Raw genomic sequence first — 56,166 nt, forward strand, 5'->3', positions numbered from 1 at the left:
ATTTCGATCGCAGCGCCGGTCGGCCCCATCGGGCTCCTGACGATTCAGCGCACGCTTGAGCGCGGCATGGCAGTGGGACTGGCCACCGGCATGGGAGCCGCGCTGGCGGACTCCGTGTACGGCGCGATCGGCGCCTTCGGGGTCAGCTGGATCATCCACGCGCTTGCCGCCGCGCGCATGCCCCTGGCGCTGGGCGGTGGCGCCTTGTTGCTCTGGCTGGCCTGGCGAACCTGGCGCGCGCCGCTGGCGGCATCGGCGGCGTCCGTGCCCGGCGGCTCGGATCTGCTGCGTTGTCTCGCCGGCACCTTTGTCCTGACGCTGTCCAATCCCGCCACCATCCTGTCTTTTGTGGCCGTGTTCGGCGCATTGAGCGGCGGTGCCCTGGGCCCTGTTTCTCCCGTTCCCATGATCCTGGGGGTATTTGCCGGGTCATCGCTCTGGTGGCTCGCGCTTTCCCTGGTGGTCGCACGGGGCCGCCATCTGTTCACGCCCGCCTGGCGCCAGCGCATCAACGCGGTCTCAGCGCTCGTGCTGGCCGCGTTTGCGATGTGGCAGTGGATTTCGGTTGTGGGAACGTGATATGGAAAACCTGCCCGATCAATGATCGGAGCTTCTCGACTTGCTACCGGCGTTGCGCAAAAGGCAACTGGCAACTTTCGCAACTCTTCAGGAACATGCCGGGCGCTTCCCTGTCTATGATTTGCGTTCAGTTACAATGCTGTAGTGCACCATCGCCTTGCAACAGGCCATTTCAGGCCATTTCAGGTCATTTGCACCCTGCGGCGAGGACTGCGCCATCTCCGTTTTACCCCCAATTCATGCGATCCCTGCTGCTCCTGCTGACCGTTCTGTGCTTGTCTCTGCTGTCCTTCGGGGCAGCGGCGAGTTCGCACGCCGGTGCGGCGGGGGCTGCATTCGAGTCTGCCCGGACCGAGCGGCTTGACCCGCTCGACCGCGTGATCCTGGAATCCACGCTCGCCCGCACCCTCGACGAACTGGACGGCAGTGCCGACCTGGAACGCGTCGTGGCGCCGGGCGACGATGGGCTGCTGGGCGAATCGGCCGCGGAGATGCTGGCGGAGGACGACGACCCGCCCGGCTACTGCGAAATCTGGTCCGCCGACCTGCTCGACCCGCTCGACATGCTCGACGAGATCGAGGAATCCAGCGCGCTCTTCGCGCTGCCGACCGTACGCGTCTCGCTGCCGCCCAACGAGATCGCGCAACAGCTCCCGGCGCGCCCAGAGCCTTTGCCCGCGGCCTTCTTCAAGCCCCCCATTTCCCTGATCTGACAGCCCTGGCAACCCCGGCGCGCCATTGGCGTGCCCGGGCTGCGTTCCCATTGCCTGGGCGCCTGGGCCCGATCGCGTCCGCGATCGCTGGCTGACCGCCGGCGCGCGCTTTTTGCGCGCGCCGGCGGCGGGCGCGCAGCCGTTTCGCCTGCCCCCAATTGTCATGCAGATCAAACAGATCACCATGTTTTCCATGGTGGCGTTGCTGTCGCTCGGAGCCTTGCCGGCTCTCGCGGCGGAAACGTTCACCTTGCCGCAACTGCTGTCCCTTTCGCAGTCCACCAACAAAGGCGTCGAAGCGGCGCAGGCCGGCGTGGATGCCGCCAGTGCCGCCGTGACCAGCGCGCGCGCCTATCCCAATCCGCAGGTGGAGGTGCTGTACGGCCGCCTGTCGCCGCGTACCTCCGGTGTGACCGGTGGCGCCGCGCCGGCCATGGCCATCACCCAGAAGCTGGACTATCCGCAGCAGCGCAAACTGCGCGCCGAGATCGCCGGGCGCAGCCTGGAGGCTACCGAAGCTGGCCGCCAGGCGTTCCGGGCGGATCTGGCGGCGCGCGTCAAGACGTCGTATTTCGACGTATTGCGGCGCGAGATGGAGCTGGCCGCGGCCAAGGAAGACCTGGCCATGATGCGGCAGATCCAGGACCGCGCCCGCCTGCGGGTGGAGGTTGGCGAAGCGCCGCGCTATGAGCTGATCAAGGCCGACACCGAACTGCTCGGCGCGCAAAAGACGCTGCAGAGCGCCCAGTTGCGGGTCAACCAGGCCAAGGCCGCGCTGCGCCAGCAGGTGGGCGGCGCCTTGCCGGCGGCCTATTCGCTGGCCGGCAGCCTTAACCAGGCTCCGGCGCTGCCGGCCCTGCCGGTGCTGCGCGATACGCTGACCGGGACCAACGCCGAACTGACCCAGCGCCGCCTGGAAGCCGACCGGGCCAGCCTGGCCGTGGACTACCAGCGCTCGCTGAGGCTGCCGGAACTGGCGGTGCGCGCCAGCGCCGAGCGCCAGCCCGACAACACGGTCTCGCAGGTCGGCCTGGTCCTCACCATCCCGCTGTGGGACCGCCGCAGCGGCCCGGTGGGCGAGGCCACCGCGCAGGCCATCCAGGCCCGCACCGCGCTGGAGGCGCGCGAGTTCGAGCTTACGCAGGAGCTGGAGTCGGCCTACCGGCAATACGAGATCACGCAGGCGCAGGTGAGCGCGCTGGAAGGCGGCATCGTACGCCAGGCCGCGTCCGCGCTCTCGGTGGCCGAGTCGGCCTATCGCTTTGGCGAGCGCGGCATCCTGGATTACCTCGATGCCCAGCGCGTGCTGCGCGGCGCGCGCAGCGACCTGATCGGAGCGCAGTACGAATTGCAGGCGGCCACCATCCAGATCGAGAAGCTGCTGTCGAGCGTGCCCGGGCAGACCGGGGCACCCACGGCTCCCTTCGCTCCTTCGGCACCTACGGAAACCAAATAAGCATGCGTCCCCATTTTCTTCTTTCCCTGACGGCAACCGCAGTCCTGCTGTTTTCCCTGGCAGGCTGCTCCGACGAACCCGTGCCCGCCACCGAGGCGCCCAAGCAGCCGCCCGGCGTGGTCAAGCCGGAAGGCACCCTGCAGGCATCGCTCAAAGTGGCGCCGGTCGCCACCAGCGCCTTCAGCGAAATGCTGCGCGCGTCCGGGCGCATCGATTTCGACGAACAGCGCGTGGCCCGCATCGGCGCCAGCGTGACCGGCCGCGTGACGGATCTCTACGGCATCCTGGGCCAGGAGGTCAAGGCGGGCCAGGTGCTCGCCCGCCTGCATAGCAGCGAACTGGGCGCGGCCCAGATGGCCTTTCTGAAGGCCGAGGCCCAGACCGAGCTGCAGGTCCGCAACGCCGAGCGCGCGCGCCAGTTGTTCGCCGCCGACGTGATCGGCCGCGGCGAGCTGCAGCGGCGCGAGAGCGAACTGGCGATCTCGTCGGCGGAGATGCGTGCCTACCGCGACCAGCTGCGCGTGCTTGGCATGTCGCCCGCCGCTGTGGCGCAACTCGCCAAGAGCGGCAGCATCGATTCCTACTCGCCGGTGTTCTCCAGCATCAGCGGCACCGTGGTGGAGCGCAACGTGGCGCAAGGCCAGGTGGTGCAGCCTGCCGACGCGCTCTACACCGTGGCCGACCTGTCGCGCGTATGGGTGGTGGCGGAGGTGCCGGAGCAGCAGGCGGCGTTGGTGGCCGAAGGCCAGAGCGTGGATATCGAGGTGCCGTCGCTGGGCAATGGCGCCGGCCAGAAGCAGATCACCGGCAAGCTCATCTACGTGGGCCGTACCGTGAATCCGCAAACGCGCACCGTGCTGGTCCGCACCGAGCTGGAGAACCGCGAAGGGCGCCTGAAGCCGGCCATGCTGGCGAGCATGCTGATTGCCAGCGCGCCGTCCGAGCAACTGGTGATCCCCGAATCCGCCATCGTGCGCGACGGCAACGACGAGCTGGTGTACGTGGAGCAGGCCGGCGGCCTGTACCGCCTGACCAAGGTCAAGCTGGGTGCCGAGAGCGACGGCATGCGCGTGGTACAGGGCGGCGTGAAGCCGGGCGACCGCATCGTGGTGGACGGCGCCTTCCATCTGGACAACGAGCGCAAGCGCCTGGAACAGGGGTAATCGATCATGATGAAAGCCCTTGTGGAAGCCGCTATCAAGCAGCGGCTGGTGGTTTGCGTGCTCGCCGTGGTGCTGTTTTTTTTCGGACTGCGCGCGGCGACCAAGCTGTCGGTGGATGCCTTCCCCGACGTCACCAACGTGCAGGTGCAGATCGCCACCGAAGCCACCGGCCGTTCGCCGGAGGAGGTCGAGCGCTTTGTCACCGTGCCGGTGGAAATGGCGATGACCGGGCTGCCCGGCCTGGAAGAGATGCGCTCGCTCAACAAGGCGGGCCTGTCGCTGATCACGCTGGTGTTCACCGATGCGACGGATGTCTACTTCGCCCGCCAGTTGGTGATGGAGCGCCTGATCGAAGTGGCCGGCCGCATGCCCGAGGGCGTGACGCCGGTGCTCGGTCCGGTCTCCACCGGCCTGGGCGAGGTCTACCAGTACACGCTGGACCGCACCGACGACGGCAACCGCGCGTTGACGACCGAGGAGTTGTCCGAGCGCCGCATCGCGCAGGACTGGGTGGTGCGCCCGCTGCTGCGCTCGATTCCCGGCGTGGCGGAAATCAACTCGCAGGGCGGCTTCGTCAAGCAGTACCAGGTGCTGGTCAACCCGGACCGCATGCGCCACTATCAGGTCACGCTGCAGCAGGTCTACCAGTCGCTCGCGCGCAATAACGCCAACTCCGGCGGCGGCGTGCTGCCGCACTATGCCGAGCAATACCTGATCCGCGGCGTGGGCCTGGCCCGCGGCGTGGACGATATCGGCAGCATCGTGCTCAAGGAAATCTCGGGCACGCCGGTCTATGTGCGCGACGTGGCCAATGTGACCATCGGCCACGAGGTGCGGCAGGGCGCGCTGGTCAAGAACGGCGAGACCGAGTCGGTCGGCGGCATCGTCATGATGATGCGCGGCGGCAACGCCAAGGAAGTGGTGAGCCGCGTCAAGGCCCGCGTGGCCGAGATCAACGAGCGCGGCATGCTGCCGGGCAAGCTGCAGATCGTGCCGTACTACGACCGCAGCGAGCTGGTGGATTCGGCGCTGTGGACAGTCACCAAGGTGCTGCTTGAAGGCGTGGTGCTGGTGGTGATCGTGCTCTTCCTGTTCCTGGGGGATGTGCGCTCGTCCGTCATCGTGCTGGCTACGCTGGTGCTGACGCCGCTGATGACCTTCATGGTGATGAACCAGGTGGGCCTGTCGGCTAACCTGATGTCGCTGGGGGGGCTGGCCATCGCCATCGGCTTGATGGTGGACGGCTCGGTGGTGGTGGTGGAGAACGCGTTCGAGCGGCTCGGCCATCGTGACAAGATCGGCATGACCAAGACCGAGATCCTGGTCAAGGCGGTGCAGGAAGTGGCCACGCCGGTGATCGTCGGCGTGGGCATCATCATCCTGGTGTTCCTGCCGCTGATGACGCTGACCGGCATGGAAGGCAAGATGTTCGCGCCGCTGGCGTTCACCATCTCGATTGCGCTGGCGATTTCGCTGTTCCTGTCGCTGACGCTCTCGCCGGTGTTGTCGTCCTACCTGCTCAAGGGCGGTGCGGAGCACGATACCTGGCTGATTGCCTTCATGAAGCGCCACTACCTGCGCATGCTGCACTGGGCGCTGAACAATAGCCGCAAGACCGTGTTTGGCGCGGTGGTGGCATTCATGGCCACCGTCGCCATCGTGCCGCTGCTGGGCACGTCCTTTATCCCCGAGATGAAGGAAGGTTCGATCGTGCCGGCGCTGGACCGTGTGCCGAATATCTCGCTGGAGGAGTCGGTCAAGCTGGAGATGGAGGCCAACAAGCTGGTGCTGTCGGTGCCCGGCGTGAAGTCGGTGGTGTCCGGCGTGGGCCGGGGCGAGAGCCCGGCCGACCCGCAGGGCCAGAACGAATCCACGCCCATCGCCAGCCTGAAGGACCGCAACGAGTGGCCGGACGGCTGGACCCAGGACGATATCGCCAACGCCATCCGCGAGAAGCTCAAGGCCATCCCCGGCGTGCAGATCGTGATGGCGCAGCCGATTTCCGACCGCGTCGACGAGATGGTCAGCGGCGTGCGTTCGGACGTGGCGGTGAAGGTGTTCGGCGACGACCTCGACAAGCTGCGTGAGCTGGCTGGCGAGATCGCCCGCGTGGCGGGCGGCATCCAGGGGTCGCAGGATATCCGCATCGAGCGCATCTCCGGGCAGCAGTACCTGTCGATCGAGATCGACCGCCAGGCCATTGCGCGCTACGGGCTCAATGCCTCGGACATCCACGACATCATCGAGATCGCCATCGGCGGCAAGCGCGCCACGGACATCTTCGAAGGCGAGCGCCGCTTTGCCGCGGCGGTGCGCCTGCCCGAAGAGTTCCGCGACAACGTGCAGGCCATCCGCCTGCTGCTGGTGGCCACGCCCAACGGCGCCCAGGTGCCGCTGCAAAGCGTGGCGAAGATCGAAGTCAGCGACGGCCCCGCGCAGATCAGCCGCGAAATGGCCAAGCGCCGCGTGGTGGTGATGATCAACGTGAAGGACCGCGACCTCGGCGGCTTCGTCGCCGAGCTGCAGCAGGCGGCGGACAGCAAGGTCAAGCTGCCGGAAGGCTACTACCTGGAGTGGGGCGGGCAGTTCCAGAATATGGAACGCGCCATGGGCCACCTGAAGATCATCGTGCCGGTGACCATCGCCGCGATCTTCTTCTTGCTGTTCCTGCTGTTCAACTCCGTGCGCTTTGCCACGCTGATCATCACCGTGCTGCCGTTTGCTTCCATCGGCGGCATCATCGGCCTGTTCGTCACCGGCGAGTACCTGTCGGTGCCGGCCTCGGTGGGCTTTATCGCGCTGTGGGGCATGGCGGTTCTCAACGGGGTGGTGCTGGTGTCGTATATCCGCACGCTGCGCGATTCCGGCCTGTCGCTGGACCAGGCGGTGATCCAGGGCGCGACCCAGCGATTCCGCCCGGTGATGATGACGGCCACCATCGCCATGCTGGGGCTGGTGCCCTTCCTGTTCTCCACCGGCCCGGGCTCCGAAGTGCAGCGTCCGCTGGCGGTGGTGGTGATCGGCGGGCTGATCACGTCGACCCTGCTGACGCTGGTGATGGTGCCTACGTTGTACCGCTGGTTCGATAACCGGAAGCCGGACCCGATGAAGGATGTGCCGGTGTAGTACAGGCGGTGTAGTACAGAAACATCGCACAGTCAGGCAACGCCCCATGCGGTTTCGGTGGGGCGGTTTTCATTGGCGCAAGCTGGTGCGCTAACGCATGACCCCGTCCATTCGATATCATGTGCGCTGCCGCGGACCAACGCGCAAAGTACGGCATGGCGTCGCACCGGGGCGGCGGGGCGCCGAAGCCATCTACCGTAACTCCTCCAGGGAATCACGTGTCAGGGCCAGCATCAGCACAGATTGCAGGAGAATTCGAAGCCAGTACGGCAGCGCCGCCGCAAGTGCATGTCCGCCTCGACGGGCGGGTACTTCCGGAAGCCTGCGAACTATGGCGCGCGGCGCTGGCGCCGCTCTTCGACGTCAGGACTGGCGCCGCGCCGGGCGCCTTCTCCGGTGAGTTGATGGCGTTGCACCTGGGCGACAGCCTGATCGCGCGCTGTGCCGGCTCGGTGGAGCATCGCTTCAAGCGCGGCATCGTCGAGATCCGGCGCAGCAATATCGACCACATCCTGATTCAGCTCTATGTGGCGGGCGGCGTTCAGGGCGCGTATGGAAACCGGGCGCTCAATGCTGGCGTGGGTTCGATCAGCGTGCTCGACCTGGGGCGGACGCTGGATAGCTGGACACCGCCGTTTGCCAATATCACCCTTACCGTGCCGCGCGATCGCCTTCCCGCGTCGCTGCGGAGCTGGAACCTGCACGGTACGGTGCTGGACGCCGGCCAGGGATTTGACGCGCCTGTTGGCGTCGCACCTGTCGCAACTCCTGCTGGCCGGCGACGCGCTGACAGGCGAGGAGAGGGCGGCATCGGTCACCGCGGCGCTGATCATGCTGGAGGGCAGTGGCGCCAGGCTTCGGGATAGCGAGCCTGACGTGCAGAAGGCGGCTCGCCGCAGCATGCGCAAGCTGGTACAGCGCTATATCGAAGAACACCTGACCGCGGAAGCGCTCTCGCCGGAGCAGGTCGCCGGCGCTTTCCGCCTGTCGCGAGCCAGCCTCTACCGCCTGTTCGACGCCGACGGCGGCGTGAACGCCTACATCCAGGGCAGGAGGCTGGATCGCTGTTTCGATGAACTGGCCCGATCCAGGGGCAGCGGGCTCAGCATCGCCGAGCTGGCATATCGTTACGCCTATTCGAATGAGAGCACCTTCAGCCGTGCCTTCCGCCGCCGCTTCAGCCTGAGTCCGCGGGAGGTGCGCGCGCTCGCGGAGCATCCCCGCAACAGCTGGCCAGCGGCGCCGGCCGACGCAAGTGAAGCGACCACCATCAACGAATGGCTGGAGAGCCTGCGGGGCGAATTCACTGCCACCGGCAGGGGCGCCTGACGGCCTCGGGGGCCGTCCGAAGCCTGTCCCGGATGCCGCCTGGCAGCAAGGGCTCAGTCCTCGACTTCGATGACCTGCCCGCCGCACTGTATGTAGCACGCCTGGTAAGCGCTGTCGCAACTGTAGGTCGATGCGTAGCTGGAGCAGTAAGCCTGCCGCTTGGTGCATTGCTCCTTGCCCTTGTCATTCGCGGCGGTGGCGAGGCAGGTGGCAAGGGTGTTGGCGCGCCGTGTTTCGCAGGCCTGCTCCTTGATGGCGGCGACTTGTTCCTTGCCGGTGATGCAGATCTGCTTGTTGGTTTCGCAGGTCGTCACGCATTGACGGCCCGCATCGGATTTTGGGGGGACGTACTTGTAGGATGTACATCCTGCCGCCAGGACTGCCAGGAGGAAGCCGCACAGGCTTCGGTATGGTCGTTGCATTTCCATCATCGGGAGCGCGCCACGGGGCGCCGGTGCATCGCGCCTGCCCGGCGCGAGTTCCCGGCTGGCGTTTCGGCGCCTGGAGCGCCCCGGTGCTTCTTCGGGGACCCCAGGCAGCCGTGGTTTTCAAGCGAGGTAAAGCAGCGTGACTCCGGCTGTGAAAGCCGGCTCAGCGCACCTTGGGCTTGCCATACCGGATCGGCACATCGACCCCCGCCCCTGGCGGAAGCAGCGTCTTGAGCTGCTCCCTGGCAGCCGCCGCGTCCTGGAACGAAGCGAACGTCAGTTTGCTGATGTTCATGTGATCGAAGTACTGGATGCCGGTGGCTGAGCGGCTTAGCTTGCCGACTTTCTGCTGGACTTCCTGGGTTGATACTTGCGAAACAATCACCTCGTTGCGGCTCTCGCCGACAACGCCCCGGTCGTTCACGACCAGCGTCACCGGGCTCCCCATAGCGCCCGCGCTCTTTGCCGTGGCCGAAGCCGGCAGCGTCTGGAACGACTGGCTGCCAAGGCGAACGGCCGTCGTGCCCGCAAGGCTCTTCAATTCCGCGGGCGAAAGCTGTTGCCCGGCCACATAGGCCGACGCGCCCGCGTGGCACAGCGTGGCGGCGAACGCCGCAGCGCCGCACAGCAAGACCCTGAGGGACAAGTTCTTTTTCATCATCATTCTCCTCGCCCCGCTATTTCGCGGCGATCACACGGTACTCAACAGCCAGGGGCTTGCTGAGCTTGACGCTGGCACCATCGGCTTCCGGCAGAAAACTGCTGCAAGCGCCGGGCGCAGCGGGGGCTGGCATCGCGCTGACTGCATACACCTCCCAATTTCCGGTGGCGTTCTCGCCGTGGAATGCATAGCTGCCCAGCCCGTAGCTTTTCACTTCCGGCACGCCCGTGCTGTAGTAGCTGTTGTATGGAACAGCGAGTGCGGAAATGGTCCCGGAGGGGGATTTGACAAAGATGCCAACGCTGCCGACACAGATGGAGCCGCTCAGTCTCAGCTGCAGGGCATCCACCTTGTCATTGCCGCCGACCGTGAACTGCCCCAGCTTCTGGACCGAACCGTACTTGAGTTGTGCGCTATCCGCGAATGCCTTGGTGAAGCCGCCAATTTCCAGGGTTGCCGGCTTGAAGGCGCTGTATGCCTTCGCCAGCCTGACGGCGGCCGCGGCATCCGCCAGGCCGAAGCCGTACCAGTTCGAGTAGTAGTTGCCCGCGGCATTCTTTTGCCAGCCCAGATCCAGCCGCGCAGTCTGGCTGCCATCGACGAGGCTGGCATCTTCACTGGCGGTAAATGTTCCCTGCCTCAGGTCAACCCGGAGATTCCGGTTGTCGCGCGAGCCATAATTCGGATCGATTCTCCTGGCGGTCACGCGAAGAATCTCGCGGACGTCTCGCCACGTCAGGTTCGGATTTGCCGCCAGCATCAGCGAAACCACCCCCGAGATGGTCGGGGTGGCGGCCGAGGTGCCATTCATGCTGGAATAGTCGCAGTTCGGGTTATCTTTCCTGTTGGTCGCGGTGCCGCCAATGGTGAATGCATTGGCTAGTTCCAGGTAGTTGCGGCTATATCCTTTCGCGCAACTGGTAAGGTCGGTGGAGTAGATCGTCGGCCCGGAGCCGCCTTCTCCGTACTGCCCCTTGTCTCCACCTTCACCGCCGAGCCCGGTGATCCAGTTGACCGCCCCGGCGTTGGAGTAACTCGATTTGATGCCCCTGGCGTTGGCCGCGCCCACCAGGATGACGCCAGGCTCAAGCGCTTCCGTGTCATTGGCGGGATTTTCGCAACTGAGGACGCCGCTTATCTCGTCGATATCGGGGCAAGATCTGGGTGTGTCGCCCCGGATGGTGTGGTACTCATTGCCTGATGCCTTCACCATGACCAGGCCCTTGCCGCTTCTCAGGTTCGGGAAGGCCCGGATGACGGCACCGGTCCCGGTTGCGGTGTCGTACTCGTCCGGCACCTCTGGATTCCCGCCATATGAGGCATTGATGATATGGGCATTCCGGGACCAGTCGGCGCCGCCGTAGGCCTGCAGGATGTCGGCACCCGCGGTGCCGATGAAGCGCGCGCCGCCCAGGGTGGCGCGGGGCGCGATGCCAATCACGCCCTTGCCGTTCTGCGCCGCGCTGATGATGCCGGCGACATGGGTGCCATGCGCGTCCGCGATGTTCATCGGGATATCGGCGGGCGTGGGGTTGTTGGTGCCGTCGTCAAAGTTGTAAGTCATCGACTTGTTCACATTGGCGACCAGGTCCTCATTGTTGATATCGACGCCATCGTCGAGAACCAGGACATTGACGCCCTGGCCCTTGATGCCCGCGGCATGCGCTTCTTCCACATTGAGGTCGGTGACGCCATCAGCGGTATCCGAGAATGACTTGAAGTAGCTGGTGGCCTGCCTGAGCGCCCATTGGTAGATGTACAGCGGCTCCGTGACCCCGGTCTGACAGGCGAATTTCGCATCGACGCCGGTTTCGGTACAGCTTGACGCCAGGGGTGCGGGCGCGGGCGCGGGCGCGGGCGTGGGCGCGGCGGGCGTCTGGGCGCTCGTAGCCGCGGTCTCCGGGTTGTCGCCCCCGCACGCCGTGAGCGCGGCGGCCGCCAGAAGCGTCAGCGATATTAGTTTCGTTCTACTTTTCAGCATGAGATTACCCGCTCTAAAAATTGAGTTTTCACTACGCCATGACTGGTGCCGGGCGAATACCGCAGGAACTGCATGGTGTCGGCCAGCCGCGGCGATGCGATTGCGCGGACGCTGCCCGCCGCCATGCGGCGCTTTGGACAAACACCGAAGACGCGACTGGGCTGGCGCATGGAATTGCGCCGGACACAAACCGCGCTGCCTGGTTGCTATCGAGGGCCTTTTGGAATGGCCTGGTCGTGCGCGGCCCGCTGGTGGCAAGCGTGTCGTGCCCGCCATCGAAGGTCGCTTGCCAGTCAGGTCCGGGGCCGCGCTCTTTCTCTAGAGGGCTGGCGCGTACCTCGAACCGGCGCCAATTTTTGCAGAGTTATCGTTTCGGCACTTGACGCTGCGTCTCACAAAAACTGACGTTTCGTCTCACGTTGGGGGGGTATCGCGGGCGGCATAGCAGTGCAGGCGGCATGCGTTGCGGGCGCTGGCAGGCAGGCAGCGCCGGCACGGGACCCGGCGGGGCATGCGCGAGAGGTGCGCTCCGCCCCTGTCCGCTATTTCAGGAAGGGAGCTTGCGAGGTATGGCGATAGGTTGATGCAGGTAAAGCCGGAGGTGCGCCGGATCACCCGCCGCTGGCATCGAGCGATCGGGCAACCCGAAAGCCAAGGTCATCGATGGCAAATGTGGGATGACTGCGACGGCGATTCGTGGCAAGGCAACCCCTCTCGGCATCGGACCAGCCGCCGCCGCGAAACACGCGATACGAACCATAGACCTCCGGATCGTATTGATCGGCGCACCACTCCCAGACGTTGCCCAGCGTGTCGTAAAGCCCCCAGTCATTGGGCTGTTTCCGGCCGACCTCTTGCGTGTGGCCTCCGGCGTTTTCTCCATACCAGGCTATATCGCCGAGTTCGCCGTATCGCGGGCCATTTGTTCCGGCGCGGCAGGCGTATTCCCATTCAGCTTCGTTCGGCAGGCGATAGCCGTTACTGCCGGGAACAGGCGAGGCTTCCGTTCCATCTTCATGGATTTTGTAATAGTCCGGGAGACCGGAAGTTCTTGAGAGGAGGTTGCAGAACCGGACGGCATCAATCCATGATACGTTCTCTACCGGACATTGCGCGGCGGCATGTGCCGATGGCCATTGTCCGGTTGCCGTGGCATATTGCGCCTGGGTGACGGGATATCGGCCGATCGCAAAGCGCTGCAGTGCGACGCACCATTGGCGGCCTGTTCTGTCGTCCCTCAGCGCAATCGTTCCCGCGGGAACTTGTACCATTTGCATATCGGGCGTTTCAGGATGATGTTCCATTTTCTCCATAACAATGAAAGCTGCCTGCGGCGACAAATACCGCGGGACGTAGTTTCTCACAGCACCTCCTGGCACGTCCCGCAAACGCCGGTCCAGCGCCTTGCCGGACTGACTGAATTTATTGCACTTCTCTATCCCGAATATCATGCAACAAAAGCCAAAAGGGCAAAGCCCGCTGAACCGACATATCGCAGCAGGTTCGATCGTATTCGCAACGCTAATGGCAGGTTGCGCCGCCCAGCCACCCGTGAGCGCCGTGCCCAATCCAGGCCCGCAAGGCAGCCGCGGTACGCCAGAGGGCTGCCAGGCCGACAAGCTTGCCGATGACGCGCTGATCGGCAGGAGCGAGGCCGATGCCGTCGCCCTGCTCAAGGGCTGTGCCTGGCGATTTGGCGAGCGCGAAGGCCAGCATCTGCCCGGCACCATGGACTACAACCCCCAGCGTCGCACGCTGGACGTCAAGGACGGCAAGGTGACCGCGGTACGCCGGGGGTGATCGGTCAGGCAGGACTGCGGCAGTGTAGTTTCCCGGCGGCCCGTAAGGCGGACGCCGCAAGCCGTCGTTTCGCGGCCCAGGTTTCGTAGCCCAATCCAACAGTGTCATCGCCGATGCGTATCGAACAAGCCCGATCAGACGACGTGCAGGCGGTTGCTTCAGTATTGCAAGAGGCAGCGCAGTGGCTTGCCAACACAGGCCGGCCACTATGGATGCCTTCCGACGTGAGCGTCGAGCGTGTGCTTCGTGATACCGCGGCAGGGAACTTCTATGCCGCGCGCGACGGCGATGACATCATCGGCGTCATGCGGTTCGAGCTGGAAGACCCGTTCTATTGGCCGGAGGTCGAGCCCGGTACATCCACCTTCGTGCACCTGGCGGTTCGCCGCTCGTGGGCGAAGCAGGGTGTTTCCACCGCGCTGCTAGCTTTCGCCCGAGAGCGCGCACGTAGTCTTGGGCGCCTGCATCTCCGGCTGGATTGTGTCGCTGACAGGCTGGCGCTGCGAACGCTCTACGAGCGTTTCGGCTTTGCGCTGCACAGCTGCGTGCAGAAAGGCGCAGGGTCCGTTGCCCGTTACGAACTGGCGGTCACGGACTGAATGGACTGCCGTCCTTCAGCGTCGGCAGCAGTCATCCGGTCTCCCGGCATCCGCTTCCCGGTCATTCGCGTCCCGCGAGCTCGATGTGGTAGACCAGGCGCTGGATGAAGGTCTGCTGGCCGGGGCCGAGGGAGACAAAGGTGCAGCCAATGTGATGCATGGCGCGCTGGTCACTCCACACCAGACCATGCCCGACCACCTGCAGGTCGAACTCCAGTTCGCCCTGGTTGCGAAAGTCCAGCCTGCATTTCTGCAAGATCGTGCCTGCCGGAAACGGGTCGGTATTCGCGAGCCTGGTGCGAAGGCCGACACCGGAGAGCGAGAGGTCGGCAATGTCCAGCTTCAGAACCTCGTCATCGGGCGTGCGCAGCTCGCAACGATAGCCCATGGCGGCGTCCGGGCGTGCGCGGGGGTGGCGGCGGCGTTCAAAATGGTAGAGCTGGGCCGGGAAGGCCGCGGCGCAGGCCATGCCGCCCTGATACCTGATGGGGTAGGGTCTTTTGATGACGAAGCGGATCTTGACATCGCGCAGCACCGCGGAGACGGCAATCTCGTCCGATGTCAGCAACAAATCCCGCTCTGCTTCCGTGCGGCATCCGTCGAAGATGAAGGTACAGCCTACGGGGTCAACCTTCAGCAATGTGGTGGCAATCCTGTAGCCGTCGCGCGTCCGCAGCCTGACAACGCACTTCAGCCAGGCAAGATCGAGCAGCACGGCACTGATCTGCATGGGAAGGGTGAGCCGATGGCGGGCATCGGGCGGGAAACCGTCTGGCGCTTGCGTGCTAGCGGTCTGGCGCTTGGCATTGGCGGGTTCGAGGCTCACGGGATCCTTCAACAAAATGAAAATCGAGGAGGGCTGCGTCTCGATTCCAGCGGCGCTATGTTCAGATGTGCGGGCAGCCCGGCGGTGGCGACGGGACGTTACCCGAGGAAGAATAACGGCAGAAAGCGGCGAGACTTTAGCCCGAGGAGCCGCGCGGCATCTGGACCTAGGCGTTTTCGAACGGATTGGTGAGCTTTGAGGCTGGCGCCTTTTACGAACAAGCCCCATCGTTAGGGCACGCAGCATCAGTGCATTTATCGGGAATTGAAAGCGGGGGAATGAAACGCGGGAGTGGAAAGCGCCACGTTACCCCTGACGCCTTCCCTCCCGCCTAACCGCTTCACACCCTACTGCATCGTCTTCAGATCGCCGATCCGGATCAGCATTTCCGTGAACATCTGCATGTCCAGGTCGAGGTCGGAGACTTCCTTGTACTCCTTGGCATTGTGCGCGGTGTACTTCTTGCCGGGCATGGCCGGGCCGAAGTTGATGGCGTTCGGCATCAGCTTGGCCGTGGTGCTGCCGGCGGTGGGCACGGGTTTGGATTCGAGCCCCGTGGTATCGCCGAAGATATTGAGCAGGGTGGCCAGCCACGCGCCCTTGGGGTCGCGCGCCATCCAGTCGCCTTGCTCGTGGCTGATCGTCACCTTCTCGTGGTTGGCGCCGGCCCAGGCGTTGATCTTGTCGGCCACCGCCCTGGACAGCGCCTGCGGCGTGTTGCCGCGCGGCATGCGCACGTTGGCGGTGACTTCCAACTGGCCGTCCTTCTCACGGACCAGGTTGGGCGACATCGTGAGCGGCCCCATGAAATCGTCCTTGTAGGCCACGCCCATTTTCTCGCCCAGGTAGCCGGTGCCGTACAGGTCGTTGAGGTACTTTGCCGCCCTGGCGTAGTGGTTGTCGGCCAGCGCGATCCCGGATTCCTGCAGGAACAGCGTCAGGCGGGGCAGGGGGTTCACGCCTTCCTCGGGGCGCGAGCCATGGGCGGAAGTACCGGTGACCTTGACCTCCACGCTGTCGGCGCCCTGGCTGATATCGATCGTGAACTTGCCCTGCGCCGCGTACTTTCCGATAAAGCCGGCGCGCGCCGCTTCAAGCCGCGCACGGGCCGCGCCAAGGTCGCCGCCCTTGAGCTGCGCGCTGGCGGTCTGCGGCACGGCGTTGGCGGCCGCCGCGCCGCTCATGGCGACGATGGCGGTGGTCTTGCCATCGGTGGCCTGCACGGGGAAGAACACCTTCAGGCTGCCCGATCCCTTCTCGGCCACAACGGCGGGGTATTTGCTGTCGAGCACGATGTTGTACTCGGGCAGCGAGGTGTGCTCGCGGTAGTATTTCATGCCGTCGCCGCCGGTTTCCTCGGTGGTCTCGATCATCAGGCGGATGGTGCGGTCGAGCTTCAGGCCGCTCTCCTTCACGGTCTTCATCGCGTACAGCACCGTGGCGATCGAGCCCTTGTCATCGATGGTGCCGCGGCCGTAGAGAAAGTCGCCAACGCGCGTGACCTTGAACGGGTCGAGCCTGGTGCCGTCGTCCAGCACCCATTCGTCCGCCACCACGGGCACCACGTCGGCGTGGGTCAGCAAGCCGAATTCTTCCTTGCCCCGGCCCGGCAGCGTGACCTCGAACACGCGATTGTCCACGTTGCGGAAGGTCAGGCCGAAGTCCTTGGCCATGCCTTCCACCAGCTTGCCGAACGAGACGATGGCGGGGTTCTCGTGCTGGGGAATCTTGTCGTCGCGCACGGTGCGCAAGGCCACCATGCGCTCGATGGCGGCGATCACGGCCCGCTGGTTGTGGAGCCGGTTGTACACGCCGAGCAGGCGGCCGATATTGGTCAGGTCGTCGCCGCTCAGCACGGCCTGCTTGCGATACGCGGCGACACTGCCCGCCAGCTTGGGATTGGCCCTGACCGCTTCATCCAGGAAAGCGTTGAAATTCGCCGGCGGCTTCGCCTGCGCGGCCGCGACGAGGGTGTCGAGGTCGGGCTTCTTGAGCGTGTCGGCGATGGCTGGCTGGCCCAGGGCCAGCGAGAGGAGGGCGAGCGAGGCGAGCAGCGTCGGGTGTTTCATGGGCAGGGATCCCAAAAACCGGAGATGTTCGCATGAGTCGGCCACTTTCGCACGCTTAATGACTCTTTGTTGGTACATCCAGTAACGCCAACGTCATATTCCCCCTCTACTATCGGCGGCGCACCGCGAACCCGTGCGCACCGAAATCCCCCGGTTCGCCGGCTTCGCATAGACGAGAGGATCCCCACGCATGTCGTACCTTACCGATAAGGCCCGCGCGCCGCGCCGTGATGCCGAAGGCGTAGTCACTGTTCCGGGCCAGATGCTCGAAGACATCGTTGCCGCCAATCCGGCGCGCCGCACCGTGCTGCGCGGTGGCCTGAGCATGTCGCTGCTGTCCGTATTCGGCACGAGCGGCCTGCTTGCTGCATGCGGCGGCGGCGACGACGCGGCGGCAACGCCGTCCCCCGCTCCGGCACCCGCGCCGGCACCGGTACCCACGCCAGTGCAGCCGCTGGACTACAAGATCGGTTTTGCGCCGGTGGCGGACAAGGTGACAGCGGACACCGTGACGTTGCCGGCCAACTACGCCTACGACGTCTTGTTCTCGGCCGGCGATCCGGTCGTCGCCGGTGCGCCGGGGTACAGCGGATCCTTCCAGACGTCGGCCGAGACCGAGTTGCAAGCCGGAGGCAACCACGACGGCATGCACTTCTTCCCGTTGCCGGGCGTCGACCCGCAGCAAGGCGGCCTGCTGGCGATCAACCACGAGACGCTCGACGCGGCCATCCTGTTCCCCGGCGGCACCTACAATGCCGCGACCGCAACGGCCGAACAGAAGAAGATCGCCCTGTCCTCGGTCGGCGTGTCGGTCATCGAAATCGCGCTGTCCGGCGGCAAGTGGCAGGTCAAGAAGGGTTCCGCCTACAACAAGCGCTATACGGGCAACACGGTGTACAAGGTCAGCGGCCCCGCCGCGGGCGCCGTGGGCGCCACCGTGGTCGGCACGCTCAACAATTGCTCGAGCGGCCATACGCCCTGGGGTACTTACCTGACGTGCGAGGAGACCACCGACAACTACCTGGACCCGACCCAGCCGGAAATCGGCTACGGCTGGGTGGTGGAGATCGATCCGCTGAACCAGCTCGCCGCGCCGACCAAGCGCACCGCGATGGGCCGCTTCGACCACGAGAACACCGCGTTCATGACCGGCGCCGGCAATCGCGTCGCGTTCTACATGGGCGACGACAGCACGCCGGGCTGCATCTACAAGTTCGTTCCCTCGAAATCCTTTGACCCGAACGACCGCAAGGCCAATTTCAACCTGCTCGACGAGGGCACGCTGTATGTCGCCAAATTCAATGCCGACGGCGGCGGCCAATGGATCGAACTGACCCAGGGCAAGAACAACCTGCTGGCCGGCGCGACCGATCCGGGCAATACCACGCAAGGCCCGCAGACGCCGGTGGTTGTCAATTTCACCACGCAGGCCGATGTGCTGGTCAACACCAAGGCTGCCGCGCGCGTGGCTGGCGGCACGCTGATGGACCGGCCGGAGTGGATCACGGTAGGGCCGGACAAGACCCTGTTCTGCACGCTGACCAACAACGGTGGCCGCAAGGTGCCCGATGCGGCCAACCCCCGCATGAATAACTCGCATGGGCACATCATCCGATGGAAGGAAGCCGGCGATTCCCCGCTGGCCACGAGCTTCACCTGGGAGATCTTCCTGCTGGCGGGAGACCCCTCCATCGCCGCGTATAACCTGAAGGGCACGATCAACGGCAACACCTTCTCCAGCCCGGACGGCATCCGCGTGGATCCCAAAGGCCGCCTGTGGGTGCAGACCGATGCCGGCACCGGCGCGAGCACCACCAACATCTTCGGTGCCAACTCCATGCACTACGTCGACCAGGACACCCGCGAGTGCAAGCGTTTCCTGGTCGGCCCGCACGGATGCGAGATCACCGGCATTGCCTACACGCCGGACCTGACCACGTTCTTTATCAACATCCAGCATCCCAACGACAAATGGCCGGACGCCAGCAAGCCTGCCAGGTCTTCGACCATCGTGGTCCGCCACAAGGACGGCAAGCCGATCGGCGCGTAGGGACGGCTGCGCAGATCCGTGCCGGCCTTGCCGGCACGCCGAGCCGCAGCCTCAAGGTTGCGGCTCTTTCGCTTCACGATGCGACCTCGTTTTGCGATCTCACTTCCGTTCAATCACCACCTCAAGATACTCGCTGGGCAGCACCAGCGTCCCATCCCCCGAGCGGTTCCGGCTGCCTATCAACGCCAGCAAATCCTGCTCAAAGGCAGCCTGTTTTTCAGCGTCGAGCGCAGCGAACGCCTTGTTGATCGGCCCATAGTAGGTACGGAAGATCTCAAGAAAATGCGCCGGCGAGTGGTAGCGGAAGGTGAACTCGCGGGTAGCCGTGTGGATCGCGCGCGCGGTGTCGCCGAAGAGGGTATCGAGCGCTGCAGTCGTGCCCCACAACGCCGGCGATTTGACGCCCGGCGCGGGCGGAATGTACTTGCCGAGCGTCTTGAACACCTGCCCGATGAAGCTCTCGGGCGTCCAGTTGGCCAGTCCGATCTTGCCGCGGGGTTTGCAGACGCGGGCAAGCTCGCTCGCGGCCTGCTCCTGGTTGGGGGTGAACATCACGCCAAAGGTGGACATCACCACGTCGAACGACGCGTCGGGAAACGGCAGGTTTTCGGCGTCCGCTTCCTGGAATTTGATCGTATGGCCTTCGGCCTGCGCGCGCACGCGGCCGGCTTCCAGCAGCGCGGGCACATAGTCGGTGGAGGTGACTTCGCACCAGCGGCGCGCGGCCGCCAGCGTGGCATTGCCGTTGCCGGCGGCGACGTCGAGCACGCGCGCGCCGGAGCGCAGGTCGAGCGCCTCGCACAGGTTCTCGCCGACGATCTGCAGCGTGGTGCCCACGACCGCGTAGTTGCCAGCGGACCAGGCGGCTTGCTGGCGGGTCTTGACCGCGGCGAGATCGATGACGGGGGCGGGATTGGAAAGGACTGCGGACATGGCAGTTCTCCTTATGGTCTTGCGATTGGGATTTAGGGAACCTGGGCTTACCGTGCCGGGCGCGTTACTCCGCCATGCCGACGCCGGAGCCGCCCATTTCCTTGGGGACGTCTTTCATTTTCGGCAAGCCGTCCTGCATGCGCAGGTGCGTTTCCTGATAGTTCACGTGAATGCCAGGCCGGAAGGGAAAGCCGGGAATGACCGCGGCATACACGTCGGTGAGTCCCATGCCGGGATGCTCGGTGAAGATGTGGCCTCCGCACGTCTTGCACCATTTGCGATAGCTGTGCGGCGTCTTGTTGTACGTGCCGATACTGCCCGCGCCCTGTGGCGGGCTCGCCGCTGACCGTGAGCCGCACCGCACCGCAAAAGCAGGCGCCCTCATGGGTTTCTCATCGCTCATATCGCGTCTCCTGGATGGATTGCACTCGTCCTGCCGGTGCGGGGTTGCCCGGTGGGTTCCATGCGAAAGCCCTCCAGACAGGTGTTGTCGCGGATGGGTGTGGGTGTAGTATCTCCACGTTGCCTGTCTCGATGAATGCTCAGGCGTCCAGCGTTCTTGCGCGGGACGCCGGAATTGACGGACCCAATTGACGGACCCTGTTCATGGATGCCGTTTCCGACGTACTTCGCGTTGTCCGCCTGAGCGGTGCGGTCTATCTCAACGGAGAATTCACCGCGCCTTGGTGCGTGCTTGGCGAAGCGGATGCGGCGCTGTGCGAAGCCTTCCTGCCGCGCTCCGAGCGTGTTGTGTCGTTCCACCTGATCACCGAAGGGAGCTGCTGGGCACGACTCGCGGACGATCCCATGTCGGCCATTCATCTCACTGCCGGCGAACTGCTGGTGGTGCCACAAGGCGCGTCGCACATCATGGCCAGCGTGCTCGACCTGTCCCCGGTGCAGGTGGGGCCCCTGCTGGCCACGCAGCTGGAGACGGCCCCACGCCAGGTGATGCGGCTGTCATACGGCGGCGGTGGAACCGGCACGCGTCTCGTGTGCGGATTCCTGGCTTGCAATGACCTCTTGAACAATCCCCTGATTTCCGCGCTGCCGCGCATCTTCAAGGTCGATATGCGCAACGATCCGCGCTCCGCCTGGCTGGATTCTTCACTCCAGTTCGCGACGGCCGAGGCGGCGGACTGGCGGGCCGGCAGCGAGATCGTCCTTGCCAGGTTGTCGGAACTGCTCTTTGTCGAAGCGGTGCGCCGCTGTATCGACGGATTGCCGGCGGACAAGAAGGGATGGCTTGCCGGCGTGCGCGACCGCTTCGTCGGACGGGCGTTATCGATGATGCACGCGCAACCCGCCCGTGACTGGACCGTGGATGAGCTCGCGCGCAGCGCGGGGCTGTCACGCTCGGCGCTGGCGCAGCGTTTCACCGACCTGCTGGGACAACCGCCGATGCAGTATCTGGCGCACTGGCGCCTGCAGATCGCGGCGCAGGAACTCCTCACCGGGGGCAAGTCGGTTGCCGCGGTGGCGGAGCACGTCGGCTATGAGTCGGAAGCGGCTTTCAACCGAGCGTTCAAGCGCGAATTCGGCCAGCCGCCGGCAGGCTGGCGACGGTGCCGCGCGAAGGGCGCGGCGCTGGCAACGGTGGAAGCGCCGGCGGGAATGGCATAGCTGCGGATAGCACGGGCCGCACGGACAACACACAATCCGAACGCCTGTTCGCGCAGCCGCCGGTGCTGCTGCGCGAACTGCCGGACCTCGGTAGAATCGCTCACGGCGTCGCACGCGAGAAGCGCGGCCCTTGTTTGCCCCATGCAGGTGCAAAAAACCCGCGCTCGACGTGCAGCACCCCTGCATGTCCGCACGGAACCAAGGAATAAGACCAAATGAGCGATGCGAGTTTAACCCCCCCGGCCGAGAGCAAGCCTGTGCTCGAATACCCATGCGGAGACGCGCCGGCACCGGGCACCGTGCGGGAAATCGTGCCGGGCGTGCTGTGGATCCGCATGCCGATGCCATTCGCGCTGAGCCATATCAACCTCTGGGCGGTGCGCGACGGCGCGGGCTGGGCGGGGGTGGACGCGGGATTGCAAACCAGCGAGACCGCCGCCGCCTGGCGCGATCTCTTCGCGCAGGGCGGGGCGCTGGCGGACGGGCTGACCCGGCTGTTCGTCACGCACATGCACCCGGACCATATCGGCATGGCGGGCTGGCTGACCCGCAAGTTCGGCTGCCGCCTGTGGATGACTCGGCTGGAATACCTGAACTGCCGCGTGCTCGCCGCGGACACGGGGCGCGCGGCGCCGGAGGATGGCGTGCGCTTCTATCGCCGCGCGGGCTGGGACGACAACGCCATCGAGGCATACCGCGTGCGCTTCGGTGGCTTCGGCAAGTACGTCCATGCCTTGCCCGATAGCTACCGGCGCTTGCGCGACGGCGAGAACCTGGCGATTGGCGATCACCAGTGGCGGGTTGTCGTCGGCAACGGCCACTCGCCCGAACACGCCTGCCTCTATAGCGAGACACTGAAGATCCTGATCAGCGGCGACCAGATCCTGCCGCGCATCTCCTCCAATGTGTCGGTATTCCCCACCGAGCCCGACGCGGACCCGATGGGCGACTGGCTTGCCTCGCTCGCCAAGCTGCGCCGGGAAGTCCCGGACGATGTGCTGGTGCTGCCGGCGCACAACGAGCCTTTCCGCGGCCTGCATGCGCGCATCGATTACCTGGAGCGCAGCCAGCGCCAGGCGCTCGACCGGCTGCACCAGGCGCTGTCCGAGCCAAAGCGCGCGGTGGATGTCTTCGCCGAGCTATTCTCCCGCCCCATCGGCGGGGAGCCCGGATTGCTGGGTATGGCGACTGGCGAGAGCATTGCCCACCTGAACTACCTCGTGCATCGGGAAGAGGCCGTGATGGAAGTGGGCCCGGACGGCATCGCGCGATATCGCAGGGCTTGAGTCTGGCGGCGGTGTTTGGCGGCAGTCAGATCCAGGCGTCGTTGACCGCCGTCCGCGTACCACCCTCGCCGCCGGTATTCACCACGCCCCGGGGTTCGATCAGCAGCAGTTTCACCTCCGTTTCGGCAAAGGGCTTGTGCTCGACGCCCCTGGGTACCACGAACATCTCGCCCGCCGACAGCCGTACCTGTCCATCGCGGAAATCGATGCGCAGTTGCCCTTCCAGCACGATGAATGTCTCATCGCTATCGGCATGGCTGTGCCAGATGAAATCGCCCTCGATCCTGACCAGCTTGAACTGGTAGTTGTTCATCTCGGCGATCACCTTCGGCGTCCACTGCTCGTGGATCAGGTCCAGTTTCTGCGCGAAATTCAGGCTCTGGTACTTACCGGGGGCGCTTGCCTGATCGTTGTCCATGGTGTTGCTCTCCTTGCCTTGTCATGAGGGCTCACCTTAGCAAGGCAGACGGCCGGCATCTTGTACGATCGTGCAAGCCTCAGCGAGCCGCGGGCGCGGCCACGCCCTGCATGTTCATCCAACGCGCAGGCGACAGGCCGTAGGCCTTGCCGAAATGGCGCGTCATATGGCTCTGGTCCGTGAAACCCGCGGCCAGGGCGGCATCGGCCAGCGACTGGCCCCGCACCAGCAGCGACCGGACCTGGTCGAGCCGGCGCATGGTCAGGTAGCGGTACGGGCTGGTGCCATATAGCAAGCGGAAATCGCGCGACAGGCTCCAGCGGTCTCGTCCGCTGTGCGCTTCCAGTTCGCCCAGCGTGACCGTGCGGTGCAGCGCGCCGTGGATAAATTCGCGCGCCCGCTCGGCTGCCTGGTAGTCGTAGCCCTGGCGGCGGGCAGGCGCGCCGGATACCGCTTCCAGCGCATGCGCGAGATCGAACAAGGCGTCGTCTTCCTCCAGCGGATCGATTGGGCTGTCCATGCCCTGGAGCAGGATCCCGGTTGCTGCGTGCAGCCGCGGGTCCCTGGACATGCCATCCTTGATGAACGGGAGCGGCTTGCCGCCCAGCACCTGCTGGATCAGCGCCGGTTCGATATACATGATCCGGTACTTGAAGCCAGCGTCCGAGCCGGCCTCGCCGTCATGGGGTTCATCGGGATGCAGCACGACGGTCCCGCCGGGCAGGCTGTTGCGCTGCCCGCCCCGATACTGGAAGCGCTGCACGCCGGAGAGCGTGCGCCCGATGGCGTAGGTATCGTGGCGATGCATATCGTAGCCGTGCCCCGAGAAGAACGCTTCGATGCGCTCCAGTCGGCCCTGCTGCGGCGCGCGAAGCACCCAGTCCCTGGGGGTGTCCCATACGCATGTCGGTTCATCCCTCGCAGTTGCCCTGGCGCTGGCATCCCGGCGGGATCACCAGGCGGGCACCTTGGGCAGATGCCAATCTTGCCACACCGCCAGCAGCCGCAGGGCGAAGGACCCGGCACCGCCCGCCAGCGCCGCCACGGTCGGTGGGAGGCCGATGACCCGGGCCGCTGACGCATGCGGCGTTCGCGGTTTTGTGCAGGCCGCCGGTGCGCGATTGCCGCTCAGGTACCCAGGTTCAAGCCGAAGTTCACCTTGAACAGGATCAGGATCCCGAACACGGCGAACAGCGCCGCGGCGACGAAGCGCATCTTGCTCAGCGGGATAATGCGGGTCAGGCGTTCGCCCAGCAGGACCGCGGGCACATTGGCCGCCATCATGCCGAGCGTGGTACCGACCACGACCATGCTCAGGTTCGCGTACTGCGCGCCCAGCGCGATGGTGGCGAACTGGGTCTTGTCGCCCATTTCGGCGAGGAAGAAGGCCACCACGGTGGTGGCGAAGGCGCCGGCCCGCTTGCCGTTTTTCCCTTCGTCGTCGAGCTTGTCGGGGATCAGGGCCCAGGCGGCGAATCCGAGGAAGGCAATGCCCAGCACCCAGCGCGTCACATCCGGGCTGACGTGCGAGGCAGCCCAGTCGCCCAGCGCGGCGGCAAAGAGGTGGTTGAAGATGGTTGCGACGAAAATGCCCGCAATGATGCTCCACTGCTTGCCGGGAAACCGGGACGCCAGGAGAAAGGACAGGAGCTGAGTCTTGTCGCCCATTTCCGCCAGGGCGACCATGCCGAATGAAGCAATGAGTGCTTCCATGAGATATCCAAAGGGGCTGGCAACACACGAACCAATGACTTCGCTGCCCAGTGCCAGCCCCAGCTGGTGGACAGAAAAGTCAAAGGTCTCGCAGAGCCAATCAGGCTGCCGGCGCCATGGTTTTTTGTACCAAGTATGTTGACGTCGGCTCCTCCAGGGGGACTGGAGGCTAGCTACTCCCCTAAGACGGCGCAGATGTTACCACAAGCCTGCGCTGGCGAGGATCGGGTGCCCCGGCGGTCCAGGGCCGGAGCATCAAATTCTCGGCAGTGGCGTGAGCTGGAGTAACTCGAATAGGTAGTCAGGATTCCAGCCCGCGACCTTGCGACGTGCGGCCAGGCTACGCTTTTTCTTGTCGGATTCGGGCCGCATGCGCAGCAAATTCAAGGTAATGCGGCGCAAGGTGGCGAAATTGGCCGTTGCATTGCGCAAGCGCACGGTGCTGGCGTCCTCGCGGAGGGTCACGTCCAGGCAATGATGCAAGCCGTTCTCGATGGCCCAGTGCATGCGACTCGCCTCAAGTAAGAGCTTGGCATCAGGTGCGGCGGAACTGATCAGGTACTGCGTCTGCACGCTCACTTGGCCGCCGATGTCGCGCGTGCGCTCAATGCGCACCAAGCTCTTTAGCTTGGGCCAGCGATCCAGTTCGCTGAGATAGTCCGGCGCCGCTACTGCGACGCAGTGGCGGCTTTCAAGGCGACCGTGTCCTTTATCCAGCGTCTCAAAGATCGATGGCTTCATGTGCGCCCAATCGTGAGCTTTGCCGATGCGCATATAGTCTTCAACGGCTTGAGCCAGGCTGGGTTGGTTGTCCTTGGCGACCAGCAGATAGTCGCCGCCGCGCTCAGTGATCTCCTGCGCGATGGCCACCTGGGTGCCGATCGCATCGATGGTCACCAGGCTACCCTTAAGGGAGAGGACCGGCAGCAGGGCTTCAATGGCGGTGATCTCGTTGGTCTTTTCCTCGCAACGCTGCTGCGCCAGCACCAGGCCACTCAGGCTCGCGTAGGCTGTCACGCTATGCAAGGCACGCACGCCCTTGGCACTCGAGCCCGAGCCACGCACACTCTTGCCGTCGATCGCGATGATCGTGTGTAGATCCGGACAAACCTGACCCACCCAACTCAGCAGGCAGGCATCCAGTTGTTTCGGATCGAGCACCTCAAAGACACGTCGAATGGTGTCGTGCCCGGGAATGCCATGCGGCAATTCCAGGTATTGCCGAAGCCTCACTTCATGAGCAATACCCCATTCCTCCATCTCGTCCCACCCCTGTGCGCCGGCCAGCACCGAGAACAGCGCAATCGACAGGATGTCGATCAACTTGTGCCAGGTTCGGCCTACGACGCGAGGATCTTCTATTTCCGACAGCAGGATGATCAGTTGTTTGCCGGGGCTCATTAGCTCGCCTCTGAATCAGAAAAATCAGAGTAAACCCCTTCCGCCCCCAATTTACAACCCGTTGCGATAACTCATTGCTTGTTAACGAGTTTTGATGCTCCGGCCCTGCCCGGCGGTCAAAGCGCCTTGGTCATGAACACGAGCCTTGCGCCCTTTGACGCACAGCCTTGCCGCGAACAATACTATAGGGCTTTGGGGCGCCCAGGCTCCATTCATGCCAGACCATGCCGACCTACGATGACCCAGCCCGATATCCATGACCACGCCTCCCTGATCAGTGCCTTCCGGCGCGGTCATCGCCCGACCTACCTGTTTTTCTGGGGCCACAGCGCCAGGCCGGGGGCCGCGGTGGGCAAGGAGTGCCTGTCGCAGTGGTGGCCCGCGCGGTTCAGCGTGGATGGCCAGGTGTTCGCCAGCGCGGAGCACTTCATGATGGCCGGCAAGGCGCGCTTGTTCGGCGACGAGCCTGCCGTGGCGCGGATACTGGCCGCGCCTTCGCCCGCCGCGGCCAAGCGCCTTGGCCGCGAGGTGCGGGGCTTTGACGAAGGGCGCTGGAATGCCGCGTGCCAGGCGCTGGTGACGCAGGGCAATATCGAGAAATTCCGCCAGAATCCGGACCTCGCCGGCTACCTGCTCGGCACCGGGCGGCGCGTGCTGGTGGAGGCCAGCCCGGTGGATCGCATCTGGGGCATCGGGCTGGCCGCTGACGATCCGCGTGCGGCCAATCCCGATCAGTGGCGCGGGCCCAACCTGCTCGGATTCGCGCTGATGGCTGCGCGCGAGGCGCTAGGTGATGGCGCAGCGCGTTAGTGCGGGGCAAAGGTGCGGAGTCATCCGCCCCTTTGCCCCGGTCCGGGTCAGTCCTCGGCGACGAAGCCGGTAGCCTCCACGATCGGCTTCCAGGCAGCGCGCTCCAGCTGGATGCGGTGCCGCGCTTCTTGTCCCGGCCCGGCAGCCACTTCCAGCCCCAGGGCCTCCAGCTTGGCCGCGGTAGCGGCATTGGCCGAGGCGGCAATGAACATCTTCTCCACCCTGGCGACCACATCCGCTTGCGTGCCGGCCGGCAGGAAGGCGCCGTACCAGCTGGTCGCGTATTCGAACTGGATGAAGCCCTGTTCCTTCAGCGTGGGCACTTCCGGCAAGGCCTTGGCGCGCCGCGTGCCGCTCACCCCCAGGAACTGCAGCTTGCCGCCCTTGTACAACGGCATCATGCTGGCGACGGCATCCCAGCCGATCGACACCGTACCGCTGATCACGTCCACCAGCATCGGAGACGCGCCACGGTAGGCGGCGGGCGTAATGGGAATGCCGAGCTTCTTGCCCAAGGCCACCGCGCCGAGGTGGCCGGCGCTGCCGATGGTCGCCAGGCCCAGGCTGGCGCTGCCGGGATTGCGCCTGGCCCACTCGACGTATTCCTTCATGTTCTTGTACGGCTGCTGGACACCGGCGGCAATCACGGTGGGCACGTCGGTCAGCACGGCGGCCGGTACCAGGTCCTTGTCCGCGTCATATCCCAGCTTCTTGTAGGTCAGCGGGAAGATGGTGAACAGTGGCGAGGGGCCGATGAAGATGGTCTTGCCATCGGGCCTGGAGCGCTTGACGTAGTCGAGCGCCAGGCGCGCCGACGCGCCGGGTTTGTTCTCGACGATGACGGTGCCGTGCCCATCCTGGCGCAGTTGTTCGGCGTAGATCCGGGCCAGGCTGTCGGCCGCGCCGCCGGGCGCGTAGCCGACGATGATATGCATCGGGGCCGCCGCATCTTCCGCCGCGGAGGCCGGCCGGGGCAGGGCGAGGACAGCAACGGCACATGCCGGAAGCGCCAGGGCGTTGATCACAAAATTGCGGCGGAAAGCGTGGGTCATGGCGGGTGCGGTTTCAATCGATGAAAAAACGAGGCGCGGCGTGTTATAGCTGCGGCCACTGGCCCAGCAGCCCGTGCGCGGCTTCGAACAGCGCGGACACGCGGAGCAGCTCGGCGTCGCCGCGGAACTGTCCCACCAGCTGGAAGCCGATCGGCAGCCCGTCGCTGCCGAAGCCGCAGGGCAGGCTGATGGCGGGATGGCCGGTCATGTTGAACGGCATCGTCCACGGGAACCAGTACGCGCGCACGTTCTCGAGCGCCTGGCCGTCGATGTCGATGGTGCCGAACAGGTCTTGTCCGATGGGTAGCGCCGTGCGTGTGAGCGTGGGCATGGCGAGGAGGTCGCCGCGCTGCAGCAGCGCCTGCACGCGCAGGAACAGTTTCGAGCGATCGAACATCGCCTGCTGGTACTCCACGCCGCTGACCTGCGAGGCGGAGGCCACCTGCTTCAGGAACGTGGCGCTGAGCTGGTCGCCGTGCTCCGCCGCGATGGCGGCAAAGCGCGCGCGCCAGACCGTATGGTTGATCGCGCGCCAGATGGGTTCCACGTCAAAGCCCTCGCCGGAGAAGGCTTCCAGTTCCGCGCCTAGCCCGGCCAGTTTCGACAGGCTCGCCTCGAATGCCCGCGCAACCTCCGCCGATACCGGCCGTCCCGGCGGCGCCAGGCAGTAAAGAATCCGGCGGCCGCGCAAATCCCCTTGCGGTCGGGCGGCGCCGGCATAGTCCGGCTTCGGCACGCCGATCGACCACGGATCGCAGGCATCTTCGCCGGCCATGACCTGCATCATCAGCCCGGTGTCCGCGACCGTGCGCGTGGTGGGCGTGACATAGGTCTGGTTGCCGAAGAGGTCCTGCGCCTGGCTGTGCGGGATCACGCCATTGCTCTGCTTGATGCCGACCACGCCGTTGCACGCCGCCGGAATGCGCGTGGAGCCGCCGCCGTCGGTGGCGACCGCGAGCGGCGCGATGCCGCTGGCCACGGCAACCGCCGCGCCGCCGCTGGATCCGCCGCTGGTGCGCTCGCGGCTCCATGCATTGCGCGTGCGGCCGAACAGGGGCGAATCGGTCAGGCATTTGGAGCCGAACTCGGGCGTGGTGGTCTTGCCGATCAGGATGGCGCCCTGCTCGCGCAGGCGCGCGATGGCCACCGCATCCTGGTCGGGCATGTTGTCCCGGTAAGGGACCACGCCAAACGTGGTACGCACGCCCCTGGTGTTGACGAGGTCCTTCGCGGTGAACGGGATCCCGTGCAGCAGCCCCAGCGGCTTGCCCGCCATGACCGCCTGCTCCGCCTCGCGGGCCGCGGTCATGGCTTCATCGGTGCATAGCGTGATGAAGCAGTTCAGTTCGGGCTGCAGCCGGGCGGCACGGTCGAGCACGGCCTGCGTGAGCTCGACCGGCGATATTTCCTTGCGGGCGATGCGGCCTTGGAGTTCGGTGGCGGAAAGAAAGCAAAGCGCATCGCTCATTGGCGGGCGTCTCCAGAAACGTCTCAGGTGGCCTGGACGCCACGCCATGCTCTGCATGGCTTTGGTTTTTGGATCCAGAATCCAGTGTTTGAGGCTATAGTAGACCCGTGGGCAGCCCTTGTAAACTGCGCCAACCTGTCTGGATCACCCGGCGCGGAGATGTGCCGAAATACGCGGAAATGCGCTGCGCCAAGAGGGGGCAAATGTCGGAAATGTCGGAAACATTCGAGTGGCAAGGCCGGGTGCGGCTGGTCGAGGAAGTCGCGCAGGTGCTGCGCCAGCGCATCTACCGGGGCGTCTACCCGCCGGGCAAGCCGCTGCGGCAGGTCGAGATTTCGGAGGACCTGAAGATCAGCCGCACGCCACTGCGGGAAGCCCTGCGCATTCTCGAACGGGAAGGCCTGGTCAGCGCAGAAACCGCGCGCGGCGTCACCGTGGTCAGCGCGGATTTCCGGCAGTTGATGGATGCCTATGAACTGCGCGAGGTGATCGACGGCCTCGCCGCTCGCCTGGCGGCGTCACGCGCGAGCGAACTGGCCGGCGCGCCTTTGCGCGCCATCATCGAAACCCAGCAGGGGAGTCTCGAGCCCTGGCTGCCCGAGGTCTATACGGCGGCCAATGTCGAGTTCCATACGGCCATCATCGGCCTGGCAGCGAACGAATACCTGGCGAGGCAGGTACCCATCGTGCATATGACGTCGCAGGTGTTCGCGCCACGGATCCTGTTTGCGCGGGACCGCGCGCTGGCCGCCATCGGTGAGCACGAGCAGATCGTCGCCGCCATTGAGCGCGGGGATGCCGGCCAGGCGGAGCATCTGGCCCGCTTGCATATCCGGAATTCCATGGCGCGGCTCAAGGCCCTCGCGCAGATGGCAACGGATGATGCGTCGGTCATCGCCGAACCCTGAAATGTGGATCGGCGCGGCAACCGGCCCGGTTTATCGCTGCGGGCTCTCACCGGTTGGCGGCGTGTCCTGCCGCAGCGCGGGATGATTTCGGCTGACGCTTATTGCACCGAACAAAATCGCCGCGATAAAAACCACGATATACGCCCCGAAAGTGATTGCTCCTTCCATGGCTGACCCCTCTGCTTTTGTGTGGTTATTCTTCTTGGTTAGGCAATCAGTATTAGCAAGTTCAAGACCGGTGCGCTACCACTCGGTGGAGGGGGGTGAGGAAGAAATCACGGGAAAATCTACCTCATTTGGCGTGAAACCGCGGGGCGCCGCGGCATAGGACAAGGCATAAGGCATAAGGCAAAAGGGGGGGGCGAGCGTTCCCCCCGCGCTATCGCCCGGCATCCAGGTTGCCCTATGCAGCCGCGGCCTTCACGGCACCGCTGGCGAAGAAGCTCTGAAGGTTGTCGAAGACCATGTCCGCCATGGCATTGCGCGTTTCGTGCGTGGCGCTGGCGATATGCGGCAGCAGCACGACGTTGTCCAGCGCGAACAGGGCTTCAGGGACATGCGGCTCATTCTCGAACACATCCATGCCGGCGCCGGCGATGCGCCGGTGCACCAGTGCATCCACAAGCGCCACCTCGTCAACCACGGTGCCGCGCGCGATATTGATCAGGAAGCCGTCGGGGCCGAGCGCTTCGAGCACGTCGGCGGAAACCAGGTGCCGGGTCTCCGGCCCGCCCGCGGTGGCAATGACCAGGAAATCCGCCCACTTGGCCAGTTCGGTCAGCGAGGGCTCGTGAAGGTAGGGCGCATCCGGCGCGGGGCGCCGGCTGTTGTAGCGCACCTGCATGTCAAAGCCGGAGCCGCGCCGGGCGATCACGCGGCCGATGCGGCCCATGCCGATGATGCCCAGGCGCTTGCCGCTGACGCGCGTGCTTAGCGGGAACTGCGCCTTGGGCCATTCGCCGCGCCTGACGAAGCGATCGGCCGCGCTGAAGCCGCGCGCCACGTCCATCAGCAGGCCAAAGGCCGTGTCGGCCACGCAATCGTTGAGCACGTCGGGGGTGTAGCCCACTGCGATGCCGCGCGCGCGTGCGGCATCGAGGTCGATCTTGTCGAGGCCCACGCCAAAGCTGGAGATGACCTTCAGCGCCGGCATGGCCGCGATCATGGCCGCGTCGACGCCGATCGCGGCGCGCGTGGTCAGCGCGGCAAACTCGCCGCCGTGGCTGGCGAGGAAGGCGGCGGGATCGGTTTCGGCCCACAGGGGGTGGACGTCATAGTGTTCGGCCAGGCTGGCTTCGAGTGCGGCCGGCAAGCGTCCGTGCTGGAGCAGGCGTTGTTTCATGAGAAGGGATCCGGTTGGTGACGGCGACGATTGCGCGAGGCTGGCGATGTCAATCCGCGCTGAGTTTGTTGTCCAGGATGATCTTGGCGTAGCGCTTGCGGTCGGTGGCGATCAGGTCGGCGAACTGGGCCGGCGTGCTGCCGACGGGAATGGCGCCCTGTGCAATCAGTTGTTCGCGCACCGCGGGCATCGCCACCACTTCCTTGACGCCGGCGGCGATCTTGTCGACGATTTCCCTGGGCGTGCCCGCCGGCGCCAGCAGGCCGACCCACGACCCCGATTCGGCGCCGGCAATTCCGGCTTCCGCCAAGGTCGGCACGTCCGGCAGCGCGGGCGAGCGGACCTTGCTGGTCACGGCCAGCGCGCGCAGCTTGCCCGATTTCACATGGCCGGCGGTTTCCAGGATGGAGGCGAACAGTATGTCGACATTGCCCGCCATCAGGTCGCTCATGGCGGCGCCGCCGCCCTTGTAGGGCACGTGCAGCAGATCGGTGCCGGTGGCGGCCTTGAAGATCTCCGCCGACAAATGCGGCGAGCCGCCGCTGCCCGAACTGGCGTAGGTCAGCTTGCCGGGCTGCGCCTTGGCCAGCGCCACCAGTTCTTTCGGCGTCCTGGCCGGCAGCTTGGGCGTGACGACCAGCGCGAACGGAAGCTCCGCCATCAGGCTCACCGGCACGAAGGCCGCCGGGTTGTAGCTGAGCTTCTTGTAGAGCGTGGGATTGATGGATTGCGTGCCGACATTGCCCGCGACCAGTGTGTAGCCATCCGGCCGGGCGCGGGACACGATGTCCAGCCCGACGTTGCCGGCCGCACCGGGCCGGTTGTCCACCAACACCGGCTGGCCCCACAGTTGCGATAGCCGCAGCGCTACCAGGCGGGTGCCCACATCGGTGCCGCCGCCTGGGGCGAACGGCAGGATGATGGTCACGGGCTTGGCCGGCCAGGCTACGCCGGGCTGGGCGTGCGCGGCGGGCAGCCACGCGCCGATAGCCAGGGCGATGAGTGCCGCGCGGCGGCGCGGTTTCAGGGGGGTGAACAAGCTCATGTTCTGTCTCCGGAAGGACTGCTTGAGTGCCGGTTGCGATGGCGCGGCAGCATGTGTGAGGTAGCGGCTGCCGGCGCGCCGCTCATTCGGGCTGGATGCCGGCGTCCTTGGCAACCTTGGCCCACTTGCCCATTTCCACCTGAAGGAAACTGGCGAATTGCGCGGGGGTGCCGCCCGCGGGTTCGATGCCGGCGTTCTGCAGGCGCTCGCGCACATCGGGCGATGCGAGCGCCTTGTTGATCTCCGCGTTGAGCTTGTCCACCACCGCCCTGGGCGTACCGGCCGGTGCGAGCACGCCGCCCCAGGTGCTGGTTTCATAGCCGGGCAGGCCTGCCTCCGCCATGGTCGGGACCTGCGGCGCGGTCGACGAGCGCCTGGCCGTGGTCACGGCGAGCGGGCGCACCTTGCCACCCTTGACCTGCGGGCCGATGGCGGCCACCGTGTCGAACATCAGCGACACGCGGCCGCTGGTAAGGTCCGGATGCGCCAGCGTGCTGCCCTTGTAGGGAATGTGGATCATGTCGATGCCGGCCATGCTCTTGAACAGCTCGCCCGAGAAGTGCGGCGCGCCGCCCGAGCCGCTGGACGCGAACGACAGCTTGCCCGGGTTGGCCTTGCCATAGGCGATCAGTTCCTTGACGGATTTCACGGGCAGGGAAGGGGACACCACCAGCATCAGCGGCACCACGTGGGTCAGCACCACCGGCTCGAAACTCTTGATGGTGTCGAAGGGCAGCTTCTTCACCATGCTCGGATTGATGGCGTGGCTGCTGGCCACCAGCGCCAGCATGTAGCCATCCGGCGGGCTCTTGGCGACCAGGTCGGTGCCGATGATGCCGGTGGCGCCGGGGCGGTTGTCCACCACCACCGGCTGGCCCCAGGCTTCGGTCATTTTCTGGCCCACCAGCCGTGCTACGAGGTCGATGGCGCCGCCGGGGGAGGCGGGCACGACGATGGTGATGCTCTTGGCGGGATAGGCTGCGTCGGCGGCGTGGGCGCCAGGGGCGGCGAGGGCCAGGACGCCGGCGATGCCGGCCAGCGCCCGGACGATGGGTTTGGTGTTGATGTGCATGTTGTCTCCTGCGCGATTCAGTTCGCGCTTATTGGTTTTGTTCAGTGAGTGGTTCCTGGCGCTAACGAGATCAATTGCGCGATCAATTACGCGATCAATTCGCCGTTGCGCCCGACTTCTTCACCAGCTCCGCCCAGCGCGGAATCTCCTTGCCCATGAAGGCGGCCAGTTCGGCGGGGCTGCTGCCCACCACTTCCATGCCAAGCTGCTGCGTCATCCGTTGCTGCACGGCGGGCTGCTTCAGCGCGCGCACTACTTCTGCGTTCAGCCGCTGCACCACGTCCTTCGGCGTGCCGCGCGGCGCGTAGAGGGCCTGCCACGACACCATTTCAAAGCCCGGCACGCCGGCCTCCGCCATGGTCGGCACATCGGGCGCCAGCGCCGAACGCCTGGGCGAGGTCACGGCCAGCGCGCGCAGCTTGCCGGCCTTGATCATCGCGTCGCCCGCCGTCAGCTGATCGAAGAGAAAGGGGACGAGGCCGGCAGCCACATCCTGTATTGCCTGCGGGCTGCCTTTGTAGGGCACGTGGGTCATCGGCACCTTGATCATGTCGGCGAACAACTCGCCGGCCAGGTGGGTCGAGGTACCCGCGCCGGAGGACGCGAAGCTCAGGCCCGGATGCTGCTTCGCATAGGCGATCAGCTCCTTCACGTTATGGATCGGCAGCTTCGCATCGACCATCAGCACATTGGGCACGTAGGCGATCAGGCAGACCGGCTCGAAATCCTTAACCGGGTCGTAGGTGAGGTTCTTGTACAGGCTGGCATTGATGGCATGCGTGCTGATGGTGCCGCCGAACAGCCTGTAGCCATCCGCCCTGGCGCGCGCAACGTAGCCCGCGCCCACTGCGCCGGCCGCGCCAGGCCGGTTCTCGACCACCACCGGCTGGCCCAGCGATTTCGAGATTTCCTGCCCGATGGTGCGGGCGACGATGTCGGTCGAGCCGCCTGCCGCGAACGGCACTACCCAGGTGACAGGGCGCGACGGCCATTTGTCCTGGGCGTGGGCGCCCGCGCCAAAGAGCCCGATGGCGCCGGCGGTAGCCAGCATGCCGAGGGCGGCAACGTGGCGCAGCGCGCCTCGCTTACTGTGATTCATCTTGTCTCCATCCGTGGCGGCCTTGCCTCGCATTTCTGGGGGCCGGCTGTCTCATGTGCTTGATTGCGCTGCTTGCTAAGTGCGTGCTCAGCGTCCCGTGGCCTGCCGCCATGCGGCGAAGTCCAGCCGGCTTTGCTCCTGGGTCGGCGGATACAAGCCGATGATCGAGCGGCCCTTCATCACTTCCTCCGTGACGAAGTCCTCGAACGCGGTCATCTCCACGGCCTCCGCCGCGATTTCTTCGGCGAGGTGCCGCGGGATGACGATCACGCCTTCCGCATCGCCAACCACCACGTCGCCGGGGAACACCGCGACGTCGCCGCAGCCGATCGGCCCGTTGATCTCGATCGCCTGGTGCAGCGTCAGGTTGGTGGGGGCGGAAGGGCGGTGGTGATAGGCCGGCATGGCGAGCCGGGCAATCTCCGGCGAATCGCGAAAGCCGCCGTCGGTGACGATGCCGGCCGCGCCGCGCTGCATCAGGCGGGTGATCAGGATCGAGCCGGCGGAGGCGGCGCGCGCGTCCTTGCGGCTGTCGATCACCAGCACCGCGCCCGGCGGGCATTGTTCTACCGCTTGCCGCTGCGGGTGGTTCGGGTCCTGGAACACCGTGATCGGGTTCAGGTCCTCCCGCGCCGGGATATAGCGCAGCGTGAAGGCCTCGCCGACCATATTGCCGCGCTCGGGATTGAGCGGATGCACGTCTTGGATGAACTGGTTGCGCAGGCCGCGCTTGAACAGCGCAGTGCACAGGGTGGCCGTGCTGACGGTCTTGAGCTGGTCGATGATTTGCTGGCTGAGCTTGCTGGCTTGGGTCATGGCGGGTCCGGAGTCGGTGATCAGATTCGGTGATCAGTAGATGCTGGGCTCGCCCGTGGGCGCGCCGAAGTCGGTTTGCAGGAAGTCGAAGTCGCAGCCGTCGTTGGCCTGCCGGATGTGCTGGGAGAACATCCAGCCATAGCCACGCCCGAAGCGCGGCGGCGGCGGCGTCCATGCGGCCTTGCGGCGAGCCAGTTCCTCGTCGGACACTTCCAGGTGGATGCTGCGGCGGTCGATGTCGACCGAGATCATGTCGCCGGTGCGCACCAGCGCGAACGGGCCGCCGATGTAGGACTCGGGCGAGACATGCAGGATGCAGGCGCCGTAGCTGGTCCCGCTCATGCGCGCATCCGACATGCGCAGCATGTCCCGCACGCCCTGTTTCACCAGCTTCTTGGGGATGGGCAGCATGCCCCATTCCGGCATGCCGGGGCCGCCTTGCGGGCCCGCGTTGCGCAGGATCAGGATGTGGTCGGCGGTGACGTCGAGGTCGTCGCGCTCCACCGCTTCCTTCATCGACGGATAGTCGTCGAACACCAGCGCCGGGCCGGTGTGTTTGAAGAAGCGTTTCTCGCAGGCGCTGGGCTTGATCACGCAGCCGTCCGGCGCGATATTGCCCTTTAGCACGGCCAGCGCGCCTTCCTGGTAGAGCGCGTTTTCCGGGGTGCGGATCACGTCGTCGTTGTAGACCTCCGCGCCCGCGATGTTCTCGCCCAGGGTGCGGCCGGTGACGGTCATGGCATCCAGGTGGAGTTTGTCGCTGATGCGGTTCATCAGCGCCGGCAGGCCGCCCGCGTAGAAGAAATCCTCCATCAGATACTTGTCGCCGCTGGGCCGGATATTGGCGATTACCGGCACGCGCCGGCTGGCCGCGTCAAAATCTCCCAGCCCGATGTCGTGCCCGGCCCTGCGCGCCATCGCGATCACGTGGATGATGGCGTTGGTGGAGCAGCCCATCGCCATGGCCACCGCAATCGCGTTCTCAAATGAGGCGTGCGTCTGGATCCGTTGCGGGGTGAGGTCCTCCCACACCATATCCACGATGCGCCGTCCAGCTTCGGAGCACATGCGGATGTGATTGGCGTCGGCGGCCGGGATGGACGAGGCGCCCGGCAGCGTCATGCCAATGGCCTCGGCAATCGCCGTCATGGTGCTGGCGGTGCCCATCGTCATGCAGGTGCCGTGGCTGCGGGCGATGCCGCCCTCGATGCCGATCCACTCGGTCTTGCTGATATTGCCGGCGCGGCGCTCGTCCCAGAATTTCCAGGCGTCCGAACCGGAGCCCAGCACGTTGCCCTTCCAGTTGCCGCGCAGCATCGGCCCGGCCGGCACATAGATGGCCGGCACGCCCGCGCTCGACGCCCCCATCAGCAAGCCGGGCGTGGTCTTGTCGCAGCCGCCCATCAGGACCGCGCCGTCGATGGGATGGGAGCGGATCAACTCCTCCGCCTCCATCGCCAGCATGTTCCGGTACAGCATGGTGGTCGGCTTGACCGCGCTCTCCGACAGGGAAATGGCGGGCAACTCGATGGGGAAGCCGCCGGCCTGCAGGATGCCGCGCTTGACGTCGTCGACGCGCTGCTTGAAGTGTGAGTGGCAGGGGTTGATGTCGGACCAGGTGTTGATGATCGCGATGATCGGGCGGTCCAGCCATTCGTCGGGCGAGTAGCCCATCTGCATGATGCGCGAGCGGTGCCCGGAGGAGCGCAGGTCATCGGGAGCAAACCAGCGCGCGCTGCGCAGCGTTTCGGGCGTCTTCTTTCGGGACGTCATTGTCTCTTCCATGGTTTTGTCATCGGGATCGCCCTCCCTTGGAGGTACGACAACTGATCTCGTGTGAGCCATTAAAGCACTAATATATTAGTGTGTCAAACAGGAAAGCTTTCTATTAGAATGTCTGCAGGGGACGCGAAGCGGCGTCCTTGTGCGCAATAAGGCGCATCAATGTACTGAAACCAGACCGCCAGATGGAAGCCACCCTGTCCCCTCCCCAGATGCATTTCCAGTTCGACCGCACGCGGCATGCCGCGCCGCAGGTGTTCGAACATATGCGGGACATGATCATCTCGATGACGCTGCCCCCCGGCACGGTGCTGTCGCGTACCGAACTGGCCGCGCAATACGGCATCAGCCAGACGCCGGTGCGCGATGCGCTGATGCGGCTGAGCGAGGAAGGGCTGGTCGATATCTTCCCGCAGCACGCCACCGTGGTCAGCCCCATCAGCGTTGCCCTGGCGCAGCAAGCGCATTTCCTGCGGCGTTCGGTGGAAGTGGAAATCGTGCGCACCCTGGCGCAAGAACCCGACCCGGCGCTGGTCGAGCGGCTGCGCCTGAGCGTGGCGCGGCAGCAGGCGATGCTCGCGGCGCAGGATTTCGCCGAATTCTCCCTGTTCGACCAGGCTTTCCACCGCCAGATGTACGAAGCCGCGCGGGTGCCGGACCTATGGATGCTGGTGCGCCGCCAGAGCGGCCACCTGGATCGCCTGCGCCGCCTGCATCTGCCGATCGCCGGCAAGGCGAACGCCGTGGTGGCGGATCACACCGCCATTGTCGATGCGATCGCCAGGGGCGACGCCGACGAGGCGCAGGCCAGCCTGCGCCGGCACATGTCTGGCACGCTCGCCAATCTTGACGAGATCCGTGCACGCTTCGGCAGCTATCTCGAGTAGATCGAGTAGATCGGTTTGCCGGATCGCCATGCCGGAACGCATGGCTCGCGCATCCGCATAACCCGCCGCAGGCCACGCTATGCGCCTGGCTGGCCAAAGCCCGACGTGCGTGCCAGCACGATCGCCTGCGCGCGATTTTCCACTTCAAGCTTGGAGAACACACTGGTGATGTGGTTGCGCACCGTCTTCTCGCTAAGGCCAAGATGCGCCGCGATCTGCGCGTTGTCGCGGCCTTGCGCGATCAGCTCCACGATGTCCCGCTCGCGCGGGGTCAGCACGGTGAAGACAAGGTCCGCGCTGGGCGGGGTGGCGGGCAGGAACGCATGCACCTCGTCGAGCCAGCGCTGCCATGCCGGCTCGGTTTCCAGCAGCAGGTGGTTATCGCTTTCCAGCGGGACAAAGCGCGCGCCGGGAATCAGGCTGGCAATCAGCCGGCCCTCGTCGAAGGGCACGCGCGCATCGCGCACAGCGTGCAGCACCAGGGTAGGGCAGGATACCTGGCTTAGTTGCGACACCACATCGATTTCGTTGAAGATGCGCATAAAGCGCGCCGCGTTGGCGGGCGAGGTCGACACGCGCTCCAGTTCGTTGAACCAGCGATGCTGCTCGGCGCTGCCGCCGGGGATGAACTGCGTCGTGAAGAACTGGCGGAAGGCGGGGTTCTCCTGGCCCCAGCCGATCTCGGCGAGCCGGTTCATCAGCTCGGCCTCTTCCCGCAGGCGAGGGTCGAGCGCCCGCTTGAGCCTGCCGCGCGCATAGCCGCCATGCAGGATCAGGTGGCTGACCCGCCCGGGATGCGCCACCGCGTAGGCGACCGCGATCGATGCACCTTGCGAGATACCCAGCAGCGGGAAGTGATCGACGCCGGTGGCTTCGACAATGGTTTCCAGGTCCTGCAGCCAGGCCTCGAAAGACAACTCGACATCGCGGTCGGACAAGCCGCAGCCGCGTTCGTCATAGCGCACCAGCGTGTGGCAATGCGATAGTTCGTTGAGAAGGTGGCTCCACACAGGGCTCTCGACATCGAACTCCAGGTGGCTCATCCAGTTAGCCGCCTTGACCAGCGGCGGTCCCTGGCCGCTGATGGCATAAGCGAGGCGCACGCCATCCGGGCTGGTGCAAAGGCGAATCTGTTGCTTGCGCGTGGGCATGGGCGTTCACGCGGGCGGGAGTAGCCGGCGCGACAGGCCAAAGCACGGCTGCCGCGTACGGTGCACCACGTGCTTCACCTAGCTTAGCAAAGGAAATCCTGCGTGAAGGTACCGTGTTTGCCGGCAGGTGCCGGGCACACCTTTTCCACCCATGGTGTCATGCGCGGCTTGATGCCTTGGGGCCTTGGGGGCCACGCATGACGTCCACTCCTTGTTGCGAGCCGGCCTTGTCGCCAGCTCCTTTCTCGGGCAATGGCGATGGCGCGCCGTTATGCCGTGCCCATGGGTTGCAGGGCAGACAGGCATTCCGTGCCGCTAGCGTACGGATCGGCCTGGCCGGTGCGCGCACCATCGCTGGATGCGTCGCGCGGACCGGTACGCCCGCCATCGGAGTAGGGGTCGCGAGGCCCGCTGCGCAAGCCGTCCTGGTAAGGATCGAAGGGGCGGGACGCGCACGCTGAAAATCCCTGGCGGCCGAGCGTTGCCAGGAGGGTGCCCCCGGCTTGTCCGGAGCGTGCCCCGTCGGTGAAGGCGTCTCGCTGGCCCATGCGCGCCCCTTCGGTAAAGGCGTCTCGCTGGCCGGAGTGCGCGGGTGCGGTGCCCGGAGCCAGGTCACGCACGCCCGCGTTGGCCTGGGCTGTGGTGAGAAGGCCGGCAACCAACGCGGCACCGGTGAGCAGGGTCTTGGCAAGATACATATGCATATCGGTCTCCATCAGGCGTGCCGGTCCTGGCGTTGCCATATCCGGCAAGTCCTTCCTATGGGCAATCTCCTCGGTGGCACCTGGCTGCACGTGACCGCCCTGACCGTGCAACGGCGATATGCGCGAGGTGAACCGGCAGCCATCCCATCCCTGGCGCGGCGCGCTGCGCATGACAGATTCCCATGTATCTTTCCGCTTTCCTTTTGCCTCCTCGCTCGTCCCGGGGCAGCCTCAGTGCAGGCTGGCCAGGAGCAGGACAAGCCGCTGCGCGTACCCCGTGCCGATGCCGGGCAACGCATCCGCGCGTGCCTTGACGTCGTGCCACAGGGCCTGCGCGGCCAGGGGCCACGGCGCCGGCTCCACCGCTGCCTGCCCGCGCAGGGAACGCGCCAGCGACAGCGCCCGGCCCAGATCCCGAACCGGCATGTCATGGTCGCGGACCACCCGGCTTGTCGCCGCGAGCAGCGTGTCCCACGTGCCGGCCTCGCAGTACAGCGCATAGAGCACCAGGACAGTTCCGCCAAGCACGAGCGATGCGGCGGCGGCGCTATCTGCCGTCAGGCCGCCTGGCAGACGCACAGACAGCCGGGCGTGGGCCGTGCAGTGGGTGTATGGCCGGTGGGCGTCCCGAAACCGCAAGTGATCCATGACTCCGACTCCTCCTTCAACGGCATCGCGCAGTGCGGCGGTGCAAGCGTAAGGCGAGCAGGTATTGTCGGCCGCGGACCGTGCGCCAACCATGAGGCGAGAGTCCCGGTCAAGGTCTAAAGGGGCCGGGCGCGATCCCGGAGGCCGGGGCAAGAGTCCCGGGTGTGTGCGCGAGGGAGAGCGGAAGCGAAAAGGAAGGGAAGAAAAGCGGAAAAAAGGAAGCGCGAATGTTCTACCGTCGAACGCCGCAAGGGTGGGTGCCGGCGTCGCAGCCACGAATATGCCACAAATTCTTCAAGCTGCTGAAACATTAGGCAGTCCGAGTGGATTGGCGGCAGCATGCCGGTTAGCGGGAAGCGACCCCCCTGTTATCCACAGTATTTGTGGATAACACGACCCAAAAAATTGCGGGTTTGAGCACAAGGCTGTTGTGTTGTCAAGAATCTAGAGGCTTTCCTCGGTTTGCGGCCCCGGGCGGCCTTTGCGTCAATGATCGGACGGCATTGCATGGCATCCACCGGGCCGCCGTTGCGGTCGCTGTCATGGTCGGCGCATCCGCTTCGTCCCTTGTCCGGTCCATTGCCTTATTCTATAGTTCTATTCATAGAACTAATACAGCAGGCTGGAGGAGACGATGACAATGACGGCAGGCGCCCTGTCCGGGGTCAAGGTGGTAGACATCACCGCGGTTTTCATGGGCCCCTCGGCCACCCAGATGCTGGGCGACCTGGGCGCCGATGTGATCAAAGTGGAGCCGCCCGAGGGCGATGTCACACGCGGCATCGGGCCTTGCGGCGACGAGAAGATGGGGCCGCTCTACCTGGGCCTGAACCGCAACAAGCGCAGCATCGTGCTGGACCTGAAATCGGCGGACGGGCGTGAAGCCTTGCTGCGGTTGGTGAAGGACGCCGATGTGCTGGCCTATAACGTCCGGCCGCAGGCCATGCAGCGGCTGGGGCTGGACTATGAAACCCTGTCGGCGCTGAATCCGCGGCTGGTCTATGTCGGCATGTTTGGCTTTTCGCAACGCGGGCGCTACGCGCCGCAGGCCGCGTTCGACGACCTGATCCAGGCCGCCAGCGGTTTGCCGCAGGCGGTGGCGATGGGCAGCGGCGACATCCCGCGCTATCTCCCGATCACCATCGCCGACCGCTCGGTGGGCCTCTACGCCTTCGGGGTGATCTGCGCCGCGCTCTATGCGCAGGCTCGCACGGGCAAGGGCCAGCGCGTGGATGTACCGATGTTCGAGACCATGGTGCCCTATGTGCTGGGCGACCACCTGTACGGCGAGACCTTCGTGCCGGCCAGGGGCGGCTTCGGCTATCCGCGCCTGTTGTCACCGGAGCGGCGGCCGTACCGGACGCGCGACGGCCATGTGTGCTGCCTGATCTACCACGACCATCACTGGCGCACCTTCCTCAAGGCGATCGGCAAGGCGGAGTTGTTCGAAGCCGATCCCCGTTTCGCCAATATCACCACGCGCACGGCGCACATCACCGAACTCTACGCGATGGTCAGCGACGAGATGGTCAAACGGACGACGCAGGAGTGGCGCGCGCTGCTGAAGGAAGCCGATATCCCGGTGTTCCCCATGCACACGTTCGAGACGCTGCTCGACGATCCGCATCTGCGCGATATCGGCTTCTTCCGCGAAACGGACCACCCCGGCGTCGGCCGCATCCGGGAGATGGCGGTGCCGAGCGAGTGGTCGGGCACGCCGCCTGTCAACCAGCGCCACGCGCCGGGGCTGGGGGAGCATAGCCGCGAGGTGTTGCGCGAGGCCGGCTATGACGACACGGAGATCGACAGGATGATGGCTGCGGGTGCTACGCGCGGACCGGTCAAGGCATAGGCATAGGCGGAGACGGAAAGCATGCATGCAAACGTGAACGTAAAAGACGACAGCAGCGCCAGGACTGTCCGCATCGGCGGCGCCTCCGGCTTCTGGGGGGACAGCAGCGTGGGCGCACCGCAACTGGTGCGCCAGGGCGGGATCGATTACCTGGTGTTCGACTATCTCGCCGAGCTCACCATGTCGGTCCTCGCGGCAGCGCGCCTGCGCAAGCCGGAACTCGGCTACGCCACCGATTTCGTGACGGTGACGATGAAAACCCTGCTCAGGGAAATCGTCGAGCGCAATATCCGCGTGGTCAGCAACGCCGGCGGCATCAACCCGCAAGGCTGCGCGCAGGCGCTGGCCGCCATCGCCGCCGAGCAAGGCATCGCCGTGCGCATAGCGGTGTTGGAGGGGGATGATGTCATGCCGCTGCTGCCCGCATTGCGCGAAGCCGGCGTGAAGAGCATGGATGCGCAAAATGGCGGGCCCTTGCCGCAAACACTGCTGAGCGCCAACGCCTATCTCGGCGCGCTGCCGATCCGGCAGGCACTGGACCAGGGTGCGCAGATCGTCATTACCGGCCGCTGCGTCGACAGCGCGGTCACGCTCGGCGTGCTGATGCACGAGTTCGGCTGGCGGCCGGACGACTACGGCCATCTCGCGCAGGGCAGCCTGGCCGGCCATATCATCGAGTGCGGCTGCCAGGCCACCGGCGGGCTGCATACCGATTGGGAGAGCGTGCCGGACTGGCCCAACATCGGCTATCCGGTCGTGGAATGCCGCGCCGACGGCAGCTTCCTCGTTGGCAAGCCGCCCGGCACCGGCGGGCTGGTCAGCACCGCCACGGTCGGTGAGCAGATCCTCTATGAAATCGGCGATCCCGCCGCTTACCTGCTGCCCGACGTGACCTGCGATTTCACGCAGGTCACGCTGGCGCAGGCCGGTCCCGGCCTGGTGGAGGTGCGCGGCGCGCGTGGCCGCGCCCCCACCGGTACCTACAAAGTGTCGGCAACCTATGCCGACGGGTTTCGCTGCAATGCGCAGCTCGCCATTGTCGGGTTCGACGCGGTGGCCAAGGCCGAACGCACCGCGCAGGCCATCCTCGCGCGCACGCGCCGGCTGTTTGCCGAACACGGCTGGGCCGACTACACCCGCACGCATATCGACGTGCTGGGCGCGGAGTCCTGTTTCGGCCCGCACGCGCAGACGCGCCACACCCGCGAAGCGATCATGCGGCTGGCGGTCATGCATCCCGAGAAGGCCGCCCTGGAACTGTTCGCCCGCGAGATCTCGGCGGCGGGGACGAGCTGGTCCGCGGGCACCACCGGGTCCGGCAGTGGCCGGCCCAGCCCGTCGCCGTCGATCCGGCAGTACGCCTTCCTGCTCGACAAGGACGCGCTGGCGCCCACGGTGCTGATGGACGGGGAGCGCACGCCGGTGGCAATGCCGCCGTCGCAAGCGCGCCCGGCAGGGGACGCCGCGCCGCCACCGCCCTCCACGGCGTCCGAATCCGCGCCCGGCCATCCCGGCAGCGACCTCGTCGAAGTCCCGCTGATCCGCCTTGCCTATGGCCGCAGCGGCGACAAGGGCGATATCTCCAACATCGGTCTGATCGCCCGCCGGCCGGAGTACCTGCCGCTGCTGCGTGCCGAGGTGACCACGGCGCGCGTGGCGCAGTGGCTCGGCCACCTGGTGAAGGGTCCGGTCACGCGCTACGACCTGCCGGGCATCGACGCGGTCAACCTGGTCTGCGAAGCGGCGCTCGACGGCGGTGGCATGGCTTCCCTGCGCAACGACCCGCTGGGCAAGGGTATGGCGCAGATCCTGCTGGCAATGCCGGTGCGGGTGCCGAGGGGCCTGCTGCCATGAGCGAGGCAAAGCGTACCGCTGCCACCTCACTCACGGATGCCGGGCCGCACGCGCTGCCCGAAGACGGCACCGGCGGGGTGGCGCGCTATCGGCAGCTGGCCAGCGTGCTGCGCCACCGGATCGCGTCCGGCGAATGGCCGGTCGGGCACCAGTTGCCAACGGTCGAGCGACTGGCGCAGACCTACGGCATCGCCCGCGTCACGGTCAGGCAAGCCTTTGCAGTGCTGGCCGAGGAAGGCCTGGCCAGTAGTCAGCGGGGGCGCGGCACGCATGTGACCGCCTTGCCGCCGGGCCCGAGCGAAGGCATGCGGTCGGTGATCAACGACGAACTCGTCGGCGGCAGCGAGCTGGAAATCCGCATCCTGGACAAGCGCAAGTATGTCAGCCTGCCGCCCGGATTGCCCACGCGCGGCGAACCGCTGGACCGCTATGTTCGCCTGCGCAAGCTGCACCTGCACGATGGCGAGCCGTTCTGTCTGATCGAGCTATACGTGGCGGCATCTGTCTTCAGCCAGTTTCCGCGCGGCAGCGAGAAGCATCGCAAGATCGCCAGCCTGCTGCGCGAGGCGGTGGGAGAGCGGCTGGGCATGATGCACCAGACCATGACCGTGGAGCCCGCCGACTACGCCCTGGCGCGCGACCTTGCGTATAGATTCGCCGCGCCCATCGCCAAGATTGTCCGCACCACGCTCGATGTCGACGGCAAGGTGCTGACGGCGGGATGCTTCTGGTATCGCGGCGATCGCTTCATCCTCGACGTGGAATTGCCGGCCCACCTCACCGCGCGCTACCCGGCGCTGGCGGTGCCGGATAGCCGTAGCTGAGGCGCTTTTTGCCGCGGGCCAGCCACCCGTGATTCTCACCATCCGACAGATGCCGAAGGCACATGAGGAGACAACATGATTCACCCTTTCAAACGGCGGGCGATCGCCCGGCTGCTGCCGGTACTGGTGCTGGCCGCCGGTCCGGCAACCCCGGCGCGTGCGGCGGACGCCGGCGATTATCCTGTCAAGCCCGTGCGCGTGGTCGTCCCGTTCCCGGCGGGCAGCGGCACCGACAGCAGCGCGCGCTTCGTGGCCGAAGCCGTTACGGGCCAGACCAGCAAATCTGTCGTGGTGGATAACCGGCCCGGCGCCAACGGCTTTATCGCGGCCCAGGCCGTCGCCACGGCGCCCGCCGATGGCTACACCATGCTCGTGACCACCAACACCACGCACGCCGCCAACGCTTCCCTGTTCAAGAAGCTGCCCTACGATCCGATCAGGGATTTTGCGCCGGTCTCGCTGATCGCCCGCAGCGGACTGGTGCTGGTGGTGCCGCCCGACAGCCCTGTGCACACGGTGGCGGACCTGACCGCGCTGGCCAGGGCAAAGCCGGGCAAGCTCACCTTCGCCAGCGGCAGTTCCTCCACCCGCATCGCCAGCGAGCTATACAAGATGATGGCGGGCGTGCAGGCGCTGCACGTGCCGTACAAGGGCGTGCCCGTGGCGCTGACCGACTTGATGGGGCACCAGGTCGATTTCATGATCTCTGACATATCGCCCGCGATGACGTTGATCCAGAGCGGAAAGCTGCGTGCCGTCGCCGTGACCACAACGCAGCGCCATCCCGTGCTGAAGGACGTGCCGACCATGGCGGAGAGCGGCTTGCCCGGATATGAAATGGTGGCGTGGTCGGCGGCATTCTTTCCTGCCGCGACCCCGAAGCCGGTGGTGGAGCGCATGAATCAGATGGTGCGCAAGGGGCTTACCGATTCCAGGGCCGCCGAGTATTTCAGCCGCACAGGTGGCGAGCCTGCGCCCACCACGCCGGATGAACTTGCAGCCTTCGTCCGTAGTGAGACGCAGAAATGGGCGAAGGTGATCAAGGCGGCGGGCATTGAGCCGGAGTGAGGCGGCGCACGCCAATTATTCATCAACAAAATTGAACAACTTATCCTGCCAATTCAGCACATCGACCCTCGTCGCTCACTTAAAGTTCAACCCATGGACGGCGCAACACCACAAAGCGCGACGTTCTAAATAATTCAACCATCTGGACCAGAAAGGGAAGAGATCATGACCAACGCCAAGCTCGAAGTGCTGACCCCGCAGAACAGCCAACTGATCTTCATCGACCACCAGCCGCAGATGGCCTTCGGCGTGCAGTCGATGGACCGCCAGGCGATGAAGAACAATGCCGTTGGGCTTGCCAAGGCCGCCAGGATCTTCAACATCCCCACCACCATCACCACCGTGGAGAGCGAATCGTTCTCGGGCTTCACCTACCCCGAGTTGCTGGATGTATTCCCCAACCAGAAGACGCTGGAACGCACCTCGATGAACTCGTGGGACGACCAGAAGGTGCGCGATGCGCTGGCCGCCAACGGCCGCAAGAAAGTCATCGTGGCGGGCCTTTGGACCGAGGTCTGCAACACCACCTTCGCCTTGTCCGCGATGCACGACAGCGACTACGAGATCTACATGGTGGCCGACGCCTCGGGCGGCACCAGCAAGGAAGCGCACGACTACGCCATGCAACGCATGGTGCAGGCCGGCGTGGTGCCGGTGACCTGGCAGCAGGTGCTGCTCGAATGGCAGCGCGACTGGGCCCACCGCGACACCTACGATGCCGTGATGAAGCTGGTCAAGGAACACTCGGGCGCCTACGGCATGGGCGTGGACTACGCCTACACCATGGTGCACAAGGCAGCGCAGCGCACCGCCACGACGCACGAATCCCTCGCGCCGGTGCCGGCTCGCTGACAGGCCGACAGGCGTGGCCTGAAACAACGGGAACGTCTAACAGCACACCCAGGACTGCGGCTGGCAGAAGCAAGGAGTGCAAAGAGCCCCTGTCAACGAGGGGCTCTTGCTATCAAAGGCTGCACGGTGCGATAGGCACACAGATAGGCCACATCATCTGGCGCCCATGATCATGCCTATCCAATCATGCTCAATAATGGCTGGCCAGTCACCGCGTTACGCCACTCTCCGTGCAGGCTCCATCGGAGAACACGTCGCGGCGATCCATCACCCGGGCGCCGTCCCCATAGGGATCCCGAGGTCCCATGGTATTTGCACCATCCGTGTATTTGTCCCGCGGACCCACACCCCCGTAGGCCACGGCCGAGCCGAGGGCCGCGCTGGTCACTGCGAGCAAGATAACAGTCTTTAGCATGCTGCACCTCCTGTTGGTGGTTGTTCCTGTGCGAGCGAGCCGCCTCCAAAGGATAGGCCCGCAACAGGCCTGCAAACACGGCGATTGCGCATTGCAGCAGACAGTTTTGTTATCCAGCTTATGACGGGCGGCTATATGCGCTGTCATCGCGGGTCTGGGTGCGGATTTCCGGAAATTTGCACGCAGCCGATCCCGGTCTCCGCGCCGACCGTGACCCTGGTTCCAGTCACCTTGTGTAAAGTTAAAGTTAGAGTTGCGACGGTTGCAACTTAGCGATGTTTCATCTGTGAGGGGGCGTATGCAATCCAAGGAGCACTGGGAGCGGGTCTACACGGCGAAGGGTCCGACCAGCGTGAGCTGGTTCCAGGAGCATGCTCGCCAGTCCGTCGAACTGATCCGGCAGACGGGTGTGGCGCCGGACGCGGCGATTATCGATGTGGGCGGGGGCGCCTCCACGTTGGTCGATGACCTGGTCGGCGAAGGCTATACGAACCTCACCGTACTGGACCTGTCTGACGCCGCGCCGTCGGCGGCCAAGGCCCGCCTGGGTGAGCGCGCAAATCGTGTCTCGTGGCTGGTTGGCGACGTTACGCAACTGGAGCTTCCCATCCACGCCTACGACGTCTGGCACGACAGGGCGGTCTTTCACTTTCTGACCACGCTTGAGGAGCGTGAAGCCTACGTCCGGGCAGTGTTGCGCGCAGTCAAGCCCGGGGGCAGCGTCATCGTCGCGACCTTCGCGGAGGACGGGCCTGAGCAGTGCAGCGGTCTTCCTGTCATGCGCTACAGCGCTGACGCGCTACATGCCGAGTTTGGCGCTCCATTCACGCTGCTCCGGCAGGAGCGTGAGGAGCACCACACGCCGTTCGGGACGGTTCAGAAGTTCATCTACTGCCTGTGCCGCAAGGAACCGTGCTGAGCAGTCCAGGCGTCCGGCGGCGTCGTAACAACGCCTCAATGCGGCGGCCCACCCACACGGAGGTCCGGTAACCCCTTGCCGGCTCAGGCAGGCTTGCGATACACGACGAATCCGGATTTCTCCGCGACCTTGTCGTAGAGTTTCATCGCCGCCGTATTGGTTTCGTGCGTCTGCCAGTAGACTCGCCTGGCGCCGGCGGCCTCCGCGCGCTGGTAGACCGCTTCGATCAGCGCGCGGCCCACGCCAGTGCCGCGCGCTGCCTCGGTGGTGAAGAGGTCTTGCAGGTAGCAGCTCGGGCCGATCTGGATGGTGCTGCGATGAAAGAGGTAATGCACCAGCCCGAGCAACTGCCCGGAGCGCTCCGCCACCAGGGCGTGCATGGGCTCGTAGGCGTCGAAGAAGCGCGACCAGGTCATGCGGGTGATTTCGGCCGGCAGCGCCGTCTCGTCCTTGCGGCCATAGAAGGCGTTGTAGCCATCCCATAGCACCTTCCATGCTTCGAAATCGCCTGGCTCGGCGGGGCGGATCAGGATCGGGGCGGTCACGGTGTCATCCTCGGGTTCGGTGTACGGGCTTGAAGGCGGGCACGCTTGCGCCGCCAGCCTGCATTGTGGCCGGTGCCGGCCGTCCGGGGCAAGCCATGCCAATCCGGGCTAAGCCGTGCTAAGCCCGGCTGCTCGACGTGGGTGGCGTATACCGTGCCTTGCCGCCGCGCTTGGCTTCGTAGAGCGCCATGTCGGCGCGCATGAAGATCTCGTTCGTGGTCTGGCCGTCGTCGGGGTAATGAATGGCAACGCCCACGCTGGCTGTCGCCACGATGGTATGGCCTTCGATGAAATGCGCGCGCGTTGCCGCTTGCACGATGGCCTGGGCGATGCGGTCCAGCGTCGCCGTGTTGAACACGTCGTCCAGCACGATGCCGAATTCGTCGCCGCCTATCCGTGCCACCGCATCACCTGTGCGCACGCACGCGGTAAGGCGCTCGCCGAACGCCGCCAGCAACTGGTCGCCAACGGCATGGCCATAGGTGTCGTTGATTGCCTTGAAATCGTCGACATCCACCAGCAAGAGCGCTGCGTTGACGTGGTTGGCGCTGGCACGGGTCATGGCCTCGGCCATGCGGCGGTCGAAGCCCTTGCGGTTGAGCAGGCCAGTCAGGTGGTCCGTCAGCGTCTGCACTTCCAGGCTGCGCAATTTCTGGCGCTCGCTGGTCACGTTCCGCGCAAACATATACAGCCCCTGGACCGTGTCCTGGCTGTCATTCCATGCAGGCTGGTACGTGACTTCCATATACTCGGCGCCATCCTTGCCTTCCAGGCTGAAGGTGACCGAAGTTCCCTGGTAGGCCTGCTCCAGGTAAGGTTTCGATGCCATGTAGGCAGGGGTGCCCCATAGCTCGCGCACCGTCAGTCCGACGATCTGCTGCACCGGCAGGCCGAACCGCTGCGCATAGGCCTCGTTGACAAAGATGTAGCGCTCGTTCATGTCGATGAACGAGATGAAGTCGGGCATGTGGTTGGCAATGGCCTCGATGCGTTTCTCGCTCTCGGCGGCACAATCCTTGGCGGCGGAGAGCGCGGCCTCCCGTTCGGATAGCTGCCGCATGACTGCGCCGAAGGTGGTGGCCAGTTCGCCGATCTCGTCATTGCGGCGGGTCGGCAGCGAAGCCAGCGCGGCCGGATCCTTGGGCACCTCGCTCACCACGCGATGCAGCAGCTCCAGCGGCGCAAGCAGGCGCCGTATTACCACCCACATCATCAGCGCGGCCAGCACGAGGGAGAGTCCCGCGGCCAGGATCGTCTTGCGGCGGGCCTCGATCAGGGGCGCGTAGGCCTCGCTGGCCGGCAGGATGGACACCACCTCCCAGCCATTGGATTCGAGCAGGTAACGCGCCACGATGGGCTGGGTCGGGTTGAGGACTTCCCAGTCCGAATGCGTCGTGTCGAGGCCGCAGTTCTCGCCGAGCGCCCTGGCCGGGGTCATCACCTTCGACGGGTCGGGGTGCATCGCGTAACGCGGGTTCGCGCCGGAGGAAACCAGGCAATAGTTCCCGGTCTGGCCAACCCGGCTTCGCGCCAGCTGGCCGAGGAAGTTGCTTTCCGTGAAATTCAACACCCCGCCAACCACCGCGAGCAGCTTCCCGTCCGTGCCGCGCAGGGGCACAGCCAGCACGACGCCCGGCGAATCGCTCATCCGCCCGCGCAGCAGGTCGGACACGGCCAACTCCGAGCCACGGACGACTTCCCGGAAATAGTCGCGGTCCGACAGGTGGATGCGTTGCCCGGCGGGAACGGCGGTGCTGAACGCCAGGTCCCCGTCGGGCCACACCAGGAACACGGCATTGAGGGTTTGCGGGATGGATACGGCCTGGGCCGCGAAGTGCTTCATTTCCGCGGGCGGGCGTCCCAGCATGGGCGCCAGCTGGCGAGCCAGGCGGCGCAGGGCGCTGGCACGCAACTCGAACTTTTCATCGAGCTGTTCGGCGACGAGCTTGACCAGGGTCTCTTGCTGCGCCTGCCGCAATGCCTTGAGGCTCTGGAACGCGTAAAACTGGGCGAACAGCGCGCGTGCCAGGATGATGAACGTCACCACGACAGCGGTAGCCAAGGCCACCCGGTACTTTAGGGAGTGCCGCATAAGTATCTTATTCTTGGGGTTCTCGGATTGGCCCGATCACCGGCCTTTTCTGTTTCCGTTCCTGCTGCCCGTCTTCCACCGCGGGCGACTGACCCGGCTGGTAGGTTAGCAGAAGCGGGGTGCCACTCCCGCGTTGCTGACTCGGATGCTCGGGCATACGCGGCTTATCGGTTGCTTTCGCGGGCGTAAGCGGCTTTCGGGGGCTAGAATGCGGCATTCCCCCAACAGTCAGCAGCCCGGCAGCGGCCCGCCGGCAGGAAATCCCAACCCATGACCCTCGATCCCGTACTCCGTTTCCTGCATATCGCCGCCGTCACGCTGTGGGTGGGCGGCATGTTCTTCGCCTATGTCTGCCTGCGCCCGGCCGCGGGCACCTTGCTCGAGCCGCCGCAGCGGTTGCGCCTGTGGCGTGCGGTATTCGCACGCTTCCTGGCCTGGGTCTGGGTGGCGGTCGCGCTGATCGCCATCAGCGGCATATCCATGCTTGCCGGGGTCGGGTTCGCCGCGGCGCCCAGGCACTGGCATGCCATGTTCGGCACTGGGCTGGTCATGATCGCGATCTTTGCCTATGTGTACTTTGGCCCGTATGGCGCACTCCGCCGCGCCGTCGACGCGCAGGACTGGAAGGCCGGCGGCGCCGCGCTGGGTCGCATCAGGCAGGCCGTGGGCCTGAACCTGCTGCTCGGCGCGCTCACCATCGCAGTAGCAACGCTCGGCCGGCTGCTCGCCTAGTTTCCGCGGGGCCGTCGCGATCGCGCTCAAGATTCGGGATAATTCGTCCGCTTGCGCCGAAGTGCTTGTGGTTGCCGTTGTGACTAACTGGGCGATCCCCGAGGCGCGCACATGCGATTCTTTGCCAGAAGATCTGGTATATTTTTTTATTAAGAATGGAATGGTGAAACAATGCTGTTAGCATTGGAAGAGCAGCGTGAAAATTATGTGGGCGAGTCTTTTTGGGCAAATATCTGAGCATGGTGTTATGAAAAATCGATCGTTTTTTTTGAGTCAAAATTAGAAAAATCTTATGCGCTCAGTTTTTTTATGCGCAAGCAAACAAAAATCAGCGATCATTACCGTATGCCCAGATAACGGTGGGCCAAGAATTCATAGGTGCCGACTTTAACGGCAGTGGTACTCAAAATCTCAGCGCGTGGCACGGTCCACAGGCCCCGAGCAGCTGCTTCCATAGCCAGTCTTCCGTGGACACTGCGCACTCGTGCACCGTTCATATGCTGACCGGGTTCTTTCCGTTCATTGGCGCGCCTACGATTGCCAATACTGAGGACGTCCAACACGTGACGGCTCTTAGCTTTGCGGGCAGTTTCGGGCTGGGCGGCTGGATGGGGCACAGTTTATCCGGACAAGGACCCTCCAAAGGGCACACCCAATAGTCATACATCTCGATCGCCTGGAGGCGGGGACACCGATCGCGAAGCCCAATACACAGCGGCGGGACGATCGGGTCATGCGAGGTGGCCGTATGCGTATTACCAGCGGTTCAGCCGAAAAACGAGGCCCAAGGCAGCCTATCCAGAATGCCTATCAGAACCCACGGCCAGTTGTACGGCGCGCGGGAGCGACAGCGCATGCGCGTTGTTGCTATGGTCTGGTTGGGCCGGGGGGCGCTTCGTCGTAGCGCGTTCTTATGCCAATTGTCACACGTTGGTTCAGAACCGTTTCGAATGGCCGAGGTGGGTTGGCCACGGTTGTCGCCACAGTCGGCCGCTCCCCAACCATCAGCGGTCATTCACGTAGCCCCAAACAGGCACTACACTCTGCTTGTTTCCACGCCGCGTTGCCTGCTGCGAGGGATCGTCTGACGATAGGCTTCCGTTGTTCATCGCGTGTATCTCCCTCGGTAAAGTGTCGCAGACGTCGCTGTAGGCTGGCATCGAACGATTACTCACTTGAGGAATGTATGAAAACGCCGAACTCCAGCTCCCATGCCGCTCAGTTTGGCGGTCCGAACGTTGATCACTTTCGCTTCCACCGGCCTCACGAACATCTTGCTACGGCGTTTGGCAACGACAAGTTCGCGCGCAAAGCCGAAGCCTTCGCACGTTTTTTTGGGACGCCCGTTTTTCTAGGGGCACAGACGGTAATCGTCGCCATATGGATTGGGGTGAACGCCATCGGCTTCACCAGGTTCGACGTTTACCCATTCATTCTCCTTAATCTAGCATTCAGTCTCCAAGCAGCTTATGCCGCGCCGCTCATTTTGCTTGCTCAGACGCGACAGGCAGCGCGAGACAATGCGCACGCCGAGGCTGACGCGCAACACAGGGAGGCCCTTGCTGTCGCTAACGAGCAGCGGCAGGCAATTGCCGCGCAAACCGCGGCACAACTGCTTGAGTTGCTGCAGCGGAATACGGAACTGACCGAACTTACCCAAAAACTAACTGAGCGGGTCGAGACGCTGACCGTCGAGTTGCACGAGAAGCTCTTGCAAAAAGACTCGAAACAAACCAGGCTCCCTGCCCATCAAGGTCGAGGTGGATGTTGATGTTGGGTGAGGTATCCCCTAGAGGCGAGTGAGCGTTCGATCGAGGTGGCGAGAGGGCACCCCGGGTCAGCCACTGCCGTCCGCACTGCACGGCCGATCCCGGCTACGATGCGGCCAGTCGGTGTACTAGCCTGCCGGTGGCGGGTCAGACGTCAGTGAGCTACACCTATGACAATGCCAACCGCCTGACCGGGATCACTCAGGGCAGCGCCCAGGTCGGCTTCACGTACGATGCAGCCAGCCGGCGCAGCACACTGACGCTGCCCAACGGCGTGGTGGCCACCTATGGCTACGACACCGTGAATCAGATAACTTCCATCAGCTACGCCAATGGCGGCACGGTGATTGGCAACCTGACCTATGCCTATGATGTGGCCGGGCGGCGCATCCAGATGGGCGGCAGCCTGGCCAGGCTGACCTGCCCGCAGCAATGAGCGGCGCCACAACGCCGCGAACCGATTGACCAACTGGGCCGGCGCCAGTCTCGCCTATCATGCCAACGGCAACCTGACAAGTGATGGCAACCTGGCTTACAGTTGGGACTCGCGCAACCGGCTCAACACGCTCGCAGGCGGCACAACGGCAAGTTTTTGCTATGATGGCTTGATCTGGCGCAGCGGTAAGACAGTGGGCGGTGTCGCCAGGAGTTTCGCCTATGATGGTCTGAACGTGGTGCAGGGGCTCGCGGGGGGGCTCGCCGAGCGCGAATCTGTTGACCGGTCTGGGTCTTGACGAGACCTTTAGCCGCACGGATACGGTGTTCGGCGCCCGAAGTTTCCTCACCAATGCGCTGGGCAGCACGCTGGCGCACACCCACAGCAGCGGCGCGGTAAGCATTGCCATTCAGGCCGGCGGCAAGAGCGGCTTCAACAACAAGCCGAGCGATTGGAAGTACGTTCCACCCGAGGGGAACGGCGCGCGGCTGCTAAAAATTCTCTGTGGGGCGCGATAATTAATCACATCGGAAAAGAAGATGCGCAGCCCGTCCCGGCCTGAAAGAAAGACCATCATCCATCATGTCCCGGTGCATCTGGTCGACGCATTCCTTCAGGCCGTCGACGAGTTCTATGCGAAGGCCCACAATGGGCAAACCGCTGGCCAGCGGGCTGCCGAGAGTCGCGCCAAGGACCGGGACAACGGCCTGGATTCGCTGTGCACCTGCACACGGTCGCGGAGAGCGATACCGTTCAAGCCGGTCTCGTCGTGCGCTTCCTGAGAGGCCTCTACAACGGCATCCCTTCGATCTCACCGAACTGCGCGGTCTAGATGCAGACCTGTTCGAACACTGCATGGTCGTGCTGATGCTGGACTACCAGGCGATAGTGGAGATCCATTGGTACGTGCCGAACTGCAATCTTCTGCACAGGACGGCGAGCGGATCGCCCGGGACGTCATCGATATCCTTCGCCGCGCTTGGCGCGATCCACGTGGTCCCATCGACAAGGCGGAGGGTGAAACGCGCCCGAGTTGGTTTTGATTCGCTACGCCGTACCTTTCGCAAAAATGAACGATTTTAAGATCGAAAACCTAGCGCGGGAAGCCGCTAATGCCTGCCTGTCCGCGTACAAGGGCGGCGTATTCCATCAAAATGCGCGTGAGCTGGTAGCAAAGTGGTGGCAGACGAAACCTGTAAGGGAAGTCATCGACGACCCATACGCCACGGACAACTCTACGGCGCCCGGCCCTGACCTCGGCCCGATATTTGAGCAAATCGATGTCACGATGGTACGAGATTTGTTGAGACTAGCCACGGGTGTAACGAATGCAACCTATGTTTCAGGCTACGGCTTCCACGCTGAGAGTTACCAGGACCTGCTCATATGGGAGATCGAAAGTGGCAATAGTGGCTACGTGGCGTGGTGCAGAGAGTGGGTAGTTAAGCAGCTCTCTGAGCGCGGCATTCTAGCCGACGAAGCGATGGTTGATAGCGTCCACGATAGCTTGGCAGACGAGCTCGTCGACGCCGGAATTTTCGCCGAGCATGTCGTAGAGGAGATAGCGGACGAGACGATCGAATCGGTACTTGCGAACGTCCGGGTTCGCGCGCCTCGCTGAATCAAGGCTTGACGGTGTAAGGTGTCAACTAGGGAGCAGCTCGCTCCTTGGGCGAGCTGCAACTTCGATAACCTGGCGGGATCGAAGCTATGCTCGGCAACCACTGTGTTGCTGTTGGTGGGCTAACGGCAGACGTTGATCCTGATGGACTGCTTTATCTTACGCGCACCAAAGGCCGAAAGCCGCCTCCCGCTTCGGTCAGCACCGGTAATTGGCACAGAATCTGGAGGAGGCCTCAATGAAGTTCGA

The 56,166-nt window shown here is 64.9% G+C and carries 53 protein-coding genes, 1 pseudogene and 1 riboswitch (1 of these 55 running past the window's edge); of the genes and pseudogenes, 29 read left to right on the forward strand and 25 right to left on the reverse strand.

Translation table 11 applies throughout. The annotated features are described in order from the left end of the window. From ACZY0R_RS11650 to ACZY0R_RS11680, 7 genes are all read left to right on the forward strand, one after another. Window positions 1-579 carry the 3' portion of a LysE family transporter gene (locus tag ACZY0R_RS11650; RefSeq protein WP_428179538.1) on the forward strand. 48 nt of this gene lie to the left of the window's left edge, so 579 of the gene's 627 nt are visible here — the last part of the coding sequence; its start codon lies off the left edge, out of view; the stop codon is at window positions 577-579. Between the two features lie 239 nt (window positions 580-818). Beyond that, window positions 819-1,292 carry a cobalt-zinc-cadmium resistance protein gene (locus ACZY0R_RS11655; RefSeq protein WP_488858496.1) on the forward strand — a complete coding sequence of 158 codons (474 nt, stop codon included), beginning with the start codon at window positions 819-821 and terminating at the stop codon, window positions 1,290-1,292. Between the two features lie 193 nt (window positions 1,293-1,485). Then, window positions 1,486-2,748: a TolC family protein gene (locus ACZY0R_RS11660; protein ID WP_488859647.1), complete on the forward strand. Its 1,263-nt coding sequence runs from the start codon at window positions 1,486-1,488 to the stop codon at window positions 2,746-2,748. A gap of 2 nt (window positions 2,749-2,750) precedes the next feature. Next, the gene (locus ACZY0R_RS11665; RefSeq protein WP_488858497.1) at window positions 2,751-3,911 is read left to right on the forward strand and encodes an efflux RND transporter periplasmic adaptor subunit; all 1,161 of its coding nucleotides are present in this window, start codon (window positions 2,751-2,753) and stop codon (window positions 3,909-3,911) included. A 6-nt stretch (window positions 3,912-3,917) separates the two neighbouring features. Continuing rightward, complete coding sequence (locus tag ACZY0R_RS11670; RefSeq protein ID WP_488858498.1) at window positions 3,918-7,037, forward strand: efflux RND transporter permease subunit; 3,120 nt, start codon at window positions 3,918-3,920, stop codon at window positions 7,035-7,037. A 284-nt stretch (window positions 7,038-7,321) separates the two neighbouring features. After that, complete coding sequence (locus ACZY0R_RS11675) at window positions 7,322-7,903, forward strand: AraC-like ligand-binding domain-containing protein (RefSeq protein WP_488858499.1); 582 nt, start codon at window positions 7,322-7,324, stop codon at window positions 7,901-7,903. Between the two features lie 34 nt (window positions 7,904-7,937). Beyond that, entirely contained in the window at window positions 7,938-8,366 is a 429-nt protein-coding gene (locus tag ACZY0R_RS11680; RefSeq protein WP_488859649.1) for a helix-turn-helix domain-containing protein, read from the forward strand. A 53-nt stretch (window positions 8,367-8,419) separates the two neighbouring features. Here the strand turns inward: ACZY0R_RS11680 and ACZY0R_RS11685 are convergent, their stop codons facing one another. The 4 genes from ACZY0R_RS11685 to ACZY0R_RS11700 all read right to left on the reverse strand — a co-directional run bounded on the left by ACZY0R_RS11685 (window position 8,420) and on the right by ACZY0R_RS11700 (window position 12,740). Continuing rightward, the gene (locus ACZY0R_RS11685; protein ID WP_488858500.1) at window positions 8,420-8,680 is read right to left on the reverse strand and encodes a hypothetical protein; all 261 of its coding nucleotides are present in this window, start codon (window positions 8,678-8,680) and stop codon (window positions 8,420-8,422) included. 277 nt (window positions 8,681-8,957) lie between these two features. Further along, a complete protein-coding gene (locus tag ACZY0R_RS11690; RefSeq protein ID WP_488858501.1) occupies window positions 8,958-9,452 on the reverse strand; it encodes a hypothetical protein in 495 nt (164 codons plus the stop codon). Between the two features lie 19 nt (window positions 9,453-9,471). Next, the gene (locus ACZY0R_RS11695) at window positions 9,472-11,712 is read right to left on the reverse strand and encodes a S8 family peptidase (protein ID WP_488858502.1); all 2,241 of its coding nucleotides are present in this window, start codon (window positions 11,710-11,712) and stop codon (window positions 9,472-9,474) included. Between the two features lie 335 nt (window positions 11,713-12,047). Beyond that, window positions 12,048-12,740, reverse strand: coding sequence for a formylglycine-generating enzyme family protein (locus tag ACZY0R_RS11700; RefSeq protein WP_488858503.1), 693 nt, complete (start codon window positions 12,738-12,740; stop codon window positions 12,048-12,050). A 220-nt stretch (window positions 12,741-12,960) separates the two neighbouring features. On the opposite strand from ACZY0R_RS11700, the gene ACZY0R_RS11705 reads away from it, so the two are divergent. Together ACZY0R_RS11705 and ACZY0R_RS11710 are read left to right on the forward strand one after the other, a co-directional pair. Beyond that, entirely contained in the window at window positions 12,961-13,236 is a 276-nt protein-coding gene (locus ACZY0R_RS11705) for a hypothetical protein (protein WP_488858505.1), read from the forward strand. Window positions 13,237-13,349: 113 nt separating this feature from the next. Next, complete coding sequence (locus tag ACZY0R_RS11710) at window positions 13,350-13,835, forward strand: GNAT family N-acetyltransferase (RefSeq protein ID WP_488858506.1); 486 nt, start codon at window positions 13,350-13,352, stop codon at window positions 13,833-13,835. A 61-nt stretch (window positions 13,836-13,896) separates the two neighbouring features. Here ACZY0R_RS11710 and ACZY0R_RS11715 read toward each other — a convergent pair whose 3' ends face one another. Together ACZY0R_RS11715 and ACZY0R_RS11720 are read right to left on the reverse strand one after the other, a co-directional pair. Further along, the gene (locus tag ACZY0R_RS11715; protein WP_488858508.1) at window positions 13,897-14,661 is read right to left on the reverse strand and encodes a flagellar brake protein; all 765 of its coding nucleotides are present in this window, start codon (window positions 14,659-14,661) and stop codon (window positions 13,897-13,899) included. 347 nt (window positions 14,662-15,008) lie between these two features. Then, window positions 15,009-16,730: a dipeptidase gene (locus ACZY0R_RS11720; RefSeq protein WP_488858509.1), complete on the reverse strand. Its 1,722-nt coding sequence runs from the start codon at window positions 16,728-16,730 to the stop codon at window positions 15,009-15,011. A gap of 190 nt (window positions 16,731-16,920) precedes the next feature. Between ACZY0R_RS11720 and ACZY0R_RS11725 the strand changes: the two genes are divergently transcribed. After that, entirely contained in the window at window positions 16,921-18,780 is a 1,860-nt protein-coding gene (locus tag ACZY0R_RS11725; RefSeq protein ID WP_488858511.1) for a PhoX family protein, read from the forward strand. Window positions 18,781-18,879: 99 nt separating this feature from the next. On the opposite strand, the gene ACZY0R_RS11730 is transcribed toward ACZY0R_RS11725, so the two are convergent. Both ACZY0R_RS11730 and ACZY0R_RS11735 read right to left on the reverse strand, forming a co-directional pair. After that, the gene (locus ACZY0R_RS11730) at window positions 18,880-19,713 is read right to left on the reverse strand and encodes a class I SAM-dependent methyltransferase (protein WP_488858512.1); all 834 of its coding nucleotides are present in this window, start codon (window positions 19,711-19,713) and stop codon (window positions 18,880-18,882) included. A gap of 64 nt (window positions 19,714-19,777) precedes the next feature. Next, entirely contained in the window at window positions 19,778-20,116 is a 339-nt protein-coding gene (locus ACZY0R_RS11735) for a GFA family protein (RefSeq protein ID WP_488858513.1), read from the reverse strand. Between the two features lie 203 nt (window positions 20,117-20,319). Here ACZY0R_RS11735 and ACZY0R_RS11740 point away from each other — a divergent pair, with 203 nt between their 5' ends. Next, window positions 20,320-21,336, forward strand: coding sequence for an AraC family transcriptional regulator (locus ACZY0R_RS11740; protein ID WP_488858514.1), 1,017 nt, complete (start codon window positions 20,320-20,322; stop codon window positions 21,334-21,336). 215 nt (window positions 21,337-21,551) lie between these two features. After that, a complete protein-coding gene (locus ACZY0R_RS11745) occupies window positions 21,552-22,622 on the forward strand; it encodes an MBL fold metallo-hydrolase (protein ID WP_488858515.1) in 1,071 nt (356 codons plus the stop codon). A gap of 25 nt (window positions 22,623-22,647) precedes the next feature. On the opposite strand, the gene ACZY0R_RS11750 is transcribed toward ACZY0R_RS11745, so the two are convergent. From ACZY0R_RS11750 to ACZY0R_RS11765, 4 genes are all read right to left on the reverse strand, one after another. Further along, window positions 22,648-23,040 (reverse strand): cupin domain-containing protein, encoded by a 393-nt coding sequence (locus ACZY0R_RS11750; protein ID WP_488858516.1) that lies wholly within the window; start codon window positions 23,038-23,040, stop codon window positions 22,648-22,650. 79 nt (window positions 23,041-23,119) lie between these two features. Beyond that, on the reverse strand, window positions 23,120-23,917 hold the full coding sequence (locus ACZY0R_RS11755) for an AraC family transcriptional regulator (RefSeq protein ID WP_488858518.1): 798 nt from the start codon (window positions 23,915-23,917) through the stop codon (window positions 23,120-23,122). A gap of 251 nt (window positions 23,918-24,168) precedes the next feature. Beyond that, the gene (locus tag ACZY0R_RS11760; RefSeq protein WP_045242154.1) at window positions 24,169-24,753 is read right to left on the reverse strand and encodes a TMEM165/GDT1 family protein; all 585 of its coding nucleotides are present in this window, start codon (window positions 24,751-24,753) and stop codon (window positions 24,169-24,171) included. Window positions 24,754-24,758: 5 nt separating this feature from the next. Next, window positions 24,759-24,952, reverse strand: a riboswitch (yybP-ykoY riboswitch). Window positions 24,953-25,008: 56 nt separating this feature from the next. Then, complete coding sequence (locus ACZY0R_RS11765; protein ID WP_488858520.1) at window positions 25,009-26,154, reverse strand: ISAs1 family transposase; 1,146 nt, start codon at window positions 26,152-26,154, stop codon at window positions 25,009-25,011. Window positions 26,155-26,391: 237 nt separating this feature from the next. On the opposite strand from ACZY0R_RS11765, the gene ybiA reads away from it, so the two are divergent. Further along, window positions 26,392-26,964 carry a riboflavin biosynthesis intermediates N-glycosidase gene (gene ybiA / locus ACZY0R_RS11770; RefSeq protein WP_488858521.1) on the forward strand — a complete coding sequence of 191 codons (573 nt, stop codon included), beginning with the start codon at window positions 26,392-26,394 and terminating at the stop codon, window positions 26,962-26,964. A 47-nt stretch (window positions 26,965-27,011) separates the two neighbouring features. Here the strand turns inward: ybiA and ACZY0R_RS11775 are convergent, their stop codons facing one another. Together ACZY0R_RS11775 and ACZY0R_RS11780 are read right to left on the reverse strand one after the other, a co-directional pair. Further along, a complete protein-coding gene (locus ACZY0R_RS11775) occupies window positions 27,012-28,016 on the reverse strand; it encodes a tripartite tricarboxylate transporter substrate-binding protein (protein ID WP_488858522.1) in 1,005 nt (334 codons plus the stop codon). Between the two features lie 43 nt (window positions 28,017-28,059). Further along, window positions 28,060-29,484 carry an amidase gene (locus ACZY0R_RS11780; protein ID WP_488858523.1) on the reverse strand — a complete coding sequence of 475 codons (1,425 nt, stop codon included), beginning with the start codon at window positions 29,482-29,484 and terminating at the stop codon, window positions 28,060-28,062. A 212-nt stretch (window positions 29,485-29,696) separates the two neighbouring features. On the opposite strand from ACZY0R_RS11780, the gene ACZY0R_RS11785 reads away from it, so the two are divergent. Beyond that, a complete protein-coding gene (locus ACZY0R_RS11785; RefSeq protein WP_488858525.1) occupies window positions 29,697-30,392 on the forward strand; it encodes a GntR family transcriptional regulator in 696 nt (231 codons plus the stop codon). A 403-nt stretch (window positions 30,393-30,795) separates the two neighbouring features. Here the strand turns inward: ACZY0R_RS11785 and ACZY0R_RS11790 are convergent, their stop codons facing one another. The 6 genes from ACZY0R_RS11790 to araD all read right to left on the reverse strand — a co-directional run bounded on the left by ACZY0R_RS11790 (window position 30,796) and on the right by araD (window position 37,539). Next, a complete protein-coding gene (locus ACZY0R_RS11790) occupies window positions 30,796-31,734 on the reverse strand; it encodes a 2-hydroxyacid dehydrogenase (RefSeq protein WP_488858526.1) in 939 nt (312 codons plus the stop codon). 49 nt (window positions 31,735-31,783) lie between these two features. Beyond that, window positions 31,784-32,779, reverse strand: a complete 996-nt coding sequence (locus tag ACZY0R_RS11795) for a Bug family tripartite tricarboxylate transporter substrate binding protein (protein ID WP_488858527.1) — start codon at window positions 32,777-32,779, stop codon at window positions 31,784-31,786. An 82-nt stretch (window positions 32,780-32,861) separates the two neighbouring features. Then, on the reverse strand, window positions 32,862-33,851 hold the full coding sequence (locus tag ACZY0R_RS11800; protein ID WP_488858528.1) for a tripartite tricarboxylate transporter substrate binding protein: 990 nt from the start codon (window positions 33,849-33,851) through the stop codon (window positions 32,862-32,864). A gap of 94 nt (window positions 33,852-33,945) precedes the next feature. After that, complete coding sequence (locus tag ACZY0R_RS11805; RefSeq protein ID WP_488858529.1) at window positions 33,946-34,950, reverse strand: Bug family tripartite tricarboxylate transporter substrate binding protein; 1,005 nt, start codon at window positions 34,948-34,950, stop codon at window positions 33,946-33,948. An 87-nt stretch (window positions 34,951-35,037) separates the two neighbouring features. Next, window positions 35,038-35,766 (reverse strand): ribonuclease activity regulator RraA, encoded by a 729-nt coding sequence (locus ACZY0R_RS11810; RefSeq protein ID WP_045242147.1) that lies wholly within the window; start codon window positions 35,764-35,766, stop codon window positions 35,038-35,040. A gap of 33 nt (window positions 35,767-35,799) precedes the next feature. After that, window positions 35,800-37,539 carry an L-arabinonate dehydratase gene (araD, locus tag ACZY0R_RS11815; protein WP_045242146.1) on the reverse strand — a complete coding sequence of 580 codons (1,740 nt, stop codon included), beginning with the start codon at window positions 37,537-37,539 and terminating at the stop codon, window positions 35,800-35,802. Between the two features lie 194 nt (window positions 37,540-37,733). On the opposite strand from araD, the gene ACZY0R_RS11820 reads away from it, so the two are divergent. Continuing rightward, a complete protein-coding gene (locus ACZY0R_RS11820) occupies window positions 37,734-38,435 on the forward strand; it encodes a GntR family transcriptional regulator (protein WP_488858530.1) in 702 nt (233 codons plus the stop codon). Between the two features lie 77 nt (window positions 38,436-38,512). On the opposite strand, the gene ACZY0R_RS11825 is transcribed toward ACZY0R_RS11820, so the two are convergent. From ACZY0R_RS11825 to ACZY0R_RS11835, 3 genes are all read right to left on the reverse strand, one after another. Further along, complete coding sequence (locus ACZY0R_RS11825; RefSeq protein ID WP_488858531.1) at window positions 38,513-39,586, reverse strand: alpha/beta fold hydrolase; 1,074 nt, start codon at window positions 39,584-39,586, stop codon at window positions 38,513-38,515. Between the two features lie 269 nt (window positions 39,587-39,855). Continuing rightward, the gene (locus ACZY0R_RS11830; protein WP_488858532.1) at window positions 39,856-40,329 is read right to left on the reverse strand and encodes a hypothetical protein; all 474 of its coding nucleotides are present in this window, start codon (window positions 40,327-40,329) and stop codon (window positions 39,856-39,858) included. A gap of 192 nt (window positions 40,330-40,521) precedes the next feature. Further along, window positions 40,522-40,938: a hypothetical protein gene (locus ACZY0R_RS11835; RefSeq protein ID WP_488858534.1), complete on the reverse strand. Its 417-nt coding sequence runs from the start codon at window positions 40,936-40,938 to the stop codon at window positions 40,522-40,524. Window positions 40,939-41,572: 634 nt separating this feature from the next. Between ACZY0R_RS11835 and ACZY0R_RS11840 the strand changes: the two genes are divergently transcribed. The 6 genes from ACZY0R_RS11840 (at window position 41,573) to ACZY0R_RS11865 (ending at window position 48,722) form a co-directional block, all read left to right on the forward strand. Further along, window positions 41,573-42,790 carry a CaiB/BaiF CoA transferase family protein gene (locus tag ACZY0R_RS11840; RefSeq protein ID WP_488858536.1) on the forward strand — a complete coding sequence of 406 codons (1,218 nt, stop codon included), beginning with the start codon at window positions 41,573-41,575 and terminating at the stop codon, window positions 42,788-42,790. A gap of 21 nt (window positions 42,791-42,811) precedes the next feature. Next, window positions 42,812-44,644: an acyclic terpene utilization AtuA family protein gene (locus ACZY0R_RS11845; RefSeq protein ID WP_488858537.1), complete on the forward strand. Its 1,833-nt coding sequence runs from the start codon at window positions 42,812-42,814 to the stop codon at window positions 44,642-44,644. Further along, window positions 44,641-45,468, forward strand: coding sequence for a GntR family transcriptional regulator (locus tag ACZY0R_RS11850; RefSeq protein ID WP_488858539.1), 828 nt, complete (start codon window positions 44,641-44,643; stop codon window positions 45,466-45,468). Before ACZY0R_RS11845 ends, ACZY0R_RS11850 begins: the two co-directional genes overlap by 4 nt. 75 nt (window positions 45,469-45,543) lie before the next feature. Beyond that, window positions 45,544-46,536, forward strand: a complete 993-nt coding sequence (locus tag ACZY0R_RS11855; protein WP_488858541.1) for a Bug family tripartite tricarboxylate transporter substrate binding protein — start codon at window positions 45,544-45,546, stop codon at window positions 46,534-46,536. Window positions 46,537-46,701: 165 nt separating this feature from the next. Then, complete coding sequence (locus tag ACZY0R_RS11860) at window positions 46,702-47,388, forward strand: hydrolase (protein ID WP_488858542.1); 687 nt, start codon at window positions 46,702-46,704, stop codon at window positions 47,386-47,388. A 713-nt stretch (window positions 47,389-48,101) separates the two neighbouring features. Then, complete coding sequence (locus ACZY0R_RS11865) at window positions 48,102-48,722, forward strand: class I SAM-dependent methyltransferase (RefSeq protein WP_488858543.1); 621 nt, start codon at window positions 48,102-48,104, stop codon at window positions 48,720-48,722. A gap of 83 nt (window positions 48,723-48,805) precedes the next feature. Here ACZY0R_RS11865 and ACZY0R_RS11870 read toward each other — a convergent pair whose 3' ends face one another. Further along, window positions 48,806-49,267, reverse strand: coding sequence for a GNAT family N-acetyltransferase (locus ACZY0R_RS11870; protein ID WP_488858544.1), 462 nt, complete (start codon window positions 49,265-49,267; stop codon window positions 48,806-48,808). A gap of 118 nt (window positions 49,268-49,385) precedes the next feature. After that, complete coding sequence (locus tag ACZY0R_RS11875; RefSeq protein ID WP_488858545.1) at window positions 49,386-51,359, reverse strand: sensor domain-containing diguanylate cyclase; 1,974 nt, start codon at window positions 51,357-51,359, stop codon at window positions 49,386-49,388. 270 nt (window positions 51,360-51,629) lie between these two features. Between ACZY0R_RS11875 and ACZY0R_RS11880 the strand changes: the two genes are divergently transcribed. The 8 genes and pseudogenes from ACZY0R_RS11880 to ACZY0R_RS11915 all read left to right on the forward strand — a co-directional run bounded on the left by ACZY0R_RS11880 (window position 51,630) and on the right by ACZY0R_RS11915 (window position 55,917). Then, entirely contained in the window at window positions 51,630-52,091 is a 462-nt protein-coding gene (locus tag ACZY0R_RS11880) for a CopD family protein (RefSeq protein WP_488858546.1), read from the forward strand. 1,186 nt (window positions 52,092-53,277) lie between these two features. Next, window positions 53,278-53,862: a DUF1003 domain-containing protein gene (locus ACZY0R_RS11885; protein ID WP_488858547.1), complete on the forward strand. Its 585-nt coding sequence runs from the start codon at window positions 53,278-53,280 to the stop codon at window positions 53,860-53,862. A 116-nt stretch (window positions 53,863-53,978) separates the two neighbouring features. Further along, window positions 53,979-54,296: pseudogene (locus ACZY0R_RS11890) on the forward strand (hypothetical protein); the annotation flags it as partial. 25 nt (window positions 54,297-54,321) lie between these two features. Beyond that, complete coding sequence (locus ACZY0R_RS11895; RefSeq protein ID WP_488858549.1) at window positions 54,322-54,594, forward strand: hypothetical protein; 273 nt, start codon at window positions 54,322-54,324, stop codon at window positions 54,592-54,594. Then, window positions 54,575-54,814: a hypothetical protein gene (locus tag ACZY0R_RS11900; protein WP_488858550.1), complete on the forward strand. Its 240-nt coding sequence runs from the start codon at window positions 54,575-54,577 to the stop codon at window positions 54,812-54,814. The genes ACZY0R_RS11895 and ACZY0R_RS11900 overlap by 20 nt, the downstream gene beginning before the upstream one ends. Window positions 54,815-54,835: 21 nt before the next feature. Then, window positions 54,836-55,078 carry a hypothetical protein gene (locus ACZY0R_RS11905; RefSeq protein WP_488858551.1) on the forward strand — a complete coding sequence of 81 codons (243 nt, stop codon included), beginning with the start codon at window positions 54,836-54,838 and terminating at the stop codon, window positions 55,076-55,078. Between the two features lie 117 nt (window positions 55,079-55,195). Beyond that, entirely contained in the window at window positions 55,196-55,339 is a 144-nt protein-coding gene (locus tag ACZY0R_RS11910; protein WP_488858552.1) for a hypothetical protein, read from the forward strand. A gap of 26 nt (window positions 55,340-55,365) precedes the next feature. After that, complete coding sequence (locus tag ACZY0R_RS11915; RefSeq protein WP_488858553.1) at window positions 55,366-55,917, forward strand: hypothetical protein; 552 nt, start codon at window positions 55,366-55,368, stop codon at window positions 55,915-55,917. The last annotated feature ends 249 nt before the right edge of the window (window positions 55,918-56,166 follow it).

The sequence above is a fragment of the Cupriavidus sp. F041 genome, assembly GCF_057814235.1.

Bases quoted from the DNA above. Each gene is read 5' to 3' on its own strand.
- ACZY0R_RS11655 (WP_488858496.1), top strand. From the start codon at position 819: ATGCGATCCCTGCTGCTCCTGCTGACCGTTCTGTGCTTGTCTCTGCTG.
- ACZY0R_RS11660 (WP_488859647.1), top strand. From the start codon at position 1,486: ATGGTGGCGTTGCTGTCGCTCGGAGCCTTGCCGGCTCTCGCGGCGGAA.
- ACZY0R_RS11665 (WP_488858497.1), top strand. From the start codon at position 2,751: ATGCGTCCCCATTTTCTTCTTTCCCTGACGGCAACCGCAGTCCTGCTG.
- ACZY0R_RS11670 (WP_488858498.1), top strand. From the start codon at position 3,918: ATGATGAAAGCCCTTGTGGAAGCCGCTATCAAGCAGCGGCTGGTGGTT.
- ACZY0R_RS11680 (WP_488859649.1), top strand. From the start codon at position 7,938: ATGCGCAAGCTGGTACAGCGCTATATCGAAGAACACCTGACCGCGGAA.
- ACZY0R_RS11690 (WP_488858501.1), bottom strand. From the start codon at position 9,452: ATGAAAAAGAACTTGTCCCTCAGGGTCTTGCTGTGCGGCGCTGCGGCG.
- ACZY0R_RS11695 (WP_488858502.1), bottom strand. From the start codon at position 11,712: ATGGCGGGCACGACACGCTTGCCACCAGCGGGCCGCGCACGACCAGGC.
- ACZY0R_RS11700 (WP_488858503.1), bottom strand. From the start codon at position 12,740: ATGGAACATCATCCTGAAACGCCCGATATGCAAATGGTACAAGTTCCC.
- ACZY0R_RS11705 (WP_488858505.1), top strand. From the start codon at position 12,961: ATGGCAGGTTGCGCCGCCCAGCCACCCGTGAGCGCCGTGCCCAATCCA.
- ACZY0R_RS11710 (WP_488858506.1), top strand. From the start codon at position 13,350: ATGCGTATCGAACAAGCCCGATCAGACGACGTGCAGGCGGTTGCTTCA.
- ACZY0R_RS11720 (WP_488858509.1), bottom strand. From the start codon at position 16,730: ATGAAACACCCGACGCTGCTCGCCTCGCTCGCCCTCCTCTCGCTGGCC.
- ACZY0R_RS11725 (WP_488858511.1), top strand. From the start codon at position 16,921: ATGTCGTACCTTACCGATAAGGCCCGCGCGCCGCGCCGTGATGCCGAA.
- ACZY0R_RS11730 (WP_488858512.1), bottom strand. From the start codon at position 19,713: ATGTCCGCAGTCCTTTCCAATCCCGCCCCCGTCATCGATCTCGCCGCG.
- ACZY0R_RS11735 (WP_488858513.1), bottom strand. From the start codon at position 20,116: ATGAGCGATGAGAAACCCATGAGGGCGCCTGCTTTTGCGGTGCGGTGC.
- ACZY0R_RS11740 (WP_488858514.1), top strand. From the start codon at position 20,320: ATGGATGCCGTTTCCGACGTACTTCGCGTTGTCCGCCTGAGCGGTGCG.
- ACZY0R_RS11745 (WP_488858515.1), top strand. From the start codon at position 21,552: ATGAGCGATGCGAGTTTAACCCCCCCGGCCGAGAGCAAGCCTGTGCTC.
- ACZY0R_RS11750 (WP_488858516.1), bottom strand. From the start codon at position 23,040: ATGGACAACGATCAGGCAAGCGCCCCCGGTAAGTACCAGAGCCTGAAT.
- ACZY0R_RS11760 (WP_045242154.1), bottom strand. From the start codon at position 24,753: ATGGAAGCACTCATTGCTTCATTCGGCATGGTCGCCCTGGCGGAAATG.
- ACZY0R_RS11765 (WP_488858520.1), bottom strand. From the start codon at position 26,154: ATGAGCCCCGGCAAACAACTGATCATCCTGCTGTCGGAAATAGAAGAT.
- ybiA (WP_488858521.1), top strand. From the start codon at position 26,392: ATGACCCAGCCCGATATCCATGACCACGCCTCCCTGATCAGTGCCTTC.
- ACZY0R_RS11775 (WP_488858522.1), bottom strand. From the start codon at position 28,016: ATGACCCACGCTTTCCGCCGCAATTTTGTGATCAACGCCCTGGCGCTT.
- ACZY0R_RS11780 (WP_488858523.1), bottom strand. From the start codon at position 29,484: ATGAGCGATGCGCTTTGCTTTCTTTCCGCCACCGAACTCCAAGGCCGC.
- ACZY0R_RS11785 (WP_488858525.1), top strand. From the start codon at position 29,697: ATGTCGGAAACATTCGAGTGGCAAGGCCGGGTGCGGCTGGTCGAGGAA.
- ACZY0R_RS11790 (WP_488858526.1), bottom strand. From the start codon at position 31,734: ATGAAACAACGCCTGCTCCAGCACGGACGCTTGCCGGCCGCACTCGAA.
- ACZY0R_RS11795 (WP_488858527.1), bottom strand. From the start codon at position 32,779: ATGAGCTTGTTCACCCCCCTGAAACCGCGCCGCCGCGCGGCACTCATC.
- ACZY0R_RS11800 (WP_488858528.1), bottom strand. From the start codon at position 33,851: ATGCACATCAACACCAAACCCATCGTCCGGGCGCTGGCCGGCATCGCC.
- ACZY0R_RS11805 (WP_488858529.1), bottom strand. From the start codon at position 34,950: ATGAATCACAGTAAGCGAGGCGCGCTGCGCCACGTTGCCGCCCTCGGC.
- ACZY0R_RS11810 (WP_045242147.1), bottom strand. From the start codon at position 35,766: ATGACCCAAGCCAGCAAGCTCAGCCAGCAAATCATCGACCAGCTCAAG.
- araD (WP_045242146.1), bottom strand. From the start codon at position 37,539: ATGACGTCCCGAAAGAAGACGCCCGAAACGCTGCGCAGCGCGCGCTGG.
- ACZY0R_RS11820 (WP_488858530.1), top strand. From the start codon at position 37,734: ATGGAAGCCACCCTGTCCCCTCCCCAGATGCATTTCCAGTTCGACCGC.
- ACZY0R_RS11825 (WP_488858531.1), bottom strand. From the start codon at position 39,586: ATGCCCACGCGCAAGCAACAGATTCGCCTTTGCACCAGCCCGGATGGC.
- ACZY0R_RS11830 (WP_488858532.1), bottom strand. From the start codon at position 40,329: ATGGCAACGCCAGGACCGGCACGCCTGATGGAGACCGATATGCATATG.
- ACZY0R_RS11835 (WP_488858534.1), bottom strand. From the start codon at position 40,938: ATGGATCACTTGCGGTTTCGGGACGCCCACCGGCCATACACCCACTGC.
- ACZY0R_RS11840 (WP_488858536.1), top strand. From the start codon at position 41,573: ATGACAATGACGGCAGGCGCCCTGTCCGGGGTCAAGGTGGTAGACATC.
- ACZY0R_RS11845 (WP_488858537.1), top strand. From the start codon at position 42,812: ATGCATGCAAACGTGAACGTAAAAGACGACAGCAGCGCCAGGACTGTC.
- ACZY0R_RS11850 (WP_488858539.1), top strand. From the start codon at position 44,641: ATGAGCGAGGCAAAGCGTACCGCTGCCACCTCACTCACGGATGCCGGG.
- ACZY0R_RS11855 (WP_488858541.1), top strand. From the start codon at position 45,544: ATGATTCACCCTTTCAAACGGCGGGCGATCGCCCGGCTGCTGCCGGTA.
- ACZY0R_RS11860 (WP_488858542.1), top strand. From the start codon at position 46,702: ATGACCAACGCCAAGCTCGAAGTGCTGACCCCGCAGAACAGCCAACTG.
- ACZY0R_RS11865 (WP_488858543.1), top strand. From the start codon at position 48,102: ATGCAATCCAAGGAGCACTGGGAGCGGGTCTACACGGCGAAGGGTCCG.
- ACZY0R_RS11875 (WP_488858545.1), bottom strand. From the start codon at position 51,359: ATGCGGCACTCCCTAAAGTACCGGGTGGCCTTGGCTACCGCTGTCGTG.
- ACZY0R_RS11880 (WP_488858546.1), top strand. From the start codon at position 51,630: ATGACCCTCGATCCCGTACTCCGTTTCCTGCATATCGCCGCCGTCACG.
- ACZY0R_RS11885 (WP_488858547.1), top strand. From the start codon at position 53,278: ATGAAAACGCCGAACTCCAGCTCCCATGCCGCTCAGTTTGGCGGTCCG.
- ACZY0R_RS11905 (WP_488858551.1), top strand. From the start codon at position 54,836: ATGCGCAGCCCGTCCCGGCCTGAAAGAAAGACCATCATCCATCATGTC.
- ACZY0R_RS11915 (WP_488858553.1), top strand. From the start codon at position 55,366: ATGAACGATTTTAAGATCGAAAACCTAGCGCGGGAAGCCGCTAATGCC.